General features: G+C 41.3%; 42 protein-coding genes and 3 rRNA genes (1 of these 45 running past the window's edge). 22 read left to right on the top strand and 23 right to left on the bottom strand.

Features of this window, described 5'->3' with window-relative positions; translation table 11 throughout:
• Positions 1-422: 422 nt before the first annotated feature.
• Together gppA and rhlB are read right to left on the bottom strand one after the other, a co-directional pair.
• On the bottom strand, positions 423-1,925 hold the full coding sequence (gppA, locus tag OM33_RS03555; protein ID WP_038638864.1) for a guanosine-5'-triphosphate,3'-diphosphate diphosphatase: 1,503 nt from the start codon (positions 1,923-1,925) through the stop codon (positions 423-425).
• An 18-nt stretch (positions 1,926-1,943) separates the two neighbouring features.
• Entirely contained in the window at positions 1,944-3,200 is a 1,257-nt protein-coding gene (gene rhlB / locus OM33_RS03550; RefSeq protein WP_038638861.1) for an ATP-dependent RNA helicase RhlB, read from the bottom strand.
• A gap of 91 nt (positions 3,201-3,291) precedes the next feature.
• On the opposite strand from rhlB, the gene trxA reads away from it, so the two are divergent.
• The 3 genes from trxA (at position 3,292) to OM33_RS03535 (ending at position 6,403) form a co-directional block, all read left to right on the top strand.
• On the top strand, positions 3,292-3,618 hold the full coding sequence (gene trxA, locus OM33_RS03545) for a thioredoxin TrxA (RefSeq protein WP_038638857.1): 327 nt from the start codon (positions 3,292-3,294) through the stop codon (positions 3,616-3,618).
• A gap of 174 nt (positions 3,619-3,792) precedes the next feature.
• Positions 3,793-5,052 carry a transcription termination factor Rho gene (rho, locus tag OM33_RS03540; RefSeq protein ID WP_010562309.1) on the top strand — a complete coding sequence of 420 codons (1,260 nt, stop codon included), beginning with the start codon at positions 3,793-3,795 and terminating at the stop codon, positions 5,050-5,052.
• Positions 5,053-5,158: 106 nt separating this feature from the next.
• On the top strand, positions 5,159-6,403 hold the full coding sequence (locus OM33_RS03535; protein WP_038638853.1) for a methyl-accepting chemotaxis protein: 1,245 nt from the start codon (positions 5,159-5,161) through the stop codon (positions 6,401-6,403).
• A 36-nt stretch (positions 6,404-6,439) separates the two neighbouring features.
• On the opposite strand, the gene OM33_RS03530 is transcribed toward OM33_RS03535, so the two are convergent.
• Positions 6,440-7,708 carry an Ig-like domain-containing protein gene (locus OM33_RS03530; RefSeq protein WP_038638850.1) on the bottom strand — a complete coding sequence of 423 codons (1,269 nt, stop codon included), beginning with the start codon at positions 7,706-7,708 and terminating at the stop codon, positions 6,440-6,442.
• 12 nt (positions 7,709-7,720) lie between these two features.
• Positions 7,721-8,239: an outer membrane beta-barrel protein gene (locus tag OM33_RS03525; protein WP_038638847.1), complete on the bottom strand. Its 519-nt coding sequence runs from the start codon at positions 8,237-8,239 to the stop codon at positions 7,721-7,723.
• A 172-nt stretch (positions 8,240-8,411) separates the two neighbouring features.
• Between OM33_RS03525 and ubiD the strand changes: the two genes are divergently transcribed.
• The 4 genes from ubiD (at position 8,412) to OM33_RS03505 (ending at position 11,800) form a co-directional block, all read left to right on the top strand.
• Positions 8,412-9,884 carry a 4-hydroxy-3-polyprenylbenzoate decarboxylase gene (gene ubiD / locus OM33_RS03520; protein WP_038638843.1) on the top strand — a complete coding sequence of 491 codons (1,473 nt, stop codon included), beginning with the start codon at positions 8,412-8,414 and terminating at the stop codon, positions 9,882-9,884.
• A 34-nt stretch (positions 9,885-9,918) separates the two neighbouring features.
• Positions 9,919-10,632 carry an NAD(P)H-flavin reductase gene (gene fre, locus OM33_RS03515; protein WP_038638839.1) on the top strand — a complete coding sequence of 238 codons (714 nt, stop codon included), beginning with the start codon at positions 9,919-9,921 and terminating at the stop codon, positions 10,630-10,632.
• Between the two features lie 122 nt (positions 10,633-10,754).
• Complete coding sequence (locus OM33_RS03510) at positions 10,755-11,072, top strand: hypothetical protein (RefSeq protein WP_038638836.1); 318 nt, start codon at positions 10,755-10,757, stop codon at positions 11,070-11,072.
• 32 nt (positions 11,073-11,104) lie between these two features.
• The gene (locus OM33_RS03505; RefSeq protein ID WP_199922497.1) at positions 11,105-11,800 is read left to right on the top strand and encodes a helix-turn-helix transcriptional regulator; all 696 of its coding nucleotides are present in this window, start codon (positions 11,105-11,107) and stop codon (positions 11,798-11,800) included.
• A gap of 543 nt (positions 11,801-12,343) precedes the next feature.
• On the opposite strand, the gene OM33_RS03500 is transcribed toward OM33_RS03505, so the two are convergent.
• The 8 genes from OM33_RS03500 to cyaY all read right to left on the bottom strand — a co-directional run bounded on the left by OM33_RS03500 (position 12,344) and on the right by cyaY (position 20,494).
• Positions 12,344-13,009, bottom strand: coding sequence for an AbiV family abortive infection protein (locus OM33_RS03500; RefSeq protein WP_038638833.1), 666 nt, complete (start codon positions 13,007-13,009; stop codon positions 12,344-12,346).
• Positions 13,010-13,601: 592 nt separating this feature from the next.
• Positions 13,602-14,597: an adenosine deaminase gene (gene add, locus OM33_RS03495; RefSeq protein WP_038638830.1), complete on the bottom strand. Its 996-nt coding sequence runs from the start codon at positions 14,595-14,597 to the stop codon at positions 13,602-13,604.
• Positions 14,598-14,748: 151 nt separating this feature from the next.
• Positions 14,749-15,861, bottom strand: a complete 1,113-nt coding sequence (locus tag OM33_RS03490) for a heme biosynthesis HemY N-terminal domain-containing protein (RefSeq protein WP_038638826.1) — start codon at positions 15,859-15,861, stop codon at positions 14,749-14,751.
• Positions 15,858-17,672, bottom strand: a complete 1,815-nt coding sequence (locus OM33_RS03485) for a uroporphyrinogen-III C-methyltransferase (protein WP_038638823.1) — start codon at positions 17,670-17,672, stop codon at positions 15,858-15,860. The genes OM33_RS03490 and OM33_RS03485 overlap by 4 nt, the downstream gene beginning before the upstream one ends.
• 12 nt (positions 17,673-17,684) lie before the next feature.
• A complete protein-coding gene (gene hemC, locus OM33_RS03480) occupies positions 17,685-18,620 on the bottom strand; it encodes a hydroxymethylbilane synthase (protein ID WP_038638821.1) in 936 nt (311 codons plus the stop codon).
• 20 nt (positions 18,621-18,640) lie between these two features.
• Positions 18,641-19,507: a DUF2914 domain-containing protein gene (locus OM33_RS03475; protein ID WP_038638818.1), complete on the bottom strand. Its 867-nt coding sequence runs from the start codon at positions 19,505-19,507 to the stop codon at positions 18,641-18,643.
• A 9-nt stretch (positions 19,508-19,516) separates the two neighbouring features.
• Positions 19,517-20,173 carry an alpha/beta hydrolase gene (locus OM33_RS03470; RefSeq protein ID WP_038638815.1) on the bottom strand — a complete coding sequence of 219 codons (657 nt, stop codon included), beginning with the start codon at positions 20,171-20,173 and terminating at the stop codon, positions 19,517-19,519.
• A complete protein-coding gene (gene cyaY, locus OM33_RS03465; protein ID WP_038638811.1) occupies positions 20,174-20,494 on the bottom strand; it encodes an iron donor protein CyaY in 321 nt (106 codons plus the stop codon).
• A gap of 151 nt (positions 20,495-20,645) precedes the next feature.
• On the opposite strand from cyaY, the gene lptM reads away from it, so the two are divergent.
• The 11 genes from lptM (at position 20,646) to OM33_RS03415 (ending at position 31,318) form a co-directional block, all read left to right on the top strand.
• Positions 20,646-20,813, top strand: a complete 168-nt coding sequence (lptM, locus tag OM33_RS22305; RefSeq protein ID WP_081991000.1) for an LPS translocon maturation chaperone LptM — start codon at positions 20,646-20,648, stop codon at positions 20,811-20,813.
• On the top strand, positions 20,814-22,061 hold the full coding sequence (lysA, locus tag OM33_RS03460) for a diaminopimelate decarboxylase (RefSeq protein WP_038638808.1): 1,248 nt from the start codon (positions 20,814-20,816) through the stop codon (positions 22,059-22,061).
• 21 nt (positions 22,062-22,082) lie between these two features.
• Positions 22,083-22,913, top strand: coding sequence for a diaminopimelate epimerase (dapF, locus tag OM33_RS03455; RefSeq protein WP_038638805.1), 831 nt, complete (start codon positions 22,083-22,085; stop codon positions 22,911-22,913).
• Complete coding sequence (locus OM33_RS03450; RefSeq protein ID WP_038638802.1) at positions 22,910-23,521, top strand: DUF484 family protein; 612 nt, start codon at positions 22,910-22,912, stop codon at positions 23,519-23,521. Before dapF ends, OM33_RS03450 begins: the two co-directional genes overlap by 4 nt.
• Positions 23,518-24,435: a tyrosine recombinase XerC gene (gene xerC, locus OM33_RS03445; RefSeq protein ID WP_038638800.1), complete on the top strand. Its 918-nt coding sequence runs from the start codon at positions 23,518-23,520 to the stop codon at positions 24,433-24,435. Before OM33_RS03450 ends, xerC begins: the two co-directional genes overlap by 4 nt.
• Before the next feature lies 1 nt (position 24,436).
• Complete coding sequence (locus OM33_RS03440; protein WP_038638797.1) at positions 24,437-25,135, top strand: HAD-IA family hydrolase; 699 nt, start codon at positions 24,437-24,439, stop codon at positions 25,133-25,135.
• A 197-nt stretch (positions 25,136-25,332) separates the two neighbouring features.
• Positions 25,333-25,644 carry a hypothetical protein gene (locus tag OM33_RS03435; protein WP_038638794.1) on the top strand — a complete coding sequence of 104 codons (312 nt, stop codon included), beginning with the start codon at positions 25,333-25,335 and terminating at the stop codon, positions 25,642-25,644.
• 12 nt (positions 25,645-25,656) lie between these two features.
• Positions 25,657-25,896 (top strand): hypothetical protein, encoded by a 240-nt coding sequence (locus OM33_RS03430; RefSeq protein WP_038638791.1) that lies wholly within the window; start codon positions 25,657-25,659, stop codon positions 25,894-25,896.
• A gap of 114 nt (positions 25,897-26,010) precedes the next feature.
• Positions 26,011-28,182 (top strand): DNA helicase II, encoded by a 2,172-nt coding sequence (gene uvrD / locus OM33_RS03425; RefSeq protein WP_038638787.1) that lies wholly within the window; start codon positions 26,011-26,013, stop codon positions 28,180-28,182.
• A 3-nt stretch (positions 28,183-28,185) separates the two neighbouring features.
• Complete coding sequence (locus OM33_RS03420) at positions 28,186-30,231, top strand: GNAT family N-acetyltransferase (protein ID WP_038638784.1); 2,046 nt, start codon at positions 28,186-28,188, stop codon at positions 30,229-30,231.
• A 64-nt stretch (positions 30,232-30,295) separates the two neighbouring features.
• Positions 30,296-31,318 carry an ABC transporter substrate-binding protein gene (locus OM33_RS03415; protein WP_267884430.1) on the top strand — a complete coding sequence of 341 codons (1,023 nt, stop codon included), beginning with the start codon at positions 30,296-30,298 and terminating at the stop codon, positions 31,316-31,318.
• Here the strand turns inward: OM33_RS03415 and OM33_RS03410 are convergent.
• On the bottom strand, positions 31,305-32,465 hold the full coding sequence (locus tag OM33_RS03410) for a hypothetical protein (RefSeq protein ID WP_038638782.1): 1,161 nt from the start codon (positions 32,463-32,465) through the stop codon (positions 31,305-31,307). The genes OM33_RS03415 and OM33_RS03410 overlap by 14 nt on opposite strands.
• Before the next feature lie 115 nt (positions 32,466-32,580).
• On the opposite strand from OM33_RS03410, the gene OM33_RS03405 reads away from it, so the two are divergent.
• Positions 32,581-33,399: a CZB domain-containing protein gene (locus OM33_RS03405; RefSeq protein WP_038638780.1), complete on the top strand. Its 819-nt coding sequence runs from the start codon at positions 32,581-32,583 to the stop codon at positions 33,397-33,399.
• 189 nt (positions 33,400-33,588) lie between these two features.
• Here OM33_RS03405 and OM33_RS21965 read toward each other — a convergent pair whose 3' ends face one another.
• The 4 genes from OM33_RS21965 to OM33_RS03385 all read right to left on the bottom strand — a co-directional run bounded on the left by OM33_RS21965 (position 33,589) and on the right by OM33_RS03385 (position 40,839).
• Positions 33,589-35,703 (bottom strand): DUF5011 domain-containing protein, encoded by a 2,115-nt coding sequence (locus tag OM33_RS21965; protein WP_199922496.1) that lies wholly within the window; start codon positions 35,701-35,703, stop codon positions 33,589-33,591.
• Positions 35,704-35,899: 196 nt separating this feature from the next.
• Positions 35,900-36,014, bottom strand: a 5S ribosomal RNA gene (rrf, locus tag OM33_RS03395).
• Positions 36,015-36,150: 136 nt separating this feature from the next.
• A 23S ribosomal RNA gene (locus OM33_RS03390) occupies positions 36,151-39,031 on the bottom strand.
• Between the two features lie 275 nt (positions 39,032-39,306).
• Positions 39,307-40,839, bottom strand: a 16S ribosomal RNA gene (locus tag OM33_RS03385).
• Together the 16S, 23S and 5S rRNA genes form the textbook arrangement of a ribosomal RNA operon.
• A gap of 571 nt (positions 40,840-41,410) precedes the next feature.
• Between OM33_RS03385 and OM33_RS03380 the strand changes: the two genes are divergently transcribed.
• Entirely contained in the window at positions 41,411-41,944 is a 534-nt protein-coding gene (locus tag OM33_RS03380; RefSeq protein WP_038638777.1) for a gamma carbonic anhydrase family protein, read from the top strand.
• On the opposite strand, the gene OM33_RS03375 is transcribed toward OM33_RS03380, so the two are convergent.
• Positions 41,939-42,181: a DUF1488 family protein gene (locus OM33_RS03375; RefSeq protein ID WP_038638775.1), complete on the bottom strand. Its 243-nt coding sequence runs from the start codon at positions 42,179-42,181 to the stop codon at positions 41,939-41,941. The two genes, OM33_RS03380 and OM33_RS03375, sit on opposite strands and share 6 nt — an antisense overlap.
• Entirely contained in the window at positions 42,181-43,002 is an 822-nt protein-coding gene (gene aroE / locus OM33_RS03370; protein WP_038638773.1) for a shikimate dehydrogenase, read from the bottom strand. Before aroE ends, OM33_RS03375 begins: the two co-directional genes overlap by 1 nt.
• Before the next feature lie 47 nt (positions 43,003-43,049).
• Between aroE and OM33_RS03365 the strand changes: the two genes are divergently transcribed.
• Both OM33_RS03365 and OM33_RS03360 read left to right on the top strand, forming a co-directional pair.
• Positions 43,050-43,481 carry a group II truncated hemoglobin gene (locus tag OM33_RS03365; protein ID WP_407681047.1) on the top strand — a complete coding sequence of 144 codons (432 nt, stop codon included), beginning with the start codon at positions 43,050-43,052 and terminating at the stop codon, positions 43,479-43,481.
• 87 nt (positions 43,482-43,568) lie between these two features.
• Entirely contained in the window at positions 43,569-45,176 is a 1,608-nt protein-coding gene (locus OM33_RS03360) for a methyl-accepting chemotaxis protein (RefSeq protein WP_038638768.1), read from the top strand.
• Positions 45,177-45,226: 50 nt separating this feature from the next.
• Here OM33_RS03360 and hemF read toward each other — a convergent pair whose 3' ends face one another.
• The 4 genes from hemF to OM33_RS03340 all read right to left on the bottom strand — a co-directional run.
• Complete coding sequence (gene hemF, locus OM33_RS03355; RefSeq protein WP_038638765.1) at positions 45,227-46,141, bottom strand: oxygen-dependent coproporphyrinogen oxidase; 915 nt, start codon at positions 46,139-46,141, stop codon at positions 45,227-45,229.
• A gap of 2 nt (positions 46,142-46,143) precedes the next feature.
• Positions 46,144-46,707 carry an L-threonylcarbamoyladenylate synthase gene (locus OM33_RS03350; protein ID WP_052141046.1) on the bottom strand — a complete coding sequence of 188 codons (564 nt, stop codon included), beginning with the start codon at positions 46,705-46,707 and terminating at the stop codon, positions 46,144-46,146.
• Positions 46,708-46,720: 13 nt separating this feature from the next.
• On the bottom strand, positions 46,721-47,278 hold the full coding sequence (locus OM33_RS03345) for a DNA topoisomerase family protein (RefSeq protein ID WP_038638762.1): 558 nt from the start codon (positions 47,276-47,278) through the stop codon (positions 46,721-46,723).
• Between the two features lie 78 nt (positions 47,279-47,356).
• Positions 47,357-47,772, bottom strand: partial view of a DUF494 family protein gene (locus tag OM33_RS03340; protein ID WP_038638760.1) — the 3' portion only. The gene runs 58 nt beyond the window's last position; 416 of the gene's 474 nt are visible here — the last part of the coding sequence; the start codon falls outside the window, past its right edge; the stop codon is at positions 47,357-47,359.

Genomic DNA, 47,772 nt, shown 5'->3' with positions numbered 1-47,772 from the left:
TTATTCCGTTGGTCACTCAGTTCAACTAAGTCTAAATTTTGTTACGCTTTAAAAGCGTATGTTAGAACTTAATCTGTACGAGTGCCCACACAGATGATTGCTTAAATTTTTAAAGAACAGTGCAAACAACTTGGTGTTTGCTGCAGCCTCTCTCGCTGCGAAGTGGAGCGCTATATTAACCGCTTCACTTTTAAAGTCAACTAGAAAATTAATTTATTTTTCAAAGTAACTTTCCGTTTGACTCCCGGTCACTTAACTCAGCGTTTGTTGTTGCTGTGCTCCGTGTCGGTGGATGCGCATTATAGGGAGATTCGATTTCAGTGCAAGCACTTTTTGCAAGAAAATTTAAACTTTTGATTCGTTTGCTCAGCAAGTGAGCAAAACGTCTATTTTCTTAACAAAAAGCGCTTTTATTTGATCAATTAGTTAACAGCAATGTGTAAAACTTGACCTGCCTTACGAAGGTATTCGCACTCAGCTTCTAGTTCAGCCTGCATTAATGGGTGCTGGCTAAACCAAATATGTGGAATAACAATTGATAAATCATTATCTGATGTAAGTAGTTTTAACTCTGGAAGTACATCATCCTGTCGACGCATGCTCAGAATTACCGACAATCGAAGTATATGAAGTAGCTTGTTGGTTACATCTGAAAAGCAGCCTAACGATTCTAGGTTAACTTTATCGATATCCTCTTTATGATACTTCACTAAGAAGACTAATCGATTTTTCTGTGCTTTGGTAAATCCAGGCATATCGGTATTAGTCATAACGTATGCGCCGTGCTGACCATATTTCTTATAACCAATTAATAAACCCGTCTCGTGTAATTTAGCCGCCGCTTCGAGAATCGATAAATCTTCATCAGATAATTGCCACTCATGCTTTACTTGGTTTGCTAGTAATAAAGCAATATCTGCTACCCGCTTAGATTGCGTTGCATCTATATGGTAACGAGATAAAAAGCTATTAACCGTGCGCGCACGAATATCTGAGTTATGCAGTTCAGGGATCATTGAATAGAGTACCCCTTCCCTTAAAGCGCCACCAGCAAGACCCATTACTTCAATACTTAAGCTTTCAAATAACGCTATTAATATTGAAAGGCCTGATGCAAAGACTAACTTTCTTTCTTGCATCAATCCGGGAAGGTCAAGCTTATCGATAGACTTATATAATACTGCCTGATGTTTAATTGCATTAAGTTTATCAAGTGTGAGTAAATCATCTTGTCTTTGAGCAATCATGATTTCTTGAATGGCTTGTACTGTTCCTGAAGCACCAGACACACTTAACCAACCAAGTTTTTTATACTCGGCAATAATAGGTGCGATAATTTCTTTTGCTGCATTGGTAGCAGCTTCAAAGTTATCATGGGTTAACAAGCCATCTTCGAAATACTTCTCAAGATAAGTGACACATCCCATATTTAAGCTTTTATATAATAGTGGATCGAAGCCATCACCAATCACGACTTCGGTACTTGCACCACCAATATCAATCACTAATTGCTTACCGAGTGTTGATGAGGTGTGTGCTACACCTTTATAGATTGTTTTTGCTTCTTCTTCACCACTAATTACTCTTATAGGATGACCAAGAATTAATTCAGCCTTTTCGACGAACTGCTGAGCATTGGCAGCTAAGCGGAGTGTAGCTGTAGCAACAATTGTAATGTTATCTTTCGGAATATCTTGTAAGCGCTCAGCAAAAAGAGAGAGACATTCCCACCCTCTTTGCATCGCTTCAATGCTTAGCTGGTTATTTTCATCCAATCCTGCCGCTAACCTAACTTTTCGCTTCACTCGACCAATTGTCTGTAAATCACCGGCTACGGCTTTGGCTATTAACATATGAAAACTGTTTGACCCTAAATCAATTACGGCAAAACAGTTCTGATCATTTGTTTTATCAACGGTTAGCATTGATACCTCAAAAAACTACTAACTATGGGCTCTTCTTTGAGCTGGTTTATTTGGGCGTCTGTTATTTTGATTTGGACGCTTTGCACGGTTATAACGTGGTTTTGGAATATCGTCTAACAGTGCTGTTTTATCATAATGAGATAACGGGATTGCATGGTCAATATACTCTTCAATTGGTTGAAGGTTATAAGCATATTGCTCACAGGCAAAACTAATTGCATGGCCATAAGCACCTGCGCGACCAGTACGACCAATGCGGTGGACATAATCTTCACAATCATCTGGCAAATCAAAGTTAAACACATGACTTACAGCATCGATATGCAATCCACGCGCGGCAACATCAGTCGCAACTAAAAAGTCTAAATGACCATCAGTAAACTGTTTTAGTATTGAGATACGTTTTTTCTGATTCACATCACCCGTTAACAAGCCCACACGGTGACCATCTGCTTTCATCCACTGATAAACGTTTTCACACATGTGCTTAGTATTTGCAAAAACAATTGCTTTGTCTGGCCACTCTTCTTCAATAAGGGTCAGTAAAAGGGGAATTTTATCGTCTTGTGAAGTGTGGAAAAGTTCTTCTTGAATGCGGTGATTGGTTTTCTGCTCAGGCTCAACTTGCACATGAATAGGATTCGTCATGTGCTCAAATGCTAATTCTTGCACACGGTATGAAAGTGTTGCCGAAAATAATAAGTTTAAGCGCTCTGTCGCTTCAGGCATACGACGCAACAAATAACGAATATCTTTAATAAAGCCAAGATCGAACATACGATCGGCTTCGTCTAATACCACAACTTCAATATCATTTAAGCTGTAGCACCCCTGTTTATATAGATCGATCAACCGGCCAGTTGTACCAATTAAAATATCTACACCTTTTTCGAGTTGCGCCTGTTGTTTTTCATATTCCTCGCCACCATATACAATGCCAAGGTTAAGCTTACAGTCTGGTGCAAATATTTTTGCATCATTATAAATTTGTAACGCCAGCTCCCGAGTAGGCGCCATAATAAGTGCTCTTGGGTGTTTACTTGCCCCTTTACTATTTACCAGTAAGTGGTGACAAGTCGCAGCTAAAAACGCAATGGTTTTACCAGTACCCGTTTGCGCTTGCCCTGCAATATCTCTTTTTTGTAGTGCATAAGGTAAACTTTTTGCCTGAATTGGCGTACAAAGTTCAAAGCCTTTGCGAGTTAGTCCGGCAACCACTTCCGGTGCGATGTCAAAGTCGGCAAACTTTGTTTCGGTTAAATGTGTCTTATTCATAGCGAATAAGCATAACGCTTAAACTTGCAATAAGAAACAATAGTGTTTAAATACGCTATAAATAAATTCGCGAAAATTATCGGAGAACCCAATGAGCGATAAAATTATCCAACTTACAGACGATAGCTTTGAGTCTGATGTAGTTAATGCTAACGGCCCTGTACTAGTTGATTTTTGGGCTGAGTGGTGTGGTCCATGTAAAATGATCGCGCCAATTCTTGACGAAGTAGCTGAAGAATTTTCTGGTCGTGTAACGATTGCTAAATTAAACATCGACCAAAACTCAGGTACACCGCCTAAGTTTGGTATTCGTGGCATCCCAACACTTCTTCTATTTAAAGACGGTGGTGTTGCTGCAACTAAAGTTGGTGCGCTTTCTAAAACTCAACTTGTTGAATTTTTAGAAGACAACATCTAATTGAAGAGGCTGGTCTACCCAGCCTTTTTCATTTTTGCGTTGATTATTTTTTATAAAGACTGGACGCTTTCAGCAAGAGCTGCTAACTTATTACATCATATTTATCCTTAGTAATTATTCAATATTACTTCCACTCAAAAACCTTGAGAAAAAAACATTAAAGAACCCACCAATATGCATTTACGCGAACTTAAAAATAAGTCGATTAACGAACTTGTAAAACTAGCTGAGTCCATGGGACTTGAAAATGTAGGCCGCTTAAGAAAACAAGACATTATTTTTGCCATTTTAAAAGCTCACGCAAAGAGTGGTGAAAACATTTATGGCGGTGGCGTACTAGAAATCCTTCAAGACGGTTTTGGCTTCCTTCGTTCTTTCGAAGCCTCTTATTTAGCTGGACCAGATGATATCTATGTATCACCTAGCCAAATCAGACGCTTTAGTTTACGTACTGGTGATACAATTAATGGATTAATTCGTCCGCCAAAAGATGGCGAACGTTATTTCGCACTATTAAAAGTAAACGAAGTTAACTTCGACAAACCTGAAAACTCTCGTACTAAGATCCTATTCGAAAACTTAACACCACTTCACGCAAACGACCGTTTACGTATGGAACGTGGTAATGGTAGTACTGAAGATATCACAACCCGTGTAATCGATTTAGCAGCGCCAATTGGTAAAGGACAACGTGGTCTATTAGTAGCTCCGCCAAAAGCGGGTAAAACAATGTTGCTACAAAACATTGCGCAGTCTATTAGCTCTAACCACCCTGAGTGTGAACTAATTGTTCTACTAATCGACGAACGTCCAGAAGAAGTTACCGAAATGCAACGCCTAGTAAAAGGCGAAGTAGTTGCTTCAACATTCGATGAGCCTGCAAGCCGTCACGTACAAGTTGCTGAAATGGTAATTGAAAAAGCAAAACGCTTGGTTGAACACAAAAAAGACGTTGTTATCCTACTTGATTCAATTACGCGTTTAGCCCGTGCTTACAACACCGTAATTCCTTCATCAGGTAAAGTACTTACTGGTGGTGTTGATGCTAACGCACTTCATAAACCTAAGCGTTTCTTCGGTGCAGCGCGTAACGTTGAACAAGGCGGTAGCTTAACAATTATTGCAACTGCACTTATCGATACTGGCTCGAAAATGGATGAAGTTATCTACGAAGAGTTCAAAGGTACTGGTAATATGGAATTACACTTAAACCGTAAGATAGCGGAAAAACGTGTATTCCCAGCAATCGACTTCAACCGTTCAGGTACACGTCGTGAAGAACTACTGACAAAAGCTGACGAACTTCAGAAAATGTGGATTCTTCGCAAGATCGTACACGAAATGTCAGAGATCGACGCAATGGAATTCTTAATTGATAAACTTGCAATGTGCAAAACCAATGATGAATTCTTCGATTCGATGAAGCGAAAATAATCACATATATTTGTAAAAAGCGCTGGTAAATTACCGGCGCTTTTCTTTTCTCACATAAAAATCTGTTCTATAACTATTAAACACTTACACGTTATTAATCAGATTTATGCAAATACGTAAATTACTTTTACCCAGCTTAATCATTCTTAGCGCATGCTCCCTCTTATTGCTTTTTTTAGCAGATGCCAGTGCCCTATTCATGTCACTGCAAGCTGTGCTCTCACTTTCAATCGTTATACTCGGTTGGCAAGTGCAACAAAGTTACCAAAACCAAAGCAAAAACCTAAAGGCATTTGCACAAGCGGTCTCTAATCCAAGTAAAGTTAACCTTAAGTTTCGGTTTCAACAAAATGGTACTGGAGAAGACATCAAAGAGAGCAGTTTAATCGATAATTGGCTCGCATTGATGGATCATTTACTAAACGAGATTTACGCTTCCTCAGCAAGGCTATATCCGATGGCCAATGAACTAAAAGATACCTATTCTTCTATGACGCAAAAAGCTACCATGCAACACAGCCATGGCGAGACACTGGGGTCCTCCATGGCCGCCATGCTGGATGTGTCGGCACAACTAGACGAAAATCTCGATAAAATATATCAAGCAGTAGCAAGTGCTACACAGTCAGTAAAGAAAACTCGTACCGACTCTGACGTCAGTCAAGCTAGTTTAATATCCCTCGCAGAAAAGATAGAACAAACGGGTGAGCAGCTCGACCAACTCAAAAAGGACAGTGATCAAATCACCTCAATTATAGAAGTGATCAACGCTATTGCTGAACAAACTAACCTACTCGCGCTCAATGCAGCAATTGAGGCAGCTCGCGCAGGTGAGCAAGGACGTGGATTTGCTGTTGTAGCTGACGAAGTGCGCAACCTCGCGGCACGTACCAGTCAATCAACACAAGAAGTGAGTGCTATGGTCAGTAAAATCCAAAACGGTACAGACTCAGTACATCAATTTATGATGGCGGCACACGAAGAAACAAAGCAAACGGTAAGTTTGTCAGAGCAAGCAAATCAAGAAATCGACCAAATTGATGATTCAATGAGTAATATTCATGCTTTATCTGAACAAATCCACCAGCAAGTTGCACAGCAAAAAATCGTTTCTGATGAAGCCCAGTCTTCCGTCACTTCAATGATTGAATTAAATTCAGATGCGCTTTCGAGTTCAAAAATTCAATCTGTTACCAGTGATGATTTATTTAATCTCGCAACTAGCTTAAAAGAGAAACTCGAATTATTTGATTTTAACAGTATGGAATGGAACACGGATACGCGCACCAAGTTGAGGCAAGAAAAAGCGACAGCGCAAACAGCTGACAGTGGTGAAATTGATTTATTTTAGAAAGTGCGCCTAAATTTTAAGGCGCACTCGCTTTATTTACTCTACAACAGTCACATCGAGCGTTTCAGATTTACCTTCATAGCTCGAGATGAGTGTAAATGAGCCTGTATTAGCCGTTGCAGCTGTCAGCTCTAAATGCGCTTCATCGGTGCCTTCTTTCAATAGCTTTGACGTTGCTAAATCGGTGCCAGATAAATTCCAACTTGCGAATTCAGACACATTAAAATCACCATTAACACCAGTTAAGTCTGCAAATAGCTGCAGTGACACTTTCGCCCCCTGCTTTATTTCTAAGCTATCTGTGCCGGTATTAATTTTTAAGCTTTTCAGAGTTGAATCACCTGTTACTTCAACCGAAACCTGTGCTTGCTGACCACCACACGTAGCATATACATTGGTCGTGCCACTTGTTAATCCTACTATGTTTCCTTTCACATCGTCGGCATTTGAAACAGATGTTATAGCGGTATCACTCGAAGCCCAAATAGCACTGTTTGATGTAGTGTACGTCTCACCATTTAATAACGTTATCTTAGGTGTCAACGTGTCTCGCTCGGCTAACGCCAATGCTAATGACTCAATATCTTTACTATCACGTTGAATCGATAAGCCATTAAGTTGTGCAATAGATGCGGTGAAGTTATCACTGCCAGTTACACCGTCGCTATGTTTGGCAGTAATGGTCAAAGTCTCATCTTGCTCGGCAGAAGTTGATAATAGCCCTGTTGCACTAATTTTTGCTGTAGTTGAGCCAGTAAACTGCCAACTAAGTAAATTTGTATCTGGCGCACTCACATAGCCATCTTGATACGTCACTTTAGCGGCAAGCTGCGTATCCACACAGGTATTAAGCGTGTTACCGTCCATTTCCTTTAAAACAACACTTATTGCCGTTGCTTTGCTTTCACTAATTGATAGCTCGGTTGTGGCTTCAATTTCATTAATTGTTGTCGCTGTGAAAGTCACAATACCTTGATTATCTTCAAGGGCTTTAACTGCTGTAACTAGGCCACTGCTATTAATGGTCGCCACATCCGTATTTGATGAGGTCCAAGTAACTTCTTCCGTGACATCTCTAACATCACCTTTTGAGTCGGTGCCCATGGCGATTAGCTTATGCGTTTGTCCCGGGCGTAATCTAATATCACTGCCAGTAAATTCGATGCTTTCAATAATTGTGCCATTGGCACGTTGAGACTCTAACTTGACGGCTTTTACTAATGCTGCAGGATCATCGAAATCACTGCATGCCGAAAGCATAAACGCACTCGCCATAGCTAAAGGCAATAATTTATATTTTGTCATGTTCTATTCCCTCTAAAATATGTAGCTAACGCCAAGCGTGTAATTAGCAAGTTTGAAATCTGTGTCCGAGTGCAGTACTTGGTAGCCTAAACGTACTTTCACATCTTCAAAATGAGGGATCTGTTGATTAATACCCACTCCCCAAGCAAAACCGTCATAACTATCAATACCGTTATAGGTCTCTTCAGGTCCTGAAACTGCGAGTTCATTCCAGCTCCAACCAAGCAAAATATCAGCACTAAAACCATAAGAAGCTGGCGATTCAAAACGACCGAAAACAGAGTAAGATTTATCAAGTTCGAAATTCATACGGTATAAGTCATCATCACCGCCCGATACCGCAACTTGCCCTTCTAGTGCAATGCCCTCAAAAAACTCATAACCCGCTTTCACATAAACGGCATTAGGGTTTACCTTTTCGTTGGCAATTTCAAAATTGTTATATGCGTAATCTACGCCCACATACATCTCATTTGCAGCTAAAGATGCACCACTAAAAGCAAGCATGCTAGAAAAAATCAAAGATTTCATAAAAATCCTTTTTGTATAATTGTGTCCCTATTCTATTGAATGCAAATCCAAAAAGCACTCTCATAAGTATAAACAATTGTAACTGCGCAGACGGGATTACAATTGCCCGTAACTTGCGCAAAAGGTTATACTATCACCAATCCATTTTTATAATTAAAAGCCTGACAATACTATGAAATATAAAGACCTCAGGGACTTTATCGAACTGTTAGAAAAGAAAGGTCAGCTAAAGCGTATCAAACAAGAAATTGATACCTATTTAGAGATGACCGAAATCGCCGACCGCACTTTGCGTGCAAAAGGCCCTGCACTACTTTTCGAAAATCCAAAAGGCTATTCCATTCCTGTTCTTGCTAACCTATTTGGTACACCTGAGCGTGTTGCTTTAGGTATGGGGCAAGAAGATGTATCAGAACTAAGAGAAGTCGGTAAGTTACTCGCCTTTTTAAAAGAGCCTGAGCCACCAAAAGGCATTAAAGATGCGCTAAGCCAGCTACCGGTGTTTAAGCAAGTACTCAACATGCCGCCAAAAGAAGTAAAGAAGGCACCATGCCAACAAGTAATTCTTGAAGGAGATGAGGTTGATTTAACTAAACTGCCGATTCAACACTGCTGGCCTGGCGATGCAGCGCCACTGATCACTTGGGGCTTAACAGTTACTAAAGGGCCTTATAAAAAGCGCCAAAACTTAGGTATTTACCGCCAACAATTACTGGGCAAAAATAAAATTATTATGCGCTGGTTATCACACCGTGGTGGTGCACTCGATTATCAAGAGTGGTGTAAAGAACACCCAGGTGAACCCTATCCTGTCTCGGTAGCGCTTGGGGCAGACCCTGCAACTATACTTGGTGCAGTCACACCTGTTCCAGATACGCTAAGCGAGTACGCTTTTGCTGGATTGTTACGTGGCAGCAAAACTGAAGTGGTAAAGTCAATTTCAAATGACTTACAAGTACCTGCCAGCGCCGAGTTTGTATTAGAAGGTTATATTGAACAGGGCGAAATGGCACCTGAAGGACCTTATGGCGACCACACCGGTTACTATAATGAAGTCGATGACTTCCCGGTCATGACAGTAACGCATATTACGCACCGTAAAGATCCTATCTACCACAGCACCTATACTGGCCGTCCGCCTGATGAACCGGCTATTTTGGGGGTTGCGCTTAACGAAGTGTTTGTGCCTATTTTGCAAAAGCAATTCCCTGAGATTGTCGATTTCTACTTACCACCTGAAGGCTGCTCTTACCGCATGGCTGTGGTTACCATGAAAAAGCAATATCCGGGTCATGCAAAACGCGTAATGATGGGTGTTTGGTCATTCTTACGTCAATTCATGTATACTAAGTTCGTTATTGTGTGTGATGATGATGTAAATGCCCGCGACTGGAATGATGTAATTTGGGCAATCACCACGCGTATGGATCCTGCCCGTGATACCACAATGATTGAAAATACCCCGATAGATTATCTCGACTTTGCCTCACCAGTTTCTGGCTTAGGGTCAAAAATGGGGCTTGATGCCACCAACAAATGGCCAGGAGAAACCGACCGAGAATGGGGCGAGCCCATTGTAATGGACGATAAAGTCAAACAACGTGTTGATGAAATTTGGGATTCACTCAACATTTTAGAAAAGTAACGCAGTTAAACTTGCGTCGTGAAAAGGTTTAAAAATGCAATTAGTTAAAGCAAACGTGGTAAGCATTGCTCCTTTAACAGAGTATGTTTATAAAGTTGAACTAAAACCAAGTGAGCCAGTGTCATTTGAAGCAGGTCACTACCTGCAACTGGTATTGGGTGAAAAAGATAAACGCGCATTCTCAATCGCAAGCCGCCCAAGCCAAACCGAGCTATTAGAATTACATATCGGTGCATCAGAAGAAAACAGTTATGCCATGCAAGCGCTGGATCACCTAAAAGAGCACTTTGCTAATAATACGCAAGCCGATGTTGAAGTGGGCTTAGGTATTTCACAACTACGCACTGAGTCAGAGCTGCCTGTAGTATTACTTGCGGGCGGAACAGGCTTCTCATACGTTAAATCAATGGCTGATCACCTTGCAGAAATTAAATCAACACGCCCTGTTTTCTTTTACTGGGGTGTGCGCGATGAATCAGCACTATATGCCAAAGATGAAATGGAAAAGTGGGCTGCAAGCCAAGCTAACTTTAACTTTATTCCAGTAGTAGAGCACGCGAGTGACAACTGGCAAGGTCACACAGGCTATGTGCATAAAGCAGTAATGAAAGATATGGATTCGCTTGCGCCATACGAAATCTATATGGCAGGTCGCTTCGATATGATTGGCCCTGTACGTGATGACTTTATTGCCCACGGTGCTATTCGCGAAAACATGTATGCTGATGCTTTCGCATTCATCAAATAATAGATATCGTGATTTTCTAAAAGGAGCCATTTGGCTCCTTTTTTATTTTCTAGCTCATTTGCTACTGACACTCCCTGACATAACAGCCTGATTAAATAACCTCATCATTTCAAAGGAGACAAATGATGAGTAACGTAATCGAAATCGTAAATTTCAAACTTGCAGAAACTACTCAAGCCGCAGATTTCACAGCTGCTAATGACGCTTTACAGCAATTCCTTAATAACCAAACCGGTGTGCTGTACCGATCACTTGCCAAACAACAAAGCGACAATATTTACGTTGATGTGGTTTACTTTGCCACTATGGCAGATGCTAAACGTGTGCAAGACGCATTTTATGAAAATGAAATTTGCCAGCAGTTCGCCAAGTTAATTGAAAAAGAAAGTGTTATTTTAGAGCACTACGATGTAGTGTCACAAACACCTTGTGACGCATAATTAACACGTAAAGCACATTCAATTAAGGAAATATGGTGCATAAATCTGAGCGTTTATTTCAACTGGTTAACTTACTTAAAGGCCGCCGCCTTGCTGTAACCGCCAAACAGCTAGCAGATAAACTAAACGTATCTGAGCGCACCATTTACCGCGACATTCAACACTTACAAACATCGGGCGTGCCTATCGAAGGCGAAGCAGGCATTGGTTACCTTATTTCAGAATGTGACCTGCCCCCCATGATGTTTACCCTCGAAGAACTGCAAGCCTTAATGCTCGGCAGTCGCATGGTAAGCGAATGGACGGATCCTGTTTTAGCCGATAAAGCCCATTCTGCACTTGCTAAAATTGAGGCCGTTTTACCAAGTAGCTTAAAACAAAAAGTGGATGATCTGCCCTATTTAGTATCGGGTTGGAGTCATAACCAAGCACAACAAGCTTTCACCCTCACCTTACGCCAAGGCATAGAGCAACACCGCTGTGTAAACATTGATTATTCCGATGCCAAACAGCAAATCACCAGCCGCCTTGTAGAGCCTTTAGGTATGGTGTATTGGGGTGGCAAATGGACGCTAATCACTTTTTGCCGCTTACGAAACGACTATCGCGAATTTCGTATAGACCGCATTCAAGCGGTATCACTTACAGAGTTTTCATTTACAACCCATGACGATAAATCGCTCGCGCATTATGTGAAGCTAGTGCAGGAGAAATATAAGGAGTGTTAAGGGAAGCTGCTTTATTTATGAAACACACCTTTGCAAAAAGTGAAAAGACCTTACCGCTGTTTTGCTAGATAGATATCGTAACTAAATAAATCTAACCCAAGCGCACAATCTCAACTTATTTATAGAATTAAAACTGGTTTGTCGCGCTGGCGACAGCAGCCAAAGGGCGGCTTGCGCCGGCCTCCCTTTGGAATCCCTCGGCGCCCAAAAATCAAACTAACTCTTCAAGCAAAATTTAAATGTGAACATAAACGCCATGAAGCAACGTCCCTATTGTACATGGCTTGCTCGACCGCTTCGCTCCCTGTCTCGCATTATTCATTTAAACTCCGCTTTCAGGTTTGATTAATGGGTGAGGGAGTGAACTTTGAAAACAGCTTTCAAGTCCACAAAAGCGCTAAACTCAGGCAGCGGTAACGCACTGTAAAACCTTGAGTAATACTACAACCTAGCTCAAACCGTTACACCGTAAATCCTAAAGACGATTTAAACCAAAAATACGGCGTGTTGCTAGGCTACCTTAAACGCTCAGTAATAACTCATTTAGCCAACAAAATCTTCGAAGGAAACATTAGACTCTTCTGCTAAACCTTCATTGAGCATTTCAGTGAACCATGCTTTTAAAGCTGCTTGCATTTCCGGCATTGAAGATTTCCACACAGGTTTGATGTGTTTAACCCAAAGATCTAACTCCTTTTGCGTATATGTTCTATGTTCACACAAAGTACTAGCAACTCTTAGAATATCTTTGGCTGCTTCTTTGTCGATGACCTGACTAGGAACAGCCCAATGTTTTTGACCTAAGCAGTCTGTATAAAAACCAACTTGCTTTAGATCATCCAGTAGCGCTGGAAAATCGTTTTCTTCGGAATAAATACCTCCGAAATCACGAAGTTTTTTACAACCATTTGCGACCAATAAAGGAAATACGTACATCACATTCTTTTTAGTATGAGTCCGATAAGCTTTCCAAGCGTCTTTGACCTCTTTTCCATCTCTTGCAACTGCTAACTCACGAAGGATTGAAATTTTCCCAGCCTCTTCAATTGCTAACACAGCTATGGAGTAAGCCGTCGGATAGCTTTCAAGTTCAAACAGTTTTTCAGCATCACTCAGTAGCCGCTTGGCATTTTGTTGAGCAAAATTCATTCCATTAGCAATCTCACTTGTGCTGAGTGTATTTTTCCACTGTTTCAAATTTTTACTCAACTGCACACCTTTGAATTATTGCTGTTTATATTCAAAGTCAACTTATAACACCAATATTTAATTGTTACTAGTCAGATAGTTAATTGAAAACCTTCATCTTATAAGTTGTAGAAAGCGGGCAACTTGCCTGCAAAATATTAAGGAAGAATTGCTCTTTTCTATACAGAACAGATGAAATTATTCAACACCTGCTCAATAGTGACCTTAAAGGCTGTTGCTGAGGAAGATTCCCCCTTTAATCAAACCTGAAACCATTATTTAAATGAATAATGCGAGACAGGGAGCGAAGCGGTCGAGCAAGCTATGCTGAGGCATGGATGCCGATTCATAGCGTTTATGTTCACATTTAAATTATGTTTGAAGAATCCGTTTGATTTTTAGGGCGGCTTTTTCTTGGTTCGTTCTTTTTGGCCGTTTAAAAAGAATGAACGAGTGCGCCATGGATGGCGCATGATATTTACAGGGAGGTACAATACGAGGGATATTTACAGGGATGTGTTAGCTTTAATAAACAAAAAAGGAGCTTTTTAGCTCCTTTTTACTGCTATCGCCAATGCGACGAAATCAAATGCTACTGAAAATATCAGCGAAATTACGCATATTTCCCCATTAACACTTTACGCTCACTATCACTTAAAAACGCGATTTGTAATGCGTTCTTTTGTGCTGTAGTGATTTCAGCCTGTGTTAAACCTGCTTGTGGCGCTGCCACCTCAAATTCGTGTCGAATTTCAATGTTACTTACGCTTGGGTCATCAGTATTAATGGTGGCTAATATGCCGTGTGCTAAAAATTGCTTTAGAGGGTGCGTTGCCATTGATGCAACTGTACTCGTTTGAATATTACTGGTTAAGCACGATTCCACACCAATTTGGTGATCGCGTAGGTAATCCATCAGCGCGGCGTCTTCAATTGCTTTTACACCGTGACCAATACGTGTTGCGCCAAGCTCTTTAATTGCATGCCAAATGCTTTCGCTGCCTGCAGCTTCACCTGCGTGAGTGGTAATTTGTAAACCCGCATCGCGCGCTTGTTTAAAGTGACCTTCAAATAAGTTACCTGGGAAACCAAGCTCGTCACCCGCTAAATCGAGTGCAATAAGCTCATTTTTGTGCGCCAGTAAGCCATCAAGTTCCGCTTGGCATGCTTCAACACCAAAAGTACGCGACAAAATACCAATCAATTTTGCTTGTACGCCCGTCTCACGGCTACCCGCTTTTACGCCATCAATAACCGCAGCAACTACGTCTGCAATATTTAGGTTGTGGGTTTGCGCCATATAATATGGGCTAAAACGCAGCTCAACATAATCAAGCCCCTGCCCTTTTGCATCAAACATATTTTCATAGGCAATGCGACGACATGCATCTAAATCACCCAGCACTTTTACACCCCAATCCAGCTTTTGTAAAAAGCCAAGTAAATCAGGCTCATTTTCAATTACTTGTACATGAGGGCGCAGCGACTCAACATCGCTTGCTGGCAAATCCATATTAAATTTTAGGCCAAGATCTAAAATGGTTTCTGAACGAACATTTCCATCAAGGTGACGGTGTAAATCAAGAAGAGGAAGAGTTGAATCGATCATGGCTTGACCCTTAAAAATTTAAAATTGCGCGGATTCTACGTAGTTTAGCTATAAAAGCAAGGATTGCTTAGGACATAGGTCCTTATTCGAACAAATATAAAAAAAGCGCCGATCGGCGCTTTCTAATAAAGAATAAATATTCTCGAAAATACTAAGCATAGGTTTGATAAAGCGACACGGCTTTATCAAGCTGACCTGTTTGGCTAAAACATTCAGCTGCAATACGCCAATGTTTGATTGCATTGTCTTTGCTTAGCACTTTGTTAAATACTTTACCGGCCAACTCAAAATCACCTTGTGCTTTGGCAATGTATGCCAGCGTAAGTAATAAGGTTTCGTCCTCAGGTAATTTTTTAAGACGCGTCTGCACAAACTTTTGTAAATCTGAAAGCTTGGTATTAGTGCACTTGCTGAGTACTTGCCAAATTTCGCGGTACTTATCACCTTTAGCGAGTTTTAATAAACTCTTGTCGGTTTGCTCAGGGGCAAATAACGCAAGGTTGATTAAGTAATGAAACTCGGCTTTTTCTTTTAGCTTTTTAGGTAAATTACCGTACGCACTGTTTAGTGCATTTAGGTCTAACGCAGCAAAATAACGCTCAAATAACTGCTGCCACTGCTCGTCACTCAGAGCATGTTTTTTCTCAAAACGACTTAGCTGGTCATTAAGTGTTGACCAATCTTGCTGTGCCACTAAATACTCAGCAAAGTTAGCAAGCTCAAGATTTGTAGCCTTTTTATTTTTGGTGATTTGCTCCATGCTTTCTTTAGCAAGTTCAGCTTGTTCGCTTTCCACCAGCATCTGCGCAATATAAGGGGTGTCGTCTTCAGATACTTGCTCAAGGTGAAGTCTTGCTTCCGCTTTGTTGCCAGCTTCTAGTGCCGCACGTGCAGAAATTGCTTGGGCGATATTTTCCCACCCCTCAGGCACATGTGCTTTTGCTAAACTTTTTTGTGCCCCCACAAAGTCGCGATTAATAAACTGCCATACACCTGTTTTTAAATTAGTTTGCTTGCGCTTATCCGCACGCAATGCCCATTTAAAGCGGGTAACGCCATAGAGCGAGAAAACATAACGCAACAATTTATAAATCACAAAACCAAGCACGGCCAGTAAAATTGCAGCAATCACAAATGCGGTGATCGTGCCTTCAATTGTGTAGTCATTAAACGCGATTAATACATAGCCTTTTTCACCAATAGCAATCGGTGCTAGTGCTAAGACAATTAACGCAATAACAATGCTAATTATTGCCTTACTCATAGTAGCTCCTTAATTGCCGCTTCTGAGCTAAAGGTAAATTCAGGGTTAAACGCTAAGGGCTGTGATTGCAGTTCACTTAATTGGTTATTAAGGTAAACCACTTCAGATGCTTGTACATCGTAGTAATTGGTTAAAACACTTTGCGCCTGCTTTAAGGCTGCAGTAAACATAACCGCTTGCTGCTTAACCAGAGCCGTTTGTGCTTGAACCATATAAAAACGTAGCTGATGACGAATAAGCGCTTGTTCTTCTTGGCTTAATAATGACTCTACCGGTGCGGTGCGTTTGCGCACTTTAATAAAGTCATCCACCAGCAAATCCCAACTGCGTTTTAGATTTGCTTGCCAATCATCGACATTATCCGAAAGGGCTTGTTGGTTAACTTTATCTGCCTCTTCAGGCAACACAACCATGTTAAGTGGTAGCTTGTCTAAATTGGCAATTAACCCCGAAAGCCTTAGGTATATGTTTTCAACATCCACAGTTTGCACAGCATTTAACGCTTGAATATCTTGATGCAGCGCTTCACGAGCGGGCTGCGTGCCAGGGAAACTTTCTAGTAAAATATCAAGCCTTGCCAACATGGCAGCAGCACCTAAATAGTCAGCTTGTACTAGCGCTTTAAACTCAGCCATGCGATACAGGCTTTTCACTTCTTCACGGTTAAGCTCTGGCTCTTGTTGGTTGGCAACCTGTAATTGTTGCTCAATTTTCTGCGTTAGCGCACTTTCTGCCTGTACTAGCTGTGCTGAAAGGGCATTTTGTAATTGCTGATTTTGCCCTTGTAACGAAATAGCTTGCGCATTTGCCGCTGCAATTTGCTCCGACAGGCTATTTTTCTCATTGTTTAACTGAACAAGAAAGTTTTTTTGTTGTTGAAACAGCGTATAGCCATATCCTAAGCCACCAACAGCAGCAAGTGATACTAACAAGGCAACAACAGCAATTGCTTTACCAGAACCGGATTGCTTTTCAGTTGGCGCCGTCACCGTTTCCGTGGTTGTTTTGGGCTTATTAGCTGCTTTATCGCTGATTGTACTCTTTGCGGTAATATCTTTTTCTTGTTCCATAGCGTGACTCTGTTGAGGTTTATGCTGTTCTAATATTGCATTTAAAATGCTTTCGTTATCAGCACCTTGGCAATTAATAATTTGTTTTACATGGGCTTTTTCGTTGAAATACTCAACACAACGTGCACTCACTAAAAATACTGTCAGTGTTGCCAGCCAAGATTTATTGGATGCAACAGCGAGAAAACTATCAATGCTTGCATTGCTGGTCAGTACAATAGTGTCGACACCATTGTTTTTCCATTCGTTGGCGAGTGCCTTGGTCAATCCAGGATTCGCTAAACGCTTATAAACAGCAAGCGGCTGAAAGATCGCTTCTCGCTCTTTTAGCTCTTTTGCAAGTTTATTGCGCCCGCCTTTGCCTTTGACCAGCACAATTCGTTTGCTCGCGACGTTATTAAGCTCAGGCATCGCCAGTAAGCCTTCGCTTGTTTCCACTAATGGGCTGGCACACGGTTTCTCAAAGAGCTCAGTTACCACTTCTGCGGTGCTTTTTCCTACCGCTAAGCAAATGCTATTTTTTGTTAGCTCCGGCTTTAAGGTATGTAAAAAACGCGCAGCATCTTGTGACACAAATAACACAATATCAGCATCATCCAACATGCTAAGTTGCTGTTCACTCACAGTGATAGCTTCAAGCACTAACACAGGCTGAATAGAGCTTGTTATTGCCTTTTCAGCAAGTTGCTCAGCAAGTTGCTGGCTTTTTTCTTCAGCCCGGGTGAGTAAAATATGTGTCACAGTCGTTCCTTGTTAACTTGCGTAAACTTCTGCAAGAATTTTATTCGCGCCTTGCGCTAATAAATGCTCAGCTAGTTGCTCGCCAATTTGTTCAGCATTTGCCACATCACCTGTTAAGGTGTGTTGTAAGATAACCGAGCCATCTAACGCCCCCACAAGGCCACGCAATGTCAGTGTATTACCATCGACCGTTGCAAAAGCACCAATTGGCACTTGGCAACCACCTTGCAATTTACGGTTCATTGCGCGCTCTGCTAGCACACGATAGCGTGTTTCAGTATGCTCTAAAGGTGCCAAAAACGCTTTTGTTATTTCATCATCACTGCGACATTCAATACCCACTGCACCTTGACCATTTGCCGGTAATGAGTCTTCTGCCGCAATAAAATCAGCAATGCGCTCTGGCATTTCTAAGCGGATAAGACCTGCAGCTGCAAGAATAATTGCATCGTATTCACCTGCGTCTAGTTTTGCTAAACGCGTATTAACATTACCGCGTAAATCACGGATTTCTAAATCTGGACGCGCCGCTTTTAGCTGGCACTGACGACGTAAACTAGAGGTACCCACAATAGCGCCCTGCGGTAAATCTGCTAGCGATTTGTACTTATTAGATACAAATGCATCACGTGGATCTTCACGTTCACAAATTGTATGCAGTTCTAGTCCATCAGGGAATTCAACCGGAACGTCTTTCATTGAATGCACAGCGATGTCTGCACGCCCTTCCATCATGGCAACTTCAAGCTCTTTAACAAACAAGCCTTTACCACCAATTTTTGCCAGCGGTGTATCTAATATTTTATCGCCCTGCGTTGACATAGGGACGAGTTCAACCGCTAAGTTAGCATGGTGTTTTTCAAGCTCAGCTTTAACAAATTCAGCTTGCCATAGTGCCAGCGCACTTTTGCGGGTTGCAATACGAATGATAGACTTCTCTTGTGACATAACTTTCCTACACTGACCTTTTACTTATCAGTAATTATAAATTGCTTGCTCGCTAAGGTTTCACCCTCTGCGACTAATTCTACACGCCACATACCTAACTGCAGTGCCGCGATATTTTTTGATGAATAAGTTCGATAACGCTCAGCATAAATCGATAATTCAACATCGGCCTGTAATTGATCTTGAAAATACCATTTATGGCGCACGAGTTTGCCTTGAAGGCCGTTAACTTCGGTAAAAAAATACAGTTTTTTTGTAAAACTTGCCCGCGCAATACGCTCACCAATAATATCCACAGGCTCTCGTCCAATAATATCCCGTGACAATAATGCACGCGATACACTTTGCGTATTCATTTTTGCACCAAGTGCAATATCAGAGAGCGTTTGTTGTTCATCTGACTGTGTTATCAGCTCATTTGCTGAAGCGCTAGGTTCAAGCTTTTCTGTATTAGGTGAATCAATAATATCAACTAAATCGCTTTGCTCATGTTGCTCATTCACGCTTGGTAATTCAGGGTCATTTTGCGCAGCTGGTAATGATTCATCACTACTTTTTGTACCTAAGCCTTTATCCGTTTTCATTAAAGAAGACTGGCTTAAAGCAACCTTTTCGGTTTCTTTAAAGGGTGATTTTTCCACTTTTGTAACGTCAGTTAGTGTTTTTGCTTTTAGCAATGCACTCTGACCTGAAGCAAGTTTCTCGGTACCAACTTCATCATTATTTGGAAACACATAAAGAGTCATAAAAAATAAAACTGACACCACTAACGATAAGGCAGCAAATATACGCGACCAATGCCACTGATACTCGACAGGCTTATCAACACCTTTTTGTTTCAATTGGCTACTGTTTAGCGTTGCAGTTATTTTTATTTTTTGACTCACTCATGCTCCCTAACTTAAGCGCGAGATTAACCAAGCGCGGATCGCTTTAATCTCTTCTAAACACACTTGGTGTGCCATTGGGTAAACCTGCCAGCTTGCATCATAACCTAGCTCGACCAAAGTTTTGTAAGCACTCTCACCTGCTGTGGTTGGCACCACATCATCGAAACTGCCATGTGCCATAAACACATTTAAATTTGCTTGCTGTTTTTCTAACGTTAGTTTAGCAGGCTCACACATATAGGTTGAAAGCGCCATAATACCCGCTAGTTGATAAGGTAAACGCGGCCCTAAATACAACGACACCACACCGCCTTGCGAAAAACCAGCCAAAATAATGTTACTTGGTTCTATACCATTGGCAATCTCAGCATCGATTATTTGCTTTACTGCCGCAGCAGATTGTTGCACACCTTGCTCATCGGCGCGTTTATCTAGATCAAGGGATTTGATGTCGTACCAAGAACGCATCGCCATGCCACCATTTATGGTGACCGGTTGAATAGGTGCATGAGGGAAGATAAACTTAACACCTAGCTCTGACGGTAAATTAATTTCAGGTACAATTGGTGCAAACCCTTCGCCTGAATCACCTAAACCATGCAACCAAATAACGGTAGCTTTGTGACTTGATTGCGGGTCAATTACAATAGCATCTAAGCTCATTTATTCAGCTTCCCACACGATATTTGTGCCCGCTTGTTTGCTTGCAGCATCATTCATAAATTGCCAAAATTCAGCACCGCTGCGGTTATCTATCCACTTGTCGCCATGGCGCTCAAAGTGGTGACCGTTAAACTTGGTTGCTACCCATAATTGGTGTAATGGCGCCTGTTTATTAAGAATAATCTTAGAACCATCTGGAAAAATAATTTCTAAAATACCCGATGCAGATTCATAGTCTAAATCAACCTCACAGGCATCAACTTGCTCTTCTAAATTGATAAATAGGTCTTCGATTAACTGATGGTATTCTTGGTCTGTCATAGGTTAATTTCCAATTTGATTTTTTGATGCCAATAAAGCATAAGAAAAAACTTCAATATCCTGCGTTTTTACGCTTTTTTCTGATAATCTCTATTCAATAATACCAACCGTGGCATTCACTTGTCAGTAATAAGTTTTATAAACGGGCGATATGGTTAAGCGTAAGAAATTAGTTTCAACATTTATCAGTGGTACTTTGCTGATGTTAGCTGGCTGCGGACAAAAAGGTCCATTATATCTTGCTGAAGAAGAGCGAGTACAAACAAATCAACAACAGCAAAAAGTGCCTGTTGAAGATACGTCTGCGGAGCAGCAATAAATGGATTATTTTAACTACAACAATGACGAACTTTACGCTGAGCAAGCCAAAGTTGCAGACATTGCAGCGCAGTTTGGAACGCCGTGTTATGTATATTCACGTGCAACATTAGAGCGACACTACAAAGCATTTTGCGATGCCGCGAGTCACCATAATCACCTTGTTTGCTATGCTGTTAAAGCCAACTCAAACCTCGCTATTTTAAATACCTTGGCACGCTTGGGATCAGGTTTTGATATTGTGTCAAAAGGAGAGCTTGCACGTGTAATTAAAGCTGGGGGCGATACGAGCAAAGTGGTGTTCTCTGGTGTTGCGAAAACACATGATGAAATAGCTTTCGCCCTTGAACATAAAATTAAGTGTTTTAATGTTGAATCAGAAGCGGAACTTGAACGTATTTCGCACGTTGCGAGTGAGCTTGACGTTAATGCTCCCATTTCTATTCGCGTTAACCCGGATATTGATGCCAAAACACACCCCTATATCTCAACGGGTTTGAAAGAAAACAAATTTGGTATTGATATTAAAGTTGCAGTAGATGTTTACAAAAAAGCTGCGAACTTGCCTAACCTAGATATTAAAGGCATTGATTTCCATATTGGTTCACAGTTGACTGAAGTTGAACCCTTTATTGCTGCACTTAAAAAAGTGATTGCACTGGTAAAAGAACTGGCGACTCATGGCATTAAGCTTAGTCATGTGGATGTTGGTGGTGGCTTAGGCGTACCTTATGCACAAGAAGCACCGCCTCACCCAAGTCAATATGTGAGCCAAATCACACAGTGCCTTGCTGAATTACCAAATGTTGAGCTTATTTTTGAACCTGGCCGCGCTATTGCAGCAAATGCGGGCATTTTAGTTACTCAAGTAGAGTATCTAAAACAAAACCAAGGTAAACACTTTGCAATTGTAGATGCAGGCATGAATGACTTACTGCGACCATCGCTTTATCAAGCTTGGCAAAATATTATTGCGGTAAAGCCGCGCCAAGGTAAAACCGAAAATTACGATATTGTTGGACCCGTGTGTGAAACTGGTGACTTTTTAGGTAAAGACCGCGATTTATGCATTGAAGCAGGCGATTTAATCGCTGTGCGCAGTGCAGGCGCCTATGGTTTCACTATGAGTTCAAACTATAACTCGCGTCCTCGCGTAGCTGAAATTATGGTCGACGGTGAGCAAATTCATGTCATTCGCCAACGCGAAACTATTGACGACTTATACCGAAACGAGTGTACACTGCCTTAAGCACAACCATAGTTTATAAATATGCTAGTAAATTTTTCTAAAATGCATGGCTTAGGCAATGACTTTATGGTTATTGATAATGTCACGCAAAATGTTTTTATCTCAAAAGACCAAATTCGCAAGTTAGCGGATCGTAACTTCGGTATTGGCTTTGACCAATTATTAATGGTTGAAGCGCCCTATGATCCTGACCTCGATTTTCACTACCGTATTTTTAATGCCGATGGTCATGAAGTAGAACAGTGTGGTAACGGTGCGCGCTGCTTTGCCCGTTTTGTTCGCATGAAAGGCCTGACTAACCGCCACCGCATTCAAGTGTCTACCAAAGCAGGTAATATCACGCTGCATAACGAGAAAGATGGCAAAGTACGCGTCAATATGGGTCAACCTAAGTTTGACCCAGCGAAAGTACCATTTAAAGCCACTAAGCGAGAAACAACTTACATATTACGCGAAGGCGAACACACAATCTTTTGCGGTGTAGTCTCTATGGGTAACCCCCATTGTGTGCTTGAAGTCGATGATATCGATTCAGATCAAATCACCGAACTAGGCCCGTTACTTGAGTCCCATGAGCGCTTTCCTAAAAAGGCCAATATTGGTTTTATGCAGATAATCTCGCCTGAGCATATCAAATTACGTGTGTGGGAACGTGGCGCTGGTGAAACACTTGCCTGTGGCAGTGGAGCATGTGCGGCAGTAGTGGTTGGTATAATGCAAAAGAAATTAGCTAACCAAGTGAAAGTTGAATTGCCTGGTGGCGAGCTGACAATTCAGTGGCAAGGTGAAGGTCATTCAGTAAAAATGACAGGCCCTGCCGATCATGTATTTGATGGGCAAATTGCATTATGAATGAATTAGATGAACGTCTGGTAGTCGACTACTTAACGAAAAACAGTGACTTTTTACAAAAGCACCCTGAACTACTGACACGTTTATCTATTTTTAACGAGCCCAACGGCACCACCAGCCTAGTTCGCCGACAACAAAGTTTGTTGCAAAATAAAAACCGTGAATTGACCGACAAACTATCGCACCTGATTGAGAATGCCTCAAACAACGAACATATATTTAAGGTGTTTAATCAGTGCCATCGTTTATTGCTCAAGACAAACACATTACCAGATCTGCAAGAAATGCTCGCACAAACATTGTGTAAAGGTTTTAACTTACTTGATTGCAAGCTTATTGTGTTCAACCAAGACATACACCAAACCTTACTTGATCAACGCTTTAGTCAACAACCCAGCTTTTTGGGACGCTTGAGCCAAGACGAACAAATGTTGTTATTTGAAAAAACTATTGGCTCTGCCGCTGTTTATCTTGTTGGTGAAAGTTCAAATCCATCGGCACTTTTAGCATTTGCCAGCAGCGATGAGTCTCACTATCACCCCGAGCAAAATAGCGTATTTGTTTTAGAGTTTATTCAAGCGCTTACCATTAAACTCAATCAACTATGACAGATCCACAGCCACTTAACCCAAATTGGCAACACACCTTAGATTTATTTTTGGCCTTCGCACGTAACGAAAAACATTATTCAGATGCCACCGTTGACGCATACCAGCGTCACTTAGCTACCTCAGCCCACTACTTTTCACAGTTTGTAAATAACTGGCAGGCTATTGAAGTGGAGAATGTTAAAGGATTGCTAGCCAAACTAAAAAGTCGTGACTTATCGGCCAGAACGATTAATTTGCACCTTTCTTGTTTACGCAGCTTTTACAAGTTTTTAATGAAGAAAGGGCTTGCTAAATCAAACCCTGTAGAGCTAGTAAAAGGCCCTAAATATAACAAACCACTACCCAAAAACCTCGATGTAGATCAAGTCAGTCAGTTGCTTGAAATTGTGCCTGAAGACACACTGGCAATTCGCGATAAAGCCATGATGGAATTAATGTATTCCTCGGGGCTGCGTTTATCTGAACTAGCCAGTCTAAATTTAAATGACAAACAGGCGATCTTTAACGGCCTCTTAACCGTAACAGGTAAGGGAAGCAAAGATCGGGTTATTCCCGTGGGGCGCAAAGCTATTGCAGCGGTCAAAGAGTGGCTGAAAGTACGCGCAGAGTTTGCCAACCCCGACGAAATTGCACTCTTTACTAGCAAGCAGAAACGTCGCCTTTCGATTCGCCAAATTCGAGCACGCATGAAAAAGTGGGGTATTGAACAAGGCTTAAGTGCTAATGTGCATCCGCATAAATTACGTCACAGTTTTGCATCCCATATTTTAGAGTCGAGCGGTGATTTACGTGCAGTACAAGAGTTACTTGGTCATAGTAATTTATCAACTACTCAAGTATACACACACTTAGATTTTCAACACCTAGCTAAGGTGTATGACAACACACATCCAAGGGCTAAAAAGAAGTAATATGATGCGATTTAACCGAGCGATTTCTACCGTAAAAGTGATTAGTTTTGATTTGGACGACACCCTTTACGACAATCGCCCTATCATAAAAAATGCGATTAAAGCACAACAAGATTACCTTGCAGCAATCCCTGAGTGGGCAGCACAAAGCGGTGATTTTTGGCGCACTTGCCGAAACGGTTATGCACAAGAACACCCTGAAATTATCAATGATGTAACTTTATGGCGTAAAAAAGCGTTACTTTGGGGTTTAGAAAAACTAAAGGTTGAAAATGCGGCATTGCATGCAGAGCAAGCCTATAACGCATTTGCCAAAGCGCGTAGTAATATTGAGGTCGCACCTGAGGTAATTGATTTACTAAAAGCACTTCGTAAAAAATACAAAGTGATTGCTATTACCAATGGTAATGTCGATGTAAGTCAATTTAACCTAAAAGACAGCTTTGATTTAGTATTACAAGCAGGGCCTCATGGCAAAGCCAAACCAGCAAGCGATATGTTCGATTTAGCCTGCCAGCAATTAGGTGTAAACCTCAACGAGATTTTGCATGTGGGTGATAGCCTTGATTCAGATGTGCAAGGCGCGAATAATGCTGGCTGCTATAGCGTTTGGCTAGAAAATGCTTTTGTACCTTACCGATATAATGGATTAGCACACCTCGATATATCTGACATTTTTGATCTAAGAAATTTTCTCTAAGCTGTGGTTTAAATACCAAACAAGCTGCTGCACCAAAAGTATTTAAGCACTGTACAATCTAATCACGATAAGCTGTGAGGAAAATATTGCTTCCTTACAGCACGTTAAATTACCACTCATCACTTTGTCTAACTCATTTTCAAATACTTCAGTACATTAGCCAACAATGAAAGTAGTTCAATTAGGTAAACGACACTATGTACTCAGAATGGAAGTTTCAATTAGCGCAACACGAAATTCGCATTACAAACAATTGGTTAACAGGGTTGAAATTATACGTTGATGGAAAGCTAAAAGGTAAAAATAGATTTCCAATTGCGCTCGGTACCCACACATTTATAAAAACCGAGCTCGAAAATTTAGGCACTTTAGAGGTTATTCCATTTGCGCTGTTTACTGTAGAGGTATCTGTAAAATTAACTACAGAAACTGAAAGCCTGCTTGTTTACTCTTCCCACGAACGTTTATCGCTAAATACGCAGCGTTATATTAATCAATTAAATAGCTAAAGGATTTAGTCAATGGATACATTGCTGTACTTAGTGGGTTTTGGACTGTTGTTTTTCTTTATTTTTGGTAGCGAAACGCTGATTTCAATTTATCGAGAAAAACAACAAATGCAACATATTGAAAATATCATTGCCACCTTACCTGAAAATGATCGGGTACAATTCGCTAGAGAATATCTAGATGAGCGTGCAACACAACTTAAAAAAACAGAAAACCCTTTTTATGGCTTCGAATCGGAATACGAAAAGTAACTTAATAGCCTAAACTCCGTTTAGATAAAACCCTGTTTATAAAAACAGTATTCTATTTGGTATTAAATCAACTCCTGTTATACTTTTGCCAATTTTGGTAAAGAGTTAACTTCGATGGACGTTTCTGAATTATTAGATGGTTTAAATGACAATCAACGCGAAGCCGTTGCCGCCCCGCTACAAAATATGCTGGTGCTAGCGGGCGCAGGTTCAGGTAAAACCCGCGTACTTGTCCATCGAATTGCTTGGTTAATGCAAGTTGAGCATGCCTCACCTTACAGTATTTTTGCGGTAACCTTTACCAACAAAGCAGCCAAAGAAATGCGTAGCCGTGTTGAAGCAACGCTTAAGGCGTCTGTTGGCGGCATGTGGATTGGCACTTTCCACGGCTTATCCCACCGTATCCTTCGCGCCCATCATAAAGAAGCAAACCTGCCAGAATCATTTCAAATTCTCGACACTGACGATCAGGTTAGGATGATCCGTCGCTTAATGAAAGCAATGAATATTGACGAGAAGAAATGGCCGGCCAAACAAGCGGCTTGGTATATTGGCGCTAAAAAAGACGAAGGTTTACGCCCTAAACATATTCAAGCGTTTGACCCTAATGAACAAATGATGCTACGTATTTACACCGCTTACCAAGAAGCATGTGACCGTGCAGGTTTAGTTGATTTTGCCGAAATTTTACTGCGTTGTTTTGAATTATTACGTGACCAGCCAACTTTACTTCGTCACTACCAACAGCGTTTTCCGCATATGCTGGTAGACGAATTCCAAGATACCAACACCATTCAATATCAATGGTTAAAGCTAATTGCTGGCAAAAGCAACAAGATCATGATTGTCGGGGATGATGACCAAAGTATTTATGGTTGGCGTGGCGCGCGTATCGAGAATATTAAACAGTTTATTAGTGATTTTGATGCACAAACTATTCGCTTAGAACAAAATTATCGCTCAACAGGTAATATTCTAAAGGCGGCAAACCATTTAATCGCCAATAACTCCGAGCGTATGGGTAAAGAGCTGTGGACTGACGGCAATCAAGGTGAACAAATTGGTGTTTATGCCGCTTATAACGAACTTGACGAAGCCCGTTTTATTGTTAGTAAAATTAAGGCCTGGTTTGAACAAGGTAATGCTCTGCAAGACTGCGCCATTTTATACCGCAACAACGCCCAGTCGCGTGTACTGGAATCTGAATTAAATATTCAATCACCGCGAATCCCTTACCGAATTTACGGCGGTATGCGCTTCTTCGAACGTCAAGAAATCAAAGATGCCTTATGCTACTTACGCATTGTAAATAACCGCAATGATGACGCGGCATTTGAGCGAATTATTAATACCCCAACGCGCGGCATTGGCGATCGTACTTTAAGTCTTATTCGTGATTGCGCACGTAGCGAATCATTACCACTTTGGTACGCAGCAAAAACCTTACTTGCAGAAAAGCATTTAGCCGGGCGCGCTGCCAATGCGGTTAATTCATTTATTGAACTGATCGACCAGATTGAAGATAACATTCTCGATAAATCGTTAGATAAACAAACCAAATACGCCATTCAAACATCAGGCCTAATGGCGATGTATATGGCAGAAAAAGGTGAAAAAGGCCAAGCTCGCGTAGAAAACTTAGAAGAATTAATTAACGCGACTAGCCAATACGAATTGCCAGATGAAGAAGAGTTTAGCTCACCGCTTGATGGCTTTTTAGCGTATACCGCACTTGAGTCAGGTGAGGGGCAAGCAGACGAACATGAAGATGCAGTACAAATGATGACACTGCACTCAGCCAAAGGCTTAGAGTTCCCATTGGTGTTTATGGCAGGCGTTGAAGAGGGTATGTTCCCATCCCAACAAAGCCAAGAAGAAACCGGCCGTTTAGAAGAAGAACGTCGCCTGTGTTATGTAGGCATGACACGTGCCATGCAAAAGCTTTATATTTGTCACGCGGAAAGCCGCCGTTTATACGGGCAAGAAAAGTTTCACAGTCCGTCACGCTTTATTCGCGAATTACCGGAAGATTGCTTGGATGAAATTCGTGTTAAAACACAAATTACTAAGCCTAAAACCACAGGCCGTTTTAGCAATACCATCAGCTTAGAAACCTTTAACGATACTGGCTTTAAACTCGGCCAGCGCGTAATGCACGGCAAGTTTGGTGAAGGTACGGTGCTAAACTATGAAGGCACGGGCCCACAGGCGCGTATTCAAGTTAACTTTGATGATCATGGTACTAAGTGGCTAGTGACCATGTATGCGAAATTACAAGCGATGTAAATTATGCTCACTAACACCTGGCTCAACCAATTACACAAGTCGCTGCTAACGAGCAAACATCGTCAGTTATTGGTTTTGTCAGGGAGTGAGAATTGGTGTTGGCTACAAATTGATACCTTAAAAACGGTTTACCCCGACATATTAACCCTGAGTAATCACCCCTCAGTAAATTTTTGGCCCGAGCATAATCACCAGTTATTAGGGCAAGAATACAACACAGTGGTGTTTGACGTAAATTCAGGGCTAATGCCAGACAAGCTAGCAACTGTGGCTGGTACGATAAAAGCAGGTGGCCTACTCGTGCTGCTAATGCCAAGCTTTGAACGTTACGCCAAGCACACGGATCCCGCGTTTGCTCGTTTTCAAAGTGCCAACAAGCCACACAAGCCTGTTTCACTTTTTCAAACTCGGTTAATTTCGCATCTTAAGAACGACGAGCACACTCTAATTGTTTCAGAGCAAAATGCACTGCCAGCAATCCCAATGCACGCTGCAACTGAGAGTTCTCAGTATCAACAACAGCAAGAGTTAGTGGCTGATTTAACCAAATTTATCACTAAGCGCCGCGCTACGTTTTTACTAACCGCAGATAGAGGCAGAGGAAAATCAGCAGCTCTCGGCATGCTTGCCGCAAATTATGTTTTACAAGGTAAACGCGTAGCAATTTGTGCCCATCACAAGCAAACTGTAGCCTCTGTATTTAAACACTTTGACCAATTAATTGAGAGTGATGTAAAGCTCGATTTTATTGCTCCTGATGCATTACTAAACCAAGCTACACACTACGACTTGGTATTAATTGATGAAGCAGCAACCTTACCAGTAAGCCTATTAAAAAAAGCGCTCGATTTACCGATAAAGCTTGGTTTTGCAACAACACTTCATGGCTATGAAGGCACTGGTAGAGGGTTTAATTTACGCTTCATTCCTTATTTAAAGGCAACTCGAAGTCATTGTGTTATTCGTGAATTATCGGATCCTGTCCGCTATAACAATAACGACCCGCTCGAAAATACCATTAACCAATTATTAGTACTTGATGCTGACTTTGAGCAACCAAATCTAACTCAACTGGACGACATTGTGTTTTACGCGCTTACACAACAACAACTGGCAGACGATAACGCAATACTTAAACAAGTATTTGCTATTCTAGTGATGGCGCACTACCAAACTAGCGTAAATGACTTACGACATATGCTTGATGGTAATAACCTGAAGGTGTTTATTGCTGAACAAAATGGTGTGTTATTAGCGGCAGCATTAGTTGCATTAGAAGGTGAAATAACCGATCCGTTAGCATCACAAATTATCGCTGGGGAACGCCGCCCTCAAGGCAATATGTTGGCACAATCGATCGCAACATTGCATGGCGAAAAACGTTTACTAGCAAAGCGTTATGCGCGTATTGTGCGCATCGCCGTAAACCCACATTATCAAGGTAAAAAAGTTGGGTCTTGCTTACTGGAGTATGTCGAGTCATCACTACAACACGAAATCGACTTTCTAGGCGCAAGTTTTGGTGCAGAAAGCAAGCTTTGTCAATTTTGGTTTAAGCAGGATTACCGCATTTTAAAGCTCGGTGCTAAACGTGATAAATCCAGTGGTGAACACTCGTGTTTAGTGCTAAAAGTAACAAACCATCAACCTCAAATAGAAACTGTGTTATTACATTTTCGCCATCAGTTCTTTTTTGAGCTGAGTCGTTCTTTTAAACACATTTCGTCTGATTTAGTGATTACCATTTTGTCGAACTTACAACCTTCGGCTAACAAGATAGACTACTCTCACGCGATAGTATTACGCTTTAGCAAAGGTGAAATTAATATTGACCAAACACGCTTCGCCTTTTTTGAGCAAGTTTGTCACAAACCTTGGCTATTATCTCGCTTAGAAAAAGTTTCTAGAAAGTTAATAATTAAGCTAATATTACAAGACAAAGCTGATGCAGAAGTAATTGAAGCTCTTGCATTAACTGGGAAAAAGCAACTTAACAAAATGCTTAAACAAGCAGCCCAAGAATGGTGTAGCCACTATCTTAATATTTAAATTAATCATATTTATCTGCTGTATTCCTTTTTTTGTATTTGCAACACAGCAACCCCCGATCAAGTTGGGTATGTCCGCAGCGTTTAGTGGACCATCAGCTGAATTAGGAGTGCAATTAGAACAAGGCGCTCGTGTTTTTTTCAATCAAGTAAATTCTTCAGGCGGAATTAATGGTCGATTAGTAGAGCTTTTAATTCGTGATGACCAGTATGAACCTCACTTAACGGTTATCAACACCCGCCACTTTATTAATACCGACCAAGTTGATGCCCTTTTTTCTTATGTTGGTACACCAACATCCAATGCCATTCAGCCCATTATTGATGCTCATAAAATCCCTTATATAACCCCTTTTACCGGGGCAGAATTGTTACGAAATAAAAATCACATCTTTAATTTACGGGCAAGCTATAACGATGAGGCAAAAGTACAAATTGACTACTTAGTACAACAGAAAGGCATCACAAAAATTGCATTTCTGATACAAGCCGATGAGTTTGGTTTATCCGTTCAAAATGGCTTAGAAAAAGCGATGCAACCTTATGCTTTAAAACCATTAGAAATTGCACGGTTTAAGCGTAATACGCAAGATATCAAAGAAGCATTAAAGCGATTAAAAGCCAGTGGCGCTGAAGCAATCTGCTTAGTGGGTACTTATGAACCATTAGCACACTTTATTAATTTAGCCGCCAAACAAGAATTTACCCCTCAATTTACCTCTGTCTCTTTTGTTTCCAGTGAACAGCTATTTTCCAGAATAAAACAACCAAGTGATGTGCTTGTTACTGAAGTGATGCCGACAGCAAATCGCTGTGAAGAAGGTTGGTGTAAACGATTTTTGAAGATGATGAAGTCAGCCGAAATAGCTCAACCAACACGGGTTCATCTTGAAGGGTATGCCAACGCATATGTATTTTATAAGGCTGCTAAAAGTTGTATAAACCTGACCAGCGAATGTCTTTTAAACGCCTTGAAAGCGGAAAAGGTAAAGCTCGATAAAGCAAAGAGAAACTATGTTGATGTAACCGAAAAAGTTAAAAACAATACAGTTTTCTTAAATCATTTTAAATATGCTAAAGCGACCTAATTGCTTGCTTTAGCATTTCTTCAATCTGGTTAACAATCGCTTTATTGGTTTTATCATCGAACTCTTTAATCCGTGGAGTATGAATATGACCAGTTGGAACTTGCGTGCCAAGTTGGTTTTGAAGGCGGATGCTGCGATAAGAAATCTCATTTGACAGATACCCTCCGCCACCACCAGAAACCGCTGTTAGCCCATCTAATTCAGAGAGTAATTTAGGCTGTAATTCGCCTTTTTCCAAAGTAACGACTCTCAAATTATCGATTACTTGATACTTACCTTTCGCTTTTTGCATTGCAGTAACAGGTAAACTAAATTCGACAAACTCATCGCCTGACAGTGTTTCCCCAGCCAACTTTGAAATAATAGGTGCTTCTTTTGTTCCACCCGAAAGCACATTTAAATTATCAGGTGCTTTAACACTGCGTCTCTTGCCAGGAAAACGTTCAAGGTCAAAGTGCTCTCTGCCCATAGAAATAGTTGACACTAAATCCACCTGACCACCTAAATAAATTGGTGCAAGAAGCGATTCAATCTCACCATTATCAAAGTCTTCATAACGTACAGGTACAATTACCGCATTGATTTCAGCCTTAATACCATTGAATTCAATTACTTTGCCATCTAAGTTAAGCACCGCTAGCCCTGATGGATTACTTTGTCCAATATTCTTATCAAGCAGGAATGGGTCAAAACCTGTCAAAAATATTTGCTTCGCTGTGTTATGGCGATAGTCGATATCATCATAACCTCTAGAAGCCGTTTCAAATACTTCTAACAACAACTCTAATTCAGATTGAGAAAATACTAAAGGCTGCGCTTTTATCGCTGTCTTAGTTGCTAAACGCTGCCAATATAGAGGCCTATCATCATATCGCTTATTACTTTTTACTTGAGACTTTATCTTTAACCATAAGTCATTACCTGTGCGGTGTAACAATTGTTTTGCTTGCTCAAAGTCTTTTACCGCTGACCACTTTTTAGCGAATAAAGATAATGCATCTTTATTTACTAGTGTTGCATCATACTTATAGATTTTATCGAGTCTTAGTTCTTCTACAGTTGGATTAGTTGCTAATTGATTTCCATATGTATTTGCACTTAAAAACAATGCTAGACTAGCCATAAGTAGCGACGATTTATTTTTCATTACAATACTATCTTTTAATATAATAATCGGTAAGTTAGCTACTTATCATACGTGCATTTTTGACAAGCTCAACTATGCTCTATTTAATATATCTGAAAGCTCGGAAAGAAATGTAATGGACTTTATCAATTTTAAAGTTGGCTCAAAAACAATTGCTTTAAAAATCCTCGATATTCTACTCACTGAAAGATACGAAAATAACTTAACTGAGTTACCTAATGAGAATAAAAGCTTTATCGGTGTAAAGGATTATCTAGGTACACCTACACCAATTTTTGATCTTGGTATTGTGCTTAATAACCAATCAACCCATGTTGCTAATCAGGCGCTGTCTGATTTACTGATTGCCAAAGAAAAAGATCATCAAGATTGGCTTGATGCATTAGAGAATAGCTTAACCAATAGTGTGCCTTTCGAAAAAGCTAAAGATCCAGATAAATGTGCCTTTGGCACGTGGTACAACAATTTTAAAACTGATAACGATGAACTAAGAGTTATCTTAAAGAAATTTGATCAACCTCATCGCGAACTTCATGCAATGGCTGATGAATTGCTCACAATTAATCAAAACGATTCATCAGGTGAAGCCCTTGCTCTATTTCATGAGAAGAAGCGCAAAATATTTACCGTGCTTGTTAGGCTCTTTCAGACAGCAAGAGAACAAATCACATTAGACTATAAGCCGATTATAATCTTTACTACCAAAGACGGTAAAACACCACATATTGGCTTATTAGTTGATAAAGTGGAAGACTCGTTAACAGTTAACAAGGATGATATTAAACCGTTAGAGCAGCTAACTTCTGTTGGCTTTGATATCGACCCACAAACTCGCCATATGATGAAAGGGCTTATCAATATGGATAATAAACACAGTATTATCATTGATCCAAAAGTCATTTTCTCACCGCAGCAACAAGCTGAAACAGCCTAATTTATCTATATTTAATTCAATAGCCCTCCCCAAGAGGGCTTTTTATTTAAGAGTAAATAAATTCGGAGAGTTAAATCACACTTCTATAGCTAACATGGTTATTAGAGTAATGAATTTGACTAATCTAGAACGCAAAAAGCCCGCTCATAGAGCGGGCTTTGATGTTCGAGTTAAGATTATATGACCAAACTACAAATTTATAAATTGATTCGTAGTTTCATCAAGATACCAAAGACCATTTGCGCTAACAAACAACTTTCCATTAGCAAGAGTAAAATCTATACCGTAATGGCGAAAAGGTACTGGTAGTTCGATTGATTCTACTGTTAAACTTTTTGTATCAATATAAACCAAAGTTTTAGGATTCTCAGAGGTTGAAATATTCTTATTATTTAAAACATAATAAATACGTGATTCACTGCTTATAATGTGCCTAAGGTCATAATTTTCGTAATCAATGAGCGAATTATCTACCATTTTCTTAAACCTTTTAGTTGCCAAGTCAAGACTATAGTAAGATTTCGTTTCTCGATTCCTGTTATCTATGATGGCAAAAATTTTGTTTTGCTTATTGGATATATAGCTAGTGTTGGCATATTGTGGTTCTTGGTAGTCAATTTTTTCCACTTCATGCAGTATTTTGTTTGCGTAATCGTAAAAAAGTACCTCTTCGACGCCCTCTACTGAGATAAAAAAGCCAGAATCAATAGCCTCAAATTGGTTTGACTGAGATTGATACAAAATTTGATGAGTGTTTGAGTTGAGATTGCTTGCCCATATTTGACTTTCAAATATATCAAAATCTACTTGATAATAGAGTATGTCATTATGCTTTGAGATTAAGTTTATAGATGACCACTGCCCTGCAGGGTTCATAAATTTATTTATAAGTGAGATTCCTTGGCTATCTTTTTTATATAATTCAATATTTTTTGTTGATGCATTGATATTATAGAACAAGGCTAAACTTTCATTGGAAGTGATGAAAAAAGGATTTTGCATTGAATCCAAGTTAAATGATTCTGTAAAAGATCTATCATCGATAAAGCTGTAGTACATCCGACCTGATTGATCATAATCGATTCTGTTTCGCTCGACTAAAAACTGATTATCTAGATATGAGGCAATCCTAGCATGAAAAGTAGCAGCATAAAGTTCATCATCTGCAACGTAATTAGCATTTTTTTTGACAGGATCAATAACCCAAAGCTGAGCAACGGTATTATCTTGTGGTGTTCTAGAGCATGCAAGGTACTTATTTTGGACCTGGTAAACACGACATTCATTACTAAACTCATTAGCTCTTGGTAATTCTGATGAGTCGAGCATTTGGTAAATTAAATTTGTGCTTAGGTCGATATAGTAAATTATTGTTTTATCTTCAGATAATAGGAATAGTTTGTTTTCAATTATACCTACAAAGCTTGATATTTCATTAAAGTCTTCGATAGCAACTCCGCTTCCATCGGTGGAATCGACGACCGAGACAACTCGAGTCGCCGTTGCTGTATTGCCGGCTTTGTCACTAGCGGTATAAGTTAATATATAGGTCCTCACCGTCATAGTATCGACCGTGCCGGAGACGACCACATCAATATCCCCATCAAGTTTATCATTGGCGTTGGCACCTAGCTCTTCATATGCAGAACCCCCTTCAAGGGTTATCTCAGCGTCGCCGTTTAAGGTAATAGTCGGTGGAGTGGTATCGACGACCGAGACTGTTCGAGTTGACGTTGCTGTATTACCGGTTTTGTCACTAGCGGAATAAGTTAATGTATAGGTGCCCACCATCATGGTATTGACCGTACCGGAGACGATCACATCAATATCCCCATCATGATTATCGTTGGCGCTAGCACCTAGCTCTTCATATGAAGAACCCCCTTCAAGGGTTATCTCAGCATCGCCATCTAAGATAATAGTCGGTGGCGTGGTATCCACAACCAATACTTTTCGCGTGCTGGTCGCTGTGTTCCCAGCTTTGTCGGTGGCGGTATAGATGATTGTATATTCACCAAGTACAAAGGCATTCACCATCCCTTCAGTGATAACATCGACTTGTCCATCGACCAAATCGGTAGCTGTTGCCCCAAGCTCTGTGTAGTCACTACCCACTTCAATCGTTAGTTCTGCATCACCATTCAATGAAATGGTCGGTGGCGTGGTATCTTGAACAGGCTGAGGAGTGCCCTTGTTTGAAGTAGAACCTGAACCGCCACAAGCGGCCAATAAGGAAAAAGAAAATGCCAATAGCAGCAATCGAAGCATGCGAGTATCATCCCTAATAAATTGAATTGATTCCAAAAATTAATTATCCAAAATTGCGTCCTTGATGTAAACGCAATTTATATACAATTCAAGTTACCTAGTACGATGTTAATGCATAAAGAATGAAATCTTGCAAATAAACTGCACTGTTCTGATAGTGTTAAACTCAAACACCAAAGCGCACTAAAAGCAAAAAGCCCGCTCATTGAGCGGGCTTTTTACTTAATTAGGAGCTTGGCGATGTTCTACTTTCACATGGGCGAACCCACACTATCATCGACGCTGTTTCGTTTCACTTCTGAGTTCGGCATGGGGTCAGGTGGTTCCAAAACGCTATAGTCACCAAGCAAATCTGGTTGACTTAAGAGCTTGTCTTAAATCTAAATCTGGAAAGCTTTTTTTAAGTAAATGTCTACTTTAGTATTTGTCTCTTTTTTCAGAGACTATTCAACTTCTAACGAGTCTAAACCACTTTGGCGTTGTATGGTTAAGCCTCACGGGTAATTAGTACGAGTTAGCTTAATGCCTCACAGCACTTCCACATCTCGCCTATCAACGTTGTAGTCTTCAACGGCCCTTCAGTTAACTCAAGTTAAAGTGAGAACTCATCTCGAGGCTCGCTTCCCGCTTAGATGCTTTCAGCGGTTATCGATTCCGAACGTAGCTACCGGGCAATGCAATTGGCATCACAACCCGAACACCAGCGGTTCGTCCACTCCGGTCCTCTCGTACTAGGAGCAGCCCCTCTCAATTCTCAAACGCCCACGGCAGATAGGGACCGAACTGTCTCACGACGTTCTAAACCCAGCTCGCGTACCACTTTAAATGGCGAACAGCCATACCCTTGGGACCGACTTCAGCCCCAGGATGTGATGAGCCGACATCGAGGTGCCAAACACCGCCGTCGATATGAACTCTTGGGCGGTATCAGCCTGTTATCCCCGGAGTACCTTTTATCCGTTGAGCGATGGCCCTTCCATTCAGAACCACCGGATCACTATGACCTACTTTCGTACCTGCTCGACGTGTCTGTCTCGCAGTTAAGCTTGCTTCTACCATTACACTAACCGTACGATGTCCGACCGTACTTAGCAAACCTTCGTGCTCCTCCGTTACTCTTTGGGAGGAGACCGCCCCAGTCAAACTACCCACCAGGCACTGTCCACAACCCCGATTCAGGGGCCTATGTTAGAACATCAACACTACAAGGGTGGTATTTCAAGGACGGCTCCACACAATCTAGCGACTGTGCTTCAAAGCCTCCCACCTATCCTACACATGTAGGGTCAATGTTCAGTGCCAAGCTGTAGTAAAGGTTCACGGGGTCTTTCCGTCTAGCCGCGGGTACACAGCATCTTCACTGCGATTTCAATTTCACTGAGTCTCGGGTGGAGACAGCGTGGCCATGGTTACACCATTCGTGCAGGTCGGAACTTACCCGACAAGGAATTTCGCTACCTTAGGACCGTTATAGTTACGGCCGCCGTTTACCGGGGCTTCGATCAAGAGCTTCGCCGAAGCTAACCCCATCAATTAACCTTCCGGCACCGGGCAGGTGTCACACCCTATACGTCTTCTTTCGAATTTGCAGAGTGCTGTGTTTTTAATAAACAGTCCCAGCCACCTAGTCACTGCGACTCTCGTCCGCTTAGAGAGCAAGTCTCATCACAGATAAGAGCGTACCTTCTCCCGAAGTTACGGTACAATTTTGCCTAGTTCCTTCACCCGAGTTCTCTCAAGCGCCTTAGTATTCTCTACCTGACCACCTGTGTCGGTTTGGGGTACGATTCGAAATAATCTGAAGCTTAGAGGCTTTTCCTGGAAGTATGGCATCAACAACTTCCACTCCGTAGAGTGTCGTCTCGTATCTCAGCCTTAGAAACCCGGATTTGCCTAAGTTTCCAGCCTACATACTTTCACATGGACAACCAACGCCATGCTTGTTTAGCCTGCTCCGTCCCCCCATCGCAATTATTCCAAGTACGGGAATATTAACCCGTTTCCCATCGACTACGCCTTTCGGCCTCGCCTTAGGGGTCGACTCACCCTACCCTGATTAGCATGGGATAGGAACCCTTGGTCTTCCGGCGAGCGGGTTTTTCACCCGCTTTATCGTTACTCATGTCAGCATTCGCACTTCTGATACCTCCAGCATGCCTCCCGACACACCTTCAACAGCTTACAGAACGCTCCCCTACCCCGCGAATAAATTCGCAGCCGCAGCTTCGGTGGTATGTTTAGCCCCGTTACATCTTCCGCGCAGACCGACTCGACCAGTGAGCTATTACGCTTTCTTTAAAGGATGGCTGCTTCTAAGCCAACCTCCTGGCTGTCTGGGCCTTTCCACATCGTTTCCCACTTAACATACACTTTGGGACCTTAGCTGGCGGTCTGGGTTGTTTCCCTCTCCACGACGGACGTTAGCACCCGCCGTGTGTCTCCCGGATATTACTTATTGGTATTCGGAGTTTGCAAAGGGTTGGTAAGTCGGGATGACCCCCTAGCCTTAACAGTGCTCTACCCCCAATAGTATTCGTCCGAGGCTCTACCTAAATAGATTTCGGGGAGAACCAGCTATCTCCCGGTTTGATTAGCCTTTCACTCCTAGCCACAGGTCATCCGCTAGCTTTTCAACGATAGTCGGTTCGGTCCTCCAGTCAGTGTTACCTGACCTTCAACCTGCCCATGGCTAGATCACCGGGTTTCGGGTCTATACCCAGCAACTAAACGCGCAGTTAACGCTCGCTTTCACTACGGCTCCCCTAAATGGTTAACCTCGCTACTGAATATAAGTCGCTGACCCATTATACAAAAGGTACGCAGTCACAGAACGAATCTGCTCCTACTGCTTGTACGTATACGGTTTCAGGTTCTATTTCACTCCCCTCACAGGGGTTCTTTTCGCCTTTCCCTCACGGTACTGGTTCACTATCGGTCAGTTGGGAGTATTTAGCCTTGGAGGATGGTCCCCCCATATTCAGTCAAAGTTTCACGTGCTCCGACCTACTCGATTTCACTGTAAATAAGTTTTCGTGTACGGGACTATCACCCTGTATCGTCAAACTTTCCAGAATGTTCCACTAACTACATTACAGCTTAAGGGCTAATCCGATTTCGCTCGCCGCTACTTTCGGAATCTCGGTTGATTTCTTTTCCTCGGGGTACTTAGATGTTTCAGTTCTCCCGGTTCGCCTCACTTACCTATGTATTCAGTAAGTGATACCACTAAGTGGTGGGTTTCCCCATTCGGAAATCCTAGTCTCAAGCGCTTTTTACTAGCTTGACTAGGCTTATCGCAAGTTAATACGTCCTTCATCGCCTCCAACTGCCAAGGCATCCACCGTATACGCTTAGTCACTTAACCATACAACCCAAAATGGTTTGTATTGCTAAAGACAGTTTTTAACTCCGCCAGAAGTTAAATATTGAATACTAAAGTAGATACCAACAACAACTTAATGTTGCGGCATATTTTCTTTACTTTATTTTGAGAACTCTAAATTAAATAATGCACTTACAAGTAAGTACTTAATTTAAAGTTTGTCAGCTTTCCAAATTTTTAAAGAGCAAATTAACTAAGCAAACGCTTAGCTAACAATCATCTGTGTGGACACTTCGAACAAAAAGTTCTAAATCGTATAAGGAGGTGATCCAGCCCCAGGTTCCCCTAGGGCTACCTTGTTACGACTTCACCCCAGTCATGAATCACTCCGTGGTAAGCGCCCTCCCTAAGGTTAAGCTACCTACTTCTGGAGCAACCCACTCCCATGGTGTGACGGGCGGTGTGTACAAGGCCCGGGAACGTATTCACCGCGACATTCTGATTCGCGATTACTAGCGATTCCGACTTCATGGAGTCGAGTTGCAGACTCCAATCCGGACTACGACGCACTTTAAGTGATTCGCTTACTCTCGCGAGTTCGCAGCACTCTGTATGCGCCATTGTAGCACGTGTGTAGCCCTACACGTAAGGGCCATGATGACTTGACGTCGTCCCCACCTTCCTCCGGTTTATCACCGGCAGTCTCCTTAGAGTTCCCGACCGAATCGCTGGCAACTAAGGATAGGGGTTGCGCTCGTTGCGGGACTTAACCCAACATCTCACAACACGAGCTGACGACAGCCATGCAGCACCTGTCTCAGAGTTCCCGAAGGCACCAAACTATCTCTAGTAAGTTCTCTGGATGTCAAGTGTAGGTAAGGTTCTTCGCGTTGCATCGAATTAAACCACATGCTCCACCGCTTGTGCGGGCCCCCGTCAATTCATTTGAGTTTTAACCTTGCGGCCGTACTCCCCAGGCGGTCTACTTAATGCGTTAGCTTTGGAAGACAGTTCCGAAAAACCGAACTCCTAGTAGACATCGTTTACGGCGTGGACTACCGGGGTATCTAATCCCGTTTGCTCCCCACGCTTTCGTACATGAGCGTCAGTGTTGACCCAGGTGGCTGCCTTCGCCATCGGTATTCCTTCAGATCTCTACGCATTTCACCGCTACACCTGAAATTCTACCACCCTCTATCACACTCTAGTTTGCCAGTTCGAAATGCAGTTCCCAGGTTGAGCCCGGGGCTTTCACATCTCGCTTAACAAACCGCCTGCGTACGCTTTACGCCCAGTAATTCCGATTAACGCTCGCACCCTCCGTATTACCGCGGCTGCTGGCACGGAGTTAGCCGGTGCTTCTTCTGTTGCTAACGTCACAGCTAGCAGGTATTAACTACTAACCTTTCCTCACAACTGAAAGTGCTTTACAACCCGAAGGCCTTCTTCACACACGCGGCATGGCTGCATCAGGCTTGCGCCCATTGTGCAATATTCCCCACTGCTGCCTCCCGTAGGAGTCTGGACCGTGTCTCAGTTCCAGTGTGGCTGATCATCCTCTCAAACCAGCTAGGGATCGTCGGCTTGGTGAGCCATTACCTCACCAACTACCTAATCCCACTTGGGCCAATCTAAAGGCGAGAGCCGAAGCCCCCTTTGGTCCGTAGACATTATGCGGTATTAGCCATCGTTTCCAATGGTTGTCCCCCACCTAAAGGCATGTTCCCAAGCATTACTCACCCGTCCGCCGCTCGTCATCTTCTAGCAAGCTAGAAATGTTACCGCTCGACTTGCATGTGTTAGGCCTGCCGCCAGCGTTCAATCTGAGCCATGATCAAACTCTTCAATTAAAAGTGTTTTTGGACATAAGTCCGACTCAATGAATTCTGATTTTGATATCAAAAGATATCGAATTGACTGTGCTGAATAAATTTCTTTATTCCGTTGGTCACTCAGTTCAATTAAGTCTAAATTTTGTTACGCTAAAAGCGTATGTTAGAACTTAATCTGTACGAGTGCCCACACAGATGATTGCTTAAATTTTTAAAGAACAGTTGCAAACAACCTTGTGTTTGCCGCGACACTTCGTCGCTGTTAGGGCTGCGTATGTTACGCTTTCCTAATTTTTTGTCAACACTTAATTTTGATTATTTTTAAAAACTTTCAAAACTCAGTTTTACTTGACTCATCCAACTCGTGATTCGCTGCTATGCTGCGTCGTTCCCCGTGTTTGTGGAGGCGCATTATAGAGAGATTTGATTTGAGCGCAACCCTTTTTTAAAGAAAATTTGTATTTTTTTACTGTTTGTTTGAAATAACATCTAAAAGCCTTAAAAACATACATTTTCTGATCAGAAATTAACAAATCCGTTACTCTTCTCTATACTTTGCCTATTAATAAGCACGTCAATTGGTACTGTCATGACAATAAGAAGTTATAAAGGTGTTGAACCAAAAATTAATTTAAATACATATATAGATGAATCAGCCGTACTGGTCGGCCAAATCGAGATTGGCGCAGATTCAAGTATTTGGCCATTAGTCGCTGCACGTGGCGATGTGAACTACATTAAAATTGGTGAACGCACAAATGTACAAGACGGTTCTGTACTTCATGTGACACGTAAAAGTAATTCAGCGCCAAACGGCTACCCATTAATTATTGGTGATGATGTCACAATTGGTCACAAAGCAATGTTACATGGCTGTGTACTGGGAAACCGTATCTTAGTTGGTATGGGTGCAATTATAATGGACAACGCTGTTGTTGAAGATAATGTGATTATTGGCGGGGGCTCTTTGGTTCCACCTAACAAGACGTTAGAGTCAGGTTATTTATATGTAGGAAGCCCAGTTAAGCAAGCCCGTAAGCTAACTGAAGCTGAGCTTGCTTTCCTTAAAGTATCTGCTGATAACTACGTTGTATTAAAGAATGAGTACTTAGAAGAGCTATAGTAGCTCTTCTACTTCTATCAAACCTTCATCATTATACAGCTCGTCTTCGATTGCACTTTCTGCAATATCTTCATAGTCGAATTTTTTACTTTCAAAGTCAGAGATCGCATCTTTTTCAGATTTGTTGGTTAAATAAAAACACCTAATCAGCTGACCTGACACTTGGGCAAAAAAAGAAATACGCTTTGTGCTTTCATCATATTCAACACGATCAACAAAAATGATTGATTGGTTCATTAAAGTTCTCCTGACTTAAGCTGTTCAATTACCGCTTGTGTTGAAGGCTTAGCACCTCGCCAGACATGAAACGCTTCTGCGGCCTGCCCTACTAACATACCCGAGCCATCTAATGTGACGGCCTGTGGATTAACACTTTTAACCCACAGATTAAACGAAGTATCTTGTTGGCTATAAAACATATCGTAGGCAAGTTCACACTGTTCAACAAAACGTTCTGAAATTGGCGGAACATCACCTGTAATGCTGGCTGAAGTTGAGTTAATAATAATATCGAAACTAGCTTGTGGTTGATCATCAAAGCCACACGCTTCAATCTCACCATAGCTAGCAAATTCTTGTCTTAGCTTTATAGCCTTTTCTATTGTTCTGTTTATTATTGTGAGCTTTTCTGGCTGCTGCTGTAAAATGGGTAAAATTGCTCCTCGCGCAGCGCCACCAGCACCAATTAATAAAACCCTTTTATCTGATATTTCAAATTGATTATTTAAAATATCGCTAACTAGGCCAATACCATCAGTATTATCGCCCACTAACTTGCCATCTGAATTAACTTTTATGGTGTTTACCGCACCTGCTGTTTTCGCTCTTTCAGTCAGTTCATCCACCAGAGCAAATGCTTCTTCTTTAAATGGTACTGTAACGTTTGCACCTATACCGCCAGCTTTCACAAATGAAGCGATTGATTCCTTAAAGCCATCAATCGGTGCTAATATGGCGCTGTATTCGATTGCTTGATTGAGTTCCTTTGCAAACGCTTGATGGATTTTCGGCGATTTTGAATGATTAACAGGGTTTCCGAATACAGCGTATTTATCCATTAGTTTTCTCGCATTGAGTTAGAGTTATGAAACAAATATTAAGACGTATGTTTGGCACAACGCAGACACAGAATGAACCTCATCAATCCCCCTCACCAGAAACCACACCTTATATGCTAATGGGTGGTGAGAGTGGTGCGCGCGCTCTAGCAAATCGATTTTACAATATTATGGCAGAAGAAGAATACGCCAAACCATTATATGATATGCATCCTCAACCTTTAGATCGAATTAGACAAGTGTTTTTCGAATTTTTATCCGGTTGGCTAGGTGGTCCTGACTTGTTTGTTGAAAAATATGGCCATCCGATGCTAAGAAAGCGTCATATGCCCTTTCCTATCGATCAAGACTTGAGAGATCAATGGATGTTTTGCATGAATAAGGCGCTGGATATTGAGATTGATAATCCCGTATTACGCGAAGGACTTAAACAATCACTTGCTCAACTCGCTACTCATATGATTAATCAAAATAACTAACTTGACTTAAATTAGGTTGCGTTAAATCAATGCAACCTTATCAATTATTTCGCATACTCAGTTGACTTATTGCTAGAGAAAACAGTTATGCGCCATCACTCTATACAACATAAGATCTTCGCTTTACTTACTGTAACAGGCATCTTAGTACTCGGGGCTAGTTTATTTACAGGACAAAAACAGCAAAGCGAATTGGCTCACCAAACGATTGAACAAAATATTAAAATTTTGGCTGATAATTATTTTGATTCAATTAATACCATGATGCTCACAGGTACCATGGCGAACCGTGAAATTTTGCGCACAAAAATACTCAGTGAAGAACAAATTAAAGATATACATATCATTCGCGGCGATAAAATTAACCAGTTTTTTGGTCCCGGAGAAGCGAACCAGTCACCACAGAATAAGCAAGAAAAAGATGCACTAAATGGCAAAGAACAAGTGCACTTCACAAAAAGTAATGACGGCCATAATTTAATTACCTATTTAAAACCCATCAGTGCAAATGAAGATTACCGAGGTACTAACTGTTTAGGCTGTCACCAAGCTAAAGAAGGTGAAATTCTTGGCGCAGTAAAGATCAGTTATTCTTTAGACAAAGTGGATGCAGCTGTAACACGCAACTCTTGGATAAGCTTCGGCATTCTCACGACTATATTTGTTGTTACTTTTGTCACTCTCGGTTGGTTATTTAGGAAGTTCTTGATTGAGCGTTTGCGCATTATTGGTAAATCAATGCGATTGGCATCACAAAATAACGATTTAACCATTCATGTGAAAGATAACACCAATGATGAACTTGGCCGCCTAGCGAATAATTTCAATCTAATGATGACTGCTTTTAAAGGAAATATCAGTCAGTTATCAGAATCGTCAAAGGTGCTTATTCACAGCGCAGAAAAGATTTATGCATCAGCCGAAACTACAGAGCAGGCAATAAACCAGCAAAAACAAGGTACAGATTCAGTAGCAGCTGCTATTAACGAGTTAGAGTCTTCCTCTTCGGAAGTTCGTAATACAACACACTTTGCATCTGAGCGTTCTGATACCAGTAACCATTTGGCAGAAACAAGTTTAGAAATCGCAGAAAGCACCGAAGAAAGCATAAATGGCTTAGCGCTCGAAGTACGAACTGCAGCTCAACAAGTGAGTGAATTACAAAATCGTACATTAGAGGTCGGAAAAGTACTTGAGGTAATTAGTAATATCGCAGAGCAAACTAACCTGCTCGCGCTAAATGCCGCTATAGAAGCAGCGCGAGCAGGTGAAGCTGGCCGAGGCTTTGCTGTTGTTGCTGACGAGGTTCGTACTCTCGCTAATCGTACCCATGATTCTACCGACGAAATAAAACGCACGATTGAAAACCTGCAATCAGAGGCGTTAGAAACCGTAAATACGATGAATCGCTCTAGTGAGGATGCGGATAAGCGTGCTGAACAAGTGAAAAAAGTCGCATTGGCACTGAAAGATATTTCAGAACATATGAAAGAAATCAATCAACTTAATACTCAAATAGCGGATGCCACTGAGCAGCAAAATTTAGCTGCTGAAGAAATTAATCAGAGTGTTATTGCAATCAGTGATAATGCTGAAACATCTTTAGTTGATGCCCATGAAAGTAAACAAGTCAGTGAAAGTTTATTATCTCTTGCTCGAGAGTTAGACCAGCAAGTGCGTAAATTTAAGTTATAAACATAAAAAAGCCGCAATATTGCGGCTTTCTCATATCAATACTTGGCTTATTAAATTTGCAGCCAATCTTTTGGCGACAAATAATTTTCGTACAAATTCGCTTCTAAGCTATTTGGTTCAGGTTTAAAGTCATATTCCCAGCGAGCAAGCGGTGGCATTGACATTAAAATAGATTCAGTACGACCACCTGTTTGTAGACCAAACAAAGTACCTCTATCCCATACTAAATTAAATTCCACATAACGACCACGGCGATAAAGTTGAAATTCCCGCTGTTGCTCTGTGAACGGAAAATCTTTACGTTTTTCTACAATTGGTAAATAAGCGTCTAAATATCCATTGCCCACGGCACGCATAAACGCAAAACAACGGTCAAAACCCCATTCATTTAAATCATCAAAGAATAAACCACCGACACCACGTGTTTCACCGCGATGTTTTAAATAGAAATACTCATCACACCACTTTTTGTAGTCATCATAAACCGTTTCACCAAATGGTAAGCACAACTTACATGCTTCTTGGTGCCAATGCTTCACATCTTCTAATACAGGATAAAAAGGCGTTAGGTCAAAACCACCACCAAACCACCAAATAGGCTCTTCACCTTCTTTTTCAGCAATAAAGAAACGAACATTGGCATGTGATGTGGGTACATGAGGGTTTTTAGGGTGAATAACTAACGATACACCGCAAGCGTGAAAGCTTCGACCAGCAAGCTCAGGACGATGTGCAGTTGCAGAGGCAGGCATCGACTCACCATAAACATGTGAAAAGTTTACGCCGCCTTGCTCAATTACTGAGCCATCGCGAATTACACGCGTACGGCCGCCACCACCTTCTTCGCGCTGCCAAGCGTCTTCGACAAATTTTGCGGTGCCATCGGCATGTTCTAAACCTGCACATATTTTATCTTGTAAGGCTAATAAAAACTCTTTTACTACTTCTAGGTTAACTTGCGACATAGTTATTCTCTAAATAATTTGCCTGTGAAGGCATCTTTAATTTGGCTTGGTTTGGTATTTCCACCAAGCTCACCTTCAACGTAAGCAGCAACTTTATCGCCAAACGCTTTTTTAGCCTCATCAAGGGTTAGTACTGGATCTTGCCCTGTTAGATTCGCACTTGTTGATACCAGAGGTTTACCAAACTCCTGGCATAACTGTTTTACGACTGGATGACTAGTTACTCTAACAGCAATGGTATCAAACTGACCTGTCAACCATTTAGGAGTACTTGACTTGGCAGGCATTACCCAAGTCACAGCTGCAGGCCATGAAGAGAAAATAGCGGCACGCTTATCTTGAGGAATTTTATCATCATCAACATAGTTCAATAGTTGACCATAGTTATCTGCAATTAAAATTAACCCTTTCTCAACTGGGCGCTGTTTAATATCCAGCAATTTCATAACTGCAGTTTCGCTATCAGGATCACACCCTAAACCATAAACAGCTTCTGTTGGATAAACAATTACACCATCATTTTTTAATGCGAGGGTAATTGAAGACTCGTTTAACTCGTTACTCACCGTTTGCTCCAAATCATAACGATACTTTGTGATTACAATGCTTTTGGGGACATTGTAATACAGTACCACTTGATGTTTTTTTCTCGACCATTACCTGCCAGCCACATTCAGGGCAAGGTTGGGCGACAGGTTTGTTATTTAATATGTATTTGCATTTCGGGTACCCTCCACATGAGTAAAAGGTTTTACCCGATTTATTACTGCGTTCAACAAGTGCTGACTTTTTACAACTAGGGCACGTTGGCAATTCACTCTTTGTTTCTTCTTGCGCAATAAAATGACATTCTGGAAAGTTTGTACATCCGATAAACATACCAAAACGACCATTTTTAACAGCCAGTGGGTGGCTACATTGGGGACATTCAGAGTCATCAAGTACTTTGATTAGGGTTTCATGATGCTCAACAAGTGAACGCGTATAGTCACAATTGGGGTAGTTATTACATCCTACGAATGGACCTTTCTTACTATGCTTTACACTGGTTTCAGAACCACACTTCGGACACACTTCATACTCTTTTTCTAAAGCATGTTCATGGACAGAGAATAAAGAATGATCAATTTTGCTCATAATTGTCAAAACACAGACATAATATAGGCAAAATTATACCATGTTAGCCAAGGCAAGATGCAAATTTAAACGCTGCGGTTAATGAATGGTGCCATTTTGCTCTTCAAATAATAAATCTTCCATCTGCGCATATGCGATTTCCTTGCCCGGCACATTGAACAACACCATGAGAACTACCCATTTTAAATCGTCCAATTCAATCACATCTTTGTCTAATGCGAAGATACGGTCGATCACCATTTCACGTGTGGTAGTATCAATAACGGAGATTTGCTCTAAAAACATTAAAAAGCCACGACAAGATAGATCAAGCTTCTCACATTCTTGTGCAGTAAAAATACGTACTGACTTTCCCGGTACTCTATTTAAGTAAGGATATTCATCGCTGTGCTGTAAGTCTGCAAGTTGCTCTAACCAATCAAGCGCTTTATATATTTCTCGATGATTAAACCCTGCTCTTAATAACTCATCTGTCAGCTCACTTTGTTCAACGA

Source organism: Pseudoalteromonas piratica, from assembly GCF_000788395.1.
Classification (GTDB): Bacteria; Pseudomonadota; Gammaproteobacteria; order Enterobacterales; family Alteromonadaceae; genus Pseudoalteromonas; species Pseudoalteromonas piratica.
This window is presented reverse-complemented; position numbering and strand designations above follow the sequence as displayed.

Bases quoted from the DNA above. Each gene is read 5' to 3' on its own strand.
- OM33_RS03365 (WP_407681047.1), top strand. From the start codon at position 43,050: ATGTTTGGCACAACGCAGACACAGAATGAACCTCATCAATCCCCCTCA.
- OM33_RS03420 (WP_038638784.1), top strand. From the start codon at position 28,186: ATGCTCACTAACACCTGGCTCAACCAATTACACAAGTCGCTGCTAACG.
- OM33_RS03525 (WP_038638847.1), bottom strand. From the start codon at position 8,239: ATGAAATCTTTGATTTTTTCTAGCATGCTTGCTTTTAGTGGTGCATCT.
- OM33_RS03450 (WP_038638802.1), top strand. From the start codon at position 22,910: ATGAATGAATTAGATGAACGTCTGGTAGTCGACTACTTAACGAAAAAC.
- ubiD (WP_038638843.1), top strand. From the start codon at position 8,412: ATGAAATATAAAGACCTCAGGGACTTTATCGAACTGTTAGAAAAGAAA.
- lptM (WP_081991000.1), top strand. From the start codon at position 20,646: ATGGTTAAGCGTAAGAAATTAGTTTCAACATTTATCAGTGGTACTTTG.
- hemC (WP_038638821.1), bottom strand. From the start codon at position 18,620: ATGTCACAAGAGAAGTCTATCATTCGTATTGCAACCCGCAAAAGTGCG.
- gppA (WP_038638864.1), bottom strand. From the start codon at position 1,925: ATGCTAACCGTTGATAAAACAAATGATCAGAACTGTTTTGCCGTAATT.
- OM33_RS03505 (WP_199922497.1), top strand. From the start codon at position 11,105: ATGGTGCATAAATCTGAGCGTTTATTTCAACTGGTTAACTTACTTAAA.
- dapF (WP_038638805.1), top strand. From the start codon at position 22,083: ATGCTAGTAAATTTTTCTAAAATGCATGGCTTAGGCAATGACTTTATG.
- uvrD (WP_038638787.1), top strand. From the start codon at position 26,011: ATGGACGTTTCTGAATTATTAGATGGTTTAAATGACAATCAACGCGAA.
- OM33_RS03360 (WP_038638768.1), top strand. From the start codon at position 43,569: ATGCGCCATCACTCTATACAACATAAGATCTTCGCTTTACTTACTGTA.
- OM33_RS03375 (WP_038638775.1), bottom strand. From the start codon at position 42,181: ATGAACCAATCAATCATTTTTGTTGATCGTGTTGAATATGATGAAAGC.
- hemF (WP_038638765.1), bottom strand. From the start codon at position 46,141: ATGTCGCAAGTTAACCTAGAAGTAGTAAAAGAGTTTTTATTAGCCTTA.
- rho (WP_010562309.1), top strand. From the start codon at position 3,793: ATGCATTTACGCGAACTTAAAAATAAGTCGATTAACGAACTTGTAAAA.
- OM33_RS03410 (WP_038638782.1), bottom strand. From the start codon at position 32,465: ATGAAAAATAAATCGTCGCTACTTATGGCTAGTCTAGCATTGTTTTTA.
- cyaY (WP_038638811.1), bottom strand. From the start codon at position 20,494: ATGACAGACCAAGAATACCATCAGTTAATCGAAGACCTATTTATCAAT.
- trxA (WP_038638857.1), top strand. From the start codon at position 3,292: ATGAGCGATAAAATTATCCAACTTACAGACGATAGCTTTGAGTCTGAT.
- OM33_RS03510 (WP_038638836.1), top strand. From the start codon at position 10,755: ATGATGAGTAACGTAATCGAAATCGTAAATTTCAAACTTGCAGAAACT.
- aroE (WP_038638773.1), bottom strand. From the start codon at position 43,002: ATGGATAAATACGCTGTATTCGGAAACCCTGTTAATCATTCAAAATCG.
- OM33_RS03380 (WP_038638777.1), top strand. From the start codon at position 41,411: ATGACAATAAGAAGTTATAAAGGTGTTGAACCAAAAATTAATTTAAAT.
- OM33_RS03530 (WP_038638850.1), bottom strand. From the start codon at position 7,708: ATGACAAAATATAAATTATTGCCTTTAGCTATGGCGAGTGCGTTTATG.
- fre (WP_038638839.1), top strand. From the start codon at position 9,919: ATGCAATTAGTTAAAGCAAACGTGGTAAGCATTGCTCCTTTAACAGAG.
- add (WP_038638830.1), bottom strand. From the start codon at position 14,597: ATGATCGATTCAACTCTTCCTCTTCTTGATTTACACCGTCACCTTGAT.
- OM33_RS03490 (WP_038638826.1), bottom strand. From the start codon at position 15,861: ATGAGTAAGGCAATAATTAGCATTGTTATTGCGTTAATTGTCTTAGCA.
- OM33_RS03430 (WP_038638791.1), top strand. From the start codon at position 25,657: ATGGATACATTGCTGTACTTAGTGGGTTTTGGACTGTTGTTTTTCTTT.
- OM33_RS03345 (WP_038638762.1), bottom strand. From the start codon at position 47,278: ATGAGCAAAATTGATCATTCTTTATTCTCTGTCCATGAACATGCTTTA.
- xerC (WP_038638800.1), top strand. From the start codon at position 23,518: ATGACAGATCCACAGCCACTTAACCCAAATTGGCAACACACCTTAGAT.
- OM33_RS03435 (WP_038638794.1), top strand. From the start codon at position 25,333: ATGTACTCAGAATGGAAGTTTCAATTAGCGCAACACGAAATTCGCATT.
- OM33_RS03405 (WP_038638780.1), top strand. From the start codon at position 32,581: ATGGACTTTATCAATTTTAAAGTTGGCTCAAAAACAATTGCTTTAAAA.
- OM33_RS03440 (WP_038638797.1), top strand. From the start codon at position 24,437: ATGATGCGATTTAACCGAGCGATTTCTACCGTAAAAGTGATTAGTTTT.
- OM33_RS03470 (WP_038638815.1), bottom strand. From the start codon at position 20,173: ATGAGCTTAGATGCTATTGTAATTGACCCGCAATCAAGTCACAAAGCT.
- rhlB (WP_038638861.1), bottom strand. From the start codon at position 3,200: ATGAATAAGACACATTTAACCGAAACAAAGTTTGCCGACTTTGACATC.
- lysA (WP_038638808.1), top strand. From the start codon at position 20,814: ATGGATTATTTTAACTACAACAATGACGAACTTTACGCTGAGCAAGCC.
- OM33_RS03535 (WP_038638853.1), top strand. From the start codon at position 5,159: ATGCAAATACGTAAATTACTTTTACCCAGCTTAATCATTCTTAGCGCA.